Annotated in this window: 49 protein-coding genes and 1 other annotated feature (2 of these 50 cut by a window edge); of the genes, 20 read left to right on the top strand and 29 right to left on the bottom strand. The window is 45.5% G+C overall.

The window, feature by feature from the left end; genetic code table 11:
- Both hrpA and QMA41_RS04075 read left to right on the top strand, forming a co-directional pair.
- Positions 1–630: the final stretch of an ATP-dependent RNA helicase HrpA gene (gene hrpA, locus QMA41_RS04080; RefSeq protein WP_281628923.1), read on the top strand. Its footprint begins 3,300 nt before the window's first position; 630 of the gene's 3,930 nt are visible here — the last part of the coding sequence; its start codon lies beyond the left edge, outside the window; it ends in the stop codon at positions 628–630.
- Between the two features lie 102 nt (positions 631–732).
- Entirely contained in the window at positions 733–1,227 is a 495-nt protein-coding gene (locus QMA41_RS04075; protein WP_006958945.1) for an outer membrane beta-barrel protein, read from the top strand.
- 65 nt (positions 1,228–1,292) lie between these two features.
- On the opposite strand, the gene QMA41_RS04070 is transcribed toward QMA41_RS04075, so the two are convergent.
- The 8 genes from QMA41_RS04070 to QMA41_RS04035 form a co-directional block, all read right to left on the bottom strand.
- The gene (locus QMA41_RS04070; protein ID WP_281628922.1) at positions 1,293–2,552 is read right to left on the bottom strand and encodes a dicarboxylate/amino acid:cation symporter; all 1,260 of its coding nucleotides are present in this window, start codon (positions 2,550–2,552) and stop codon (positions 1,293–1,295) included.
- A gap of 337 nt (positions 2,553–2,889) precedes the next feature.
- Positions 2,890–3,696, bottom strand: coding sequence for a tryptophan synthase subunit alpha (gene trpA / locus QMA41_RS04065; protein ID WP_281628921.1), 807 nt, complete (start codon positions 3,694–3,696; stop codon positions 2,890–2,892).
- The gene (gene trpB, locus QMA41_RS04060) at positions 3,696–4,886 is read right to left on the bottom strand and encodes a tryptophan synthase subunit beta (protein WP_006958942.1); all 1,191 of its coding nucleotides are present in this window, start codon (positions 4,884–4,886) and stop codon (positions 3,696–3,698) included. The genes trpA and trpB overlap by 1 nt, the downstream gene beginning before the upstream one ends.
- Before the next feature lie 90 nt (positions 4,887–4,976).
- On the bottom strand, positions 4,977–6,404 hold the full coding sequence (gene trpCF / locus QMA41_RS04055) for a bifunctional indole-3-glycerol-phosphate synthase TrpC/phosphoribosylanthranilate isomerase TrpF (protein WP_281628920.1): 1,428 nt from the start codon (positions 6,402–6,404) through the stop codon (positions 4,977–4,979).
- Positions 6,405–6,427: 23 nt separating this feature from the next.
- Positions 6,428–7,426 carry an anthranilate phosphoribosyltransferase gene (trpD, locus tag QMA41_RS04050; protein WP_038162459.1) on the bottom strand — a complete coding sequence of 333 codons (999 nt, stop codon included), beginning with the start codon at positions 7,424–7,426 and terminating at the stop codon, positions 6,428–6,430.
- A 13-nt stretch (positions 7,427–7,439) separates the two neighbouring features.
- Complete coding sequence (locus QMA41_RS04045) at positions 7,440–8,045, bottom strand: aminodeoxychorismate/anthranilate synthase component II (RefSeq protein ID WP_281628919.1); 606 nt, start codon at positions 8,043–8,045, stop codon at positions 7,440–7,442.
- A gap of 2 nt (positions 8,046–8,047) precedes the next feature.
- Positions 8,048–9,613, bottom strand: a complete 1,566-nt coding sequence (locus QMA41_RS04040; RefSeq protein WP_281628918.1) for an anthranilate synthase component 1 — start codon at positions 9,611–9,613, stop codon at positions 8,048–8,050.
- A gap of 131 nt (positions 9,614–9,744) precedes the next feature.
- Positions 9,745–9,847, bottom strand: a sequence feature (Trp leader region).
- A complete protein-coding gene (locus QMA41_RS04035; protein WP_019275902.1) occupies positions 9,794–9,919 on the bottom strand; it encodes a trp operon leader peptide in 126 nt (41 codons plus the stop codon). Its footprint overlaps the feature before it by 54 nt.
- An 82-nt stretch (positions 9,920–10,001) precedes the next feature.
- On the opposite strand from QMA41_RS04035, the gene QMA41_RS04030 reads away from it, so the two are divergent.
- The 5 genes from QMA41_RS04030 to rluB all read left to right on the top strand — a co-directional run bounded on the left by QMA41_RS04030 (position 10,002) and on the right by rluB (position 15,831).
- Entirely contained in the window at positions 10,002–10,853 is an 852-nt protein-coding gene (locus tag QMA41_RS04030; RefSeq protein WP_006958937.1) for a PHP domain-containing protein, read from the top strand.
- A gap of 90 nt (positions 10,854–10,943) precedes the next feature.
- Positions 10,944–11,564, top strand: coding sequence for an L-threonylcarbamoyladenylate synthase (locus tag QMA41_RS04025; protein WP_006958936.1), 621 nt, complete (start codon positions 10,944–10,946; stop codon positions 11,562–11,564).
- 127 nt (positions 11,565–11,691) lie between these two features.
- Positions 11,692–12,336, top strand: a complete 645-nt coding sequence (locus QMA41_RS04020; protein ID WP_281628917.1) for a hypothetical protein — start codon at positions 11,692–11,694, stop codon at positions 12,334–12,336.
- On the top strand, positions 12,333–14,699 hold the full coding sequence (locus QMA41_RS04015; RefSeq protein ID WP_281628916.1) for an EAL domain-containing protein: 2,367 nt from the start codon (positions 12,333–12,335) through the stop codon (positions 14,697–14,699). Before QMA41_RS04020 ends, QMA41_RS04015 begins: the two co-directional genes overlap by 4 nt.
- Positions 14,700–14,886: 187 nt before the next feature.
- Positions 14,887–15,831, top strand: a complete 945-nt coding sequence (rluB, locus tag QMA41_RS04010) for a 23S rRNA pseudouridine(2605) synthase RluB (protein ID WP_043007589.1) — start codon at positions 14,887–14,889, stop codon at positions 15,829–15,831.
- 49 nt (positions 15,832–15,880) lie between these two features.
- Here the strand turns inward: rluB and QMA41_RS04005 are convergent, their stop codons facing one another.
- The 6 genes from QMA41_RS04005 to trxB form a co-directional block, all read right to left on the bottom strand.
- Complete coding sequence (locus QMA41_RS04005; RefSeq protein WP_281628915.1) at positions 15,881–16,681, bottom strand: PhzF family phenazine biosynthesis protein; 801 nt, start codon at positions 16,679–16,681, stop codon at positions 15,881–15,883.
- A gap of 19 nt (positions 16,682–16,700) precedes the next feature.
- Positions 16,701–17,663, bottom strand: a complete 963-nt coding sequence (gene yidZ, locus QMA41_RS04000) for an HTH-type transcriptional regulator YidZ (RefSeq protein WP_281628914.1) — start codon at positions 17,661–17,663, stop codon at positions 16,701–16,703.
- Entirely contained in the window at positions 17,638–18,831 is a 1,194-nt protein-coding gene (locus QMA41_RS03995; RefSeq protein ID WP_281628913.1) for an MFS transporter, read from the bottom strand. Before QMA41_RS03995 ends, yidZ begins: the two co-directional genes overlap by 26 nt.
- 159 nt (positions 18,832–18,990) lie before the next feature.
- Entirely contained in the window at positions 18,991–20,712 is a 1,722-nt protein-coding gene (gene cydC / locus QMA41_RS03990) for a cysteine/glutathione ABC transporter ATP-binding protein/permease CydC (protein WP_281628912.1), read from the bottom strand.
- Entirely contained in the window at positions 20,705–22,492 is a 1,788-nt protein-coding gene (gene cydD, locus QMA41_RS03985; RefSeq protein WP_281628911.1) for a cysteine/glutathione ABC transporter permease/ATP-binding protein CydD, read from the bottom strand. The genes cydC and cydD overlap by 8 nt, the downstream gene beginning before the upstream one ends.
- Before the next feature lie 112 nt (positions 22,493–22,604).
- Positions 22,605–23,567, bottom strand: coding sequence for a thioredoxin-disulfide reductase (gene trxB, locus QMA41_RS03980; protein ID WP_019276080.1), 963 nt, complete (start codon positions 23,565–23,567; stop codon positions 22,605–22,607).
- A gap of 400 nt (positions 23,568–23,967) precedes the next feature.
- On the opposite strand from trxB, the gene QMA41_RS03975 reads away from it, so the two are divergent.
- The 3 genes from QMA41_RS03975 to QMA41_RS03965 all read left to right on the top strand — a co-directional run bounded on the left by QMA41_RS03975 (position 23,968) and on the right by QMA41_RS03965 (position 26,810).
- Positions 23,968–24,624, top strand: coding sequence for a 2OG-Fe dioxygenase family protein (locus tag QMA41_RS03975; protein WP_281628910.1), 657 nt, complete (start codon positions 23,968–23,970; stop codon positions 24,622–24,624).
- A complete protein-coding gene (locus tag QMA41_RS03970; RefSeq protein ID WP_281628909.1) occupies positions 24,608–25,843 on the top strand; it encodes a cysteine desulfurase-like protein in 1,236 nt (411 codons plus the stop codon). The genes QMA41_RS03975 and QMA41_RS03970 overlap by 17 nt, the downstream gene beginning before the upstream one ends.
- Before the next feature lie 133 nt (positions 25,844–25,976).
- On the top strand, positions 25,977–26,810 hold the full coding sequence (locus tag QMA41_RS03965) for a TauD/TfdA family dioxygenase (RefSeq protein ID WP_281628908.1): 834 nt from the start codon (positions 25,977–25,979) through the stop codon (positions 26,808–26,810).
- 17 nt (positions 26,811–26,827) lie between these two features.
- On the opposite strand, the gene QMA41_RS03960 is transcribed toward QMA41_RS03965, so the two are convergent.
- Together QMA41_RS03960 and QMA41_RS03955 are read right to left on the bottom strand one after the other, a co-directional pair.
- Positions 26,828–27,853: a hypothetical protein gene (locus QMA41_RS03960; RefSeq protein WP_281628907.1), complete on the bottom strand. Its 1,026-nt coding sequence runs from the start codon at positions 27,851–27,853 to the stop codon at positions 26,828–26,830.
- Between the two features lie 52 nt (positions 27,854–27,905).
- Complete coding sequence (locus tag QMA41_RS03955) at positions 27,906–28,649, bottom strand: SGNH/GDSL hydrolase family protein (RefSeq protein ID WP_281628906.1); 744 nt, start codon at positions 28,647–28,649, stop codon at positions 27,906–27,908.
- Between the two features lie 284 nt (positions 28,650–28,933).
- Between QMA41_RS03955 and QMA41_RS03950 the strand changes: the two genes are divergently transcribed.
- Entirely contained in the window at positions 28,934–31,681 is a 2,748-nt protein-coding gene (locus QMA41_RS03950; protein ID WP_281628905.1) for a M16 family metallopeptidase, read from the top strand.
- Positions 31,682–31,753: 72 nt separating this feature from the next.
- Here the strand turns inward: QMA41_RS03950 and QMA41_RS03945 are convergent, their stop codons facing one another.
- The 4 genes from QMA41_RS03945 to QMA41_RS03930 all read right to left on the bottom strand — a co-directional run bounded on the left by QMA41_RS03945 (position 31,754) and on the right by QMA41_RS03930 (position 35,711).
- Entirely contained in the window at positions 31,754–32,578 is an 825-nt protein-coding gene (locus QMA41_RS03945; RefSeq protein ID WP_281628904.1) for a DUF2797 domain-containing protein, read from the bottom strand.
- Positions 32,579–32,902: 324 nt separating this feature from the next.
- Positions 32,903–33,649, bottom strand: a complete 747-nt coding sequence (locus QMA41_RS03940; protein ID WP_019276088.1) for an ElyC/SanA/YdcF family protein — start codon at positions 33,647–33,649, stop codon at positions 32,903–32,905.
- Positions 33,649–33,978: a DUF3392 domain-containing protein gene (locus tag QMA41_RS03935; protein ID WP_019276089.1), complete on the bottom strand. Its 330-nt coding sequence runs from the start codon at positions 33,976–33,978 to the stop codon at positions 33,649–33,651. The genes QMA41_RS03940 and QMA41_RS03935 overlap by 1 nt, the downstream gene beginning before the upstream one ends.
- 44 nt (positions 33,979–34,022) lie before the next feature.
- The gene (locus QMA41_RS03930; RefSeq protein WP_281628903.1) at positions 34,023–35,711 is read right to left on the bottom strand and encodes an NAD-dependent malic enzyme; all 1,689 of its coding nucleotides are present in this window, start codon (positions 35,709–35,711) and stop codon (positions 34,023–34,025) included.
- 144 nt (positions 35,712–35,855) lie between these two features.
- On the opposite strand from QMA41_RS03930, the gene QMA41_RS03925 reads away from it, so the two are divergent.
- The 3 genes from QMA41_RS03925 to QMA41_RS03915 all read left to right on the top strand — a co-directional run bounded on the left by QMA41_RS03925 (position 35,856) and on the right by QMA41_RS03915 (position 39,600).
- Positions 35,856–38,201 carry a helicase-related protein gene (locus QMA41_RS03925; RefSeq protein ID WP_281628902.1) on the top strand — a complete coding sequence of 782 codons (2,346 nt, stop codon included), beginning with the start codon at positions 35,856–35,858 and terminating at the stop codon, positions 38,199–38,201.
- Between the two features lie 225 nt (positions 38,202–38,426).
- The gene (locus tag QMA41_RS03920) at positions 38,427–38,804 is read left to right on the top strand and encodes a hypothetical protein (RefSeq protein WP_038512210.1); all 378 of its coding nucleotides are present in this window, start codon (positions 38,427–38,429) and stop codon (positions 38,802–38,804) included.
- Between the two features lie 166 nt (positions 38,805–38,970).
- Entirely contained in the window at positions 38,971–39,600 is a 630-nt protein-coding gene (locus tag QMA41_RS03915; protein WP_165579669.1) for a porin family protein, read from the top strand.
- A gap of 60 nt (positions 39,601–39,660) precedes the next feature.
- Here QMA41_RS03915 and QMA41_RS03910 read toward each other — a convergent pair whose 3' ends face one another.
- The 3 genes from QMA41_RS03910 to QMA41_RS03900 form a co-directional block, all read right to left on the bottom strand.
- Positions 39,661–40,851, bottom strand: coding sequence for an amino acid aminotransferase (locus QMA41_RS03910; RefSeq protein WP_281628901.1), 1,191 nt, complete (start codon positions 40,849–40,851; stop codon positions 39,661–39,663).
- 209 nt (positions 40,852–41,060) lie between these two features.
- Positions 41,061–42,566 (bottom strand): HD domain-containing phosphohydrolase, encoded by a 1,506-nt coding sequence (locus QMA41_RS03905; protein WP_006958911.1) that lies wholly within the window; start codon positions 42,564–42,566, stop codon positions 41,061–41,063.
- 246 nt (positions 42,567–42,812) lie between these two features.
- Positions 42,813–43,058 (bottom strand): hypothetical protein, encoded by a 246-nt coding sequence (locus QMA41_RS03900; RefSeq protein WP_006958910.1) that lies wholly within the window; start codon positions 43,056–43,058, stop codon positions 42,813–42,815.
- A 195-nt stretch (positions 43,059–43,253) separates the two neighbouring features.
- Between QMA41_RS03900 and QMA41_RS03895 the strand changes: the two genes are divergently transcribed.
- Positions 43,254–44,645: a PLP-dependent aminotransferase family protein gene (locus QMA41_RS03895; RefSeq protein ID WP_281628900.1), complete on the top strand. Its 1,392-nt coding sequence runs from the start codon at positions 43,254–43,256 to the stop codon at positions 44,643–44,645.
- Positions 44,646–44,741: 96 nt separating this feature from the next.
- The gene (locus tag QMA41_RS03890) at positions 44,742–44,951 is read left to right on the top strand and encodes a hypothetical protein (RefSeq protein WP_006958908.1); all 210 of its coding nucleotides are present in this window, start codon (positions 44,742–44,744) and stop codon (positions 44,949–44,951) included.
- 342 nt (positions 44,952–45,293) lie between these two features.
- Here QMA41_RS03890 and asnS read toward each other — a convergent pair whose 3' ends face one another.
- Together asnS and QMA41_RS03880 are read right to left on the bottom strand one after the other, a co-directional pair.
- The gene (gene asnS, locus QMA41_RS03885; protein WP_029236143.1) at positions 45,294–46,694 is read right to left on the bottom strand and encodes an asparagine--tRNA ligase; all 1,401 of its coding nucleotides are present in this window, start codon (positions 46,692–46,694) and stop codon (positions 45,294–45,296) included.
- A 182-nt stretch (positions 46,695–46,876) separates the two neighbouring features.
- The gene (locus QMA41_RS03880) at positions 46,877–48,490 is read right to left on the bottom strand and encodes a methyl-accepting chemotaxis protein (protein ID WP_281628899.1); all 1,614 of its coding nucleotides are present in this window, start codon (positions 48,488–48,490) and stop codon (positions 46,877–46,879) included.
- Positions 48,491–48,905: 415 nt separating this feature from the next.
- On the opposite strand from QMA41_RS03880, the gene QMA41_RS03875 reads away from it, so the two are divergent.
- Positions 48,906–49,547 carry a hypothetical protein gene (locus tag QMA41_RS03875; RefSeq protein WP_281628898.1) on the top strand — a complete coding sequence of 214 codons (642 nt, stop codon included), beginning with the start codon at positions 48,906–48,908 and terminating at the stop codon, positions 49,545–49,547.
- Positions 49,548–49,953: 406 nt separating this feature from the next.
- A complete protein-coding gene (locus QMA41_RS03870; RefSeq protein WP_038512195.1) occupies positions 49,954–51,108 on the top strand; it encodes an aromatic amino acid transport family protein in 1,155 nt (384 codons plus the stop codon).
- Positions 51,109–51,140: 32 nt separating this feature from the next.
- Here QMA41_RS03870 and QMA41_RS03865 read toward each other — a convergent pair whose 3' ends face one another.
- The 4 genes from QMA41_RS03865 to QMA41_RS03850 all read right to left on the bottom strand — a co-directional run bounded on the left by QMA41_RS03865 (position 51,141) and on the right by QMA41_RS03850 (position 56,699).
- Complete coding sequence (locus QMA41_RS03865; RefSeq protein ID WP_038512193.1) at positions 51,141–52,853, bottom strand: EAL domain-containing protein; 1,713 nt, start codon at positions 52,851–52,853, stop codon at positions 51,141–51,143.
- Positions 52,854–53,091: 238 nt separating this feature from the next.
- Positions 53,092–54,453 (bottom strand): L-serine ammonia-lyase, encoded by a 1,362-nt coding sequence (locus tag QMA41_RS03860; protein ID WP_019276100.1) that lies wholly within the window; start codon positions 54,451–54,453, stop codon positions 53,092–53,094.
- Between the two features lie 93 nt (positions 54,454–54,546).
- On the bottom strand, positions 54,547–55,800 hold the full coding sequence (locus QMA41_RS03855) for an aromatic amino acid transport family protein (RefSeq protein ID WP_281628897.1): 1,254 nt from the start codon (positions 55,798–55,800) through the stop codon (positions 54,547–54,549).
- 290 nt (positions 55,801–56,090) lie between these two features.
- Positions 56,091–56,699 (bottom strand): CoA pyrophosphatase, encoded by a 609-nt coding sequence (locus QMA41_RS03850; RefSeq protein ID WP_021457455.1) that lies wholly within the window; start codon positions 56,697–56,699, stop codon positions 56,091–56,093.
- 83 nt (positions 56,700–56,782) lie between these two features.
- Here QMA41_RS03850 and QMA41_RS03845 point away from each other — a divergent pair, with 83 nt between their 5' ends.
- Both QMA41_RS03845 and QMA41_RS03840 read left to right on the top strand, forming a co-directional pair.
- Positions 56,783–57,325, top strand: a complete 543-nt coding sequence (locus QMA41_RS03845; RefSeq protein ID WP_006958892.1) for a heme NO-binding domain-containing protein — start codon at positions 56,783–56,785, stop codon at positions 57,323–57,325.
- Between the two features lie 5 nt (positions 57,326–57,330).
- Positions 57,331–57,671, top strand: the 5' portion of a protein-coding gene (locus QMA41_RS03840) for an ATP-binding protein (protein WP_281628896.1). It continues 1,351 nt past the right edge of the window; only the first 341 of its 1,692 coding nucleotides appear in the window; it begins with the start codon at positions 57,331–57,333; its stop codon lies off the right edge, out of view.

Raw genomic sequence — 57,671 nt, 5'->3', positions numbered from 1 at the left:
CCGAACAAGTCTAAGTTGGGTCTTTACTTTAACCCTTATGGAAAAGTACTCGATCTGATTGATGACTGTATCGCTTGTGGTGTCGACAAGTTGATTGAAGAGAAGGGCGGCCTAGTGTGGCAGCCTGAGCAGTTCGAACAGTTGAAAGAACACGTTCGAGCGGAACTCGGCGACACCGTTGTTGAGATTGCGAAACAAGTTGAGACAATTTTGACGACCGCGTTCAGTATTAATAAGAAGCTAAAGGGTAAGATAGACTTCACAATGGCTTTTGCTTTGTCAGATATCAAAGCTCAGATTGAAGGATTGATCTTCAAAGGATTTGCAACGGAGTGTGGCTGGAAACGTCTTCCAGATATATTGCGTTACATGAAAGCGATTGAGCGTCGTATGGAAAAATTGCCGATCGATCCTAACAAGGACCGTCTGCATATGCTGAAGATTGAATCAGTGGCCAACGACTATAAAGAATTGCTCAACAAAATTCCTAAAGGAATGGCGGTACCAGACAACGTCAAAGAAGTACGTTGGATGCTTGAGGAACTGCGCGTCAGCTATTTTGCTCAGCAGTTAGGTACGCCATATCCGGTATCGGACAAACGCGTGAAGAACGCGATTGACGATTGTTAGGTATATAAATTGCATAAAAATTTAAACATAACAAAATTTTGACTGAGATTGGCAGAGGATTGCCGCGGCAGCTTCTGCTAAGGGAAAATAAAGAAGGTTAATATGAAAAAGACACTACTCGCACTAGCATTATTGGGTGCATCAGCAACAGCATCAGCAGACTCATGGATCTACGGCAGTGCAAGTGTAGGTCAAGCAGACTTAGGTGGTGAGTCAGCAACGTCATACAACGTTCATGTCGGTACTGGTATTTTGCCACTCATCGGTCTGGAAGCGGGCTATCAAAACTTAGGTGATTACGACCGTGTTGATTACTCTGGTATCAAAACTAACCTGACTGGTTCTTCAGTTTACTTTGCAGCTAAACCAAGTCTCGATTTTGGTCCACTGCATATTTACGCGAAAGGCGGTCTACACTCATATGATATTAAAGCCGATGGTGGTTTTAAAGAAGATGAGATCGACGTAATGTATGGTGTTGGTGCGGAATACTTCGTCATGGGCCCTATTTCTCTAGGCGCGAGCTACAGCGTATTCAACATGAAAGAAGACGATGTGAAAAACTTCTCGCTAAACGCGACATTCCACTTCTTGTAATAGACACATCACGAAAAAGCCCGGCTATGTTACTAGCCGGGCTTTTTATTACCTGAAATCAGCGCTTAAGCTTGCTGCTTATGTAGTTCAGCTTCTTTCGCTTCTTCTTCAATCAGTGAATCAACAATCACAGCACAAGCGGCGTCGCCTGTGATGTTCAATGCAGTACGGATCATATCGAAGATACGGTCAAGAGCGAACAAGAGTGGCAGGCCTTCGATAGGGATACCCGCTGCCAGAAGAACAGCAACCACTAGGAACGAAGGACCAGGTACACCTGCTTGGCCAACGGCACCAAGTGTCGAGGTAATAATGATGGCAATGTATGCGCCCATACCAAGATCGATGTTGAACAGTTGTGCGAAGAAGATCGCGACCAAACCGTAGTAAATGGCGTTACCTGACATGTTGATCGTTGCGCCTAGCGGGAGAACGAAAGACGCTGTCGAGTTTCTTACACCTAGCTCATGCTCACAGGTATCCATCGTGACTGGCAGAGTCGCCATTGATGAAGCGGTAGATAAAGCCACGGCTTGAGGCTTCTTCATCGCTGTCAGGAATTTCTTCGCAGAGGTCTTAGTGAAGATGTGAACCATAAGAGGGTAGGCAACGAAACCAAAGATAAGAATTGCAGCGATGTAGACAACAAACAGTTTAAATACCACCATTAAGGCGCCAAAACCGAATGTCCCTACTGCTTCTGCCATCAGGCCAAATACACCTAGCGGAGCAATGATCATAACCTTGTTGATCATCCAAACCATTGCATCAACAATGCAATTTATGCCGTTAATGATTGGGTCACGACGCTCTTTAGCTTGCTTAGAAATCGCAATGCCAAAGAACATACAGAATACTAGGATTTGCAGTATGTTTGCTTCATTCAGTGACTGGAAAACGTTTGTTGGGATCATACCTGTGATGGTTGCCCAGAAAGAAGGTAGTTCACCTTTAGAAGCGTATTCAGAAGAGAACATGCCTTCGATGCCTGAAACATCGATACCCATGCCCGGTTTGAATACTTCACCCATAAATAGTGCTAGGGCGACGGCAAGTGCTGACGTTAAGCCAAAGTAACCTAAGGTGACTATGCCCACTTTACCAGCCGATTGGCTGTTACCTAGACCTGCAGCACCTGAGATCAAGGCTACGGCGACCAATGGGATAACCAGCATTTTTATTAAATTGATAAAAATCGCACCTAATGGAGCGAAGATGGTAGCGCTGTCTCCCATGAAGGCACCCACGGCAGTACCTACAATCATAGCGATGACAACCTGAACGCCAATGTTGCTTAGCAAATTCTTTTCTTTTAACACTTCCATAACCTCTGTGCTAACAAAATTTAAATTCCCAGAATTACCATCTAAGTTAAATATTTTAATTAGATAATAATTCGCCTCGCTTTTTACACGTTATTTTTACATTTAGCAATAAGGTGCAAAGTCAATCGAGCCAATTAAAAGCACTTTCATTGATGAGTGATAATTTTTTAATCAATAGCAAACGTTTGCCATTGGTTTGTAGGATAGATTTTGGCTTTGTAATACATTGTGTGATTAGGAGGTAGGGTGGAGGAGTTACACTGATATGTTAAAAAAAAGATCGGTTTCTCTAATGATTTAAGAAACCGATCTCATAGAGGTTTAGATGGCTAGCACTTTACTTTTGTGTTGCTGCCTTCATCGGTGAAACAAAACTAGCCAGCTGATTTAACATTTCTTGCGGAGACTCAACGTGTGATTCGATGATTTTGACGATAGCAGAGCCTGAAATCGCACCAGCAGCACCAGACTCAATGGCTTGCTTAACCTGTTTTGGTTGAGAGATGCCAAAGCCCAACAGTGATGGTGGAGCATCGTATTTATTGAGTTTATCTAAAAGATCACTTACTGGCATGTTGGCCTTTGTTTCTGCACCGGTTACACCAGCACGCGAGAGTAGGTAGGTATAGCCGCCACCTAGTTCAGCAACTGATTTTAGTGTCTCTTCTGACGCCGTTGGTGGCGCAATGAAGATAGGTTCAATACCGTGCTTCTTCGCCGCCTCAACAAACTCTTGGCTTTCATTGGTTGGTACGTCAGCAATCAACACAGAATCGATACCGGCATTCGCACAACGCTGGTAAAAACTATCGATACCGCGCGCGTAAACAAGGTTTGCGTACATCAGAAGGCCGATTGGGAGTTCTGGGTATTTGGCGCGGATTTTTCCAATCAACTCAAAGCAGATATCTGGAGTTGCTCCCGAATCCAGTGCGCGAATGTTCGCTCCTTGAATAGTAGGGCCATCCGCAAGTGGATCCGAAAACGGAATACCCAGTTCAAGTGCATCGGCACCCGCTTCAACCAGTGTCTCCATAATTTTGAGGGACTGCTCCGGGTTTGGATCGCACACGGTTACGAAAGGAACAAATGCACCTTGGTTTTTCTCGTTCAGGCGCTCAAACATAGACTCATAACGGCTCATTAGATAACTCCTTTTTCTTCTAGAATGGCGTGAACAGTGAAGATGTCTTTGTCACCACGACCTGATAGGTTTACGACGAGAAGTTGTTCTTTGTCTGGGTTCTCACGAGCCATACGCAGTGCATGAGCTAGTGCGTGAGATGACTCTAGTGCAGGAATAATACCTTCACTTCGGGCAAGTTCTTGGAATGCTTCCAAAGCCTCATCATCGGTTACGTTGTCGTATTCCGCACGGCCAATTGCATTTAAGTGAGCGTGCTGAGGTCCAACTGAAGGGAAATCAAGGCCCGCAGAAACAGAGTAAGACTCTTCAACTTGCCCGTTTACGTCTTGCATCAGTGGCGCTTTCATACCAAAGAAGATGCCGGTTTTACCGTGCTTAAGAGGGGCGCCATGCTGGTCGGTATCTATACCTTTACCTGCAGGCTCAACACCGATCAGGCGAACCGTTTCCTCTTCAATAAAGTCAGCAAACATACCGATTGCATTTGAGCCACCACCCACACAAGCGATTACTGCATCAGGAAGGCGACCTTCACGAGCCAGAATCTGGTTTTTTGTTTCTTCGCCAATCATGCGTTGGAAATCACGCACGATGGTTGGGAATGGATGAGGACCAGCAGCGGTACCCAGCAAATAGTGAGCTTCTTCGTAGCTTGCTGACCAGTCGCGCAGTGCTTCATTACATGCATCTTTAAGCGTGGCTGAACCGGAGTGAACAGGAATGACTTCCGCGCCCATAAGTTTCATACGGAACACGTTCGGGCTTTGACGTTCTACGTCTTTGGCACCCATGTACACGCGACATTTTAGGCCGAGCAATGCACAGGCCAATGCGGTAGCGACACCGTGTTGACCCGCGCCAGTTTCTGCAATGATCTCGTTTTTGCCCATACGCTTAGCCAACAGTGCCTGACCTAGCACTTGGTTAGTTTTGTGTGCGCCGCCATGCAATAAATCTTCGCGCTTGAGGTACAGTTTGGTTTTTGTACCCTTGGTCAGATTGCGAGTCAGTGTTAGCGCCGTTGGGCGACCTGCGTACTCTTGCAGCAGGGTCATAAACTCGCTGCGAAACTCTGGGTCTTCTTGCGCATCGATAAACGCTTGTTCTAGCTGTTCCAGTGCAGGAACGAGAATTTGTGGTACATACTGACCACCGTATTCGCCGAAGTAGGCATCAAGTTTTGCCATGGTTTTATTCCTTCAATTCAGTTTGGCGTTGCTGTCTAGCACACCAAAAAATTTCTTTAATTATGAGTAATTGATCTTTAATAAATCTATTTAGTAGCTGCGAATCGCATCAAATGCCTGTTGCAACTTCTCTGCATCTTTCTTGCCGGGTGAAACTTCAACGCCTGAGTTTAAATCCAGACCTAGACAGCCTTGTTGGGCCGCTTTCTGAGCGTTGAAAGGTGAAATGCCACCCGCGAGCATCACTTTTTCTCTATCACCAATCAATGACCAGTCGAAGACTAGGCCTGTACCACCCGTTTGAGAACCAACTTTGGTATCGAGTAAGTGGCGGCTGACTGGAGTGTCTAGCAATTCTGGTGAGCTGTCAGTAACACCGTAAGCTTTCCAGATTTCAACTTGATCACCTAGCTGCTCATGGAGCGCAGCGACAAAGTTCTGGTCTTCATCTCCATGCAGCTGAACAGCGCAGAGGCCAAGCTCTTGCGCAATACTAATCACGGTGTCGACATCGTGGTTCTGGAATACACCCACATATTTCAAAGGAGCACCAGACATGGTTAGGCGAGCGGTTTCTAAATCCACGCAACGCTTCGACTTAGAGACAAAAATCAGCCCGCCAAATACTGCACCTGCTTGGTAAGCTTTCGCAGCATCATCTGGGTGTGTCAGACCACAAACTTTATTTTCACCTAGTGTGACTTTGCGTACTGCCAGCTCTAAGTTTTCTTCTGCCATCAATGAGCTGCCGATTAGGAAACCATCAGCAAAATCTGCAAGATCTCTAACTTGCTGGTGTGTGTAGATGCCTGACTCCGAAATGATGGTCGCTTCTGGTGCCAGCTCACGTATTGTTGGCGCCAGCTCTTTGGTGCGGTTCAAATCTGTTGTTAGGTCACGTAAATTGCGGTTATTAATACCAATAACTTTAGCGCCAAGTTTTACTGCGCGGTGTAACTCTTCCTCATTACTGACTTCGGTCAGAATGCCCATGTTGAGTGAGTGAGCCACTTCTTCCAGTGCTTTATACTCGGCGTCATCAAGTACAGATAGCATCAGCAGAATCGCATCAGCAGAGTAATGGCGAGCTAGATAAACCTGATAAGTATCCACCATAAAGTCTTTACACAGAATCGGTTGAGATGTTTGCTTTCTCACTTGTGGCAGGAAATCGAAGTTTCCTTGAAAGTACTTTTCATCGGTGAGCACTGAAATCGCATCAGCGTGATTATTGTACACGGACGCAATGTAATCGAGGTCAAAGTCGTCACGAATCAGTCCCTTGGACGGAGACGCCTTCTTACATTCTGTGATGAAGGCAGTTTTTTTACCGCTTACCGCGTCATAGAAGCTACGATCAGACGGAGTTAGCGCTTCTTTAAACTGCTCCAAAGGTTGAGAGGCTTTACGTTCTTCCACCCAGCTGTATTTATCACGAACGATTTTTGCCAATACTTCTGCCATTTGCGCTTCTTTTAGGGACACGTGCTCTGAAAGTTTATCTTGCGTCTGAGTCATCTTTTGTTCCTTCCTTAAGGTACTTAGGCGTGAGCTGCTAGCTGATTAACCAGCTCAAACGCTTTACCAGAGTTCATAGCCTCAATAGCTTGCTGAGTGTTGGCCTTGAGATCTTCATGACCAAATAAACGCATGAGAAGCGCAACGTTAACCGCTACCGCACCCAGCTGGGCATCGGTGCCTTTACCAGTGAGGATATTGGTAATAATGGCTTTGTTCTCTTCAGGATCACCGCCTTTAATTGCTTCAAGTGGATGCGCTGTTAGGCCAAAGTCTTCTGGAGTCAAAGTGTATTCAGTAATTTGCCCATCTTTGATTTCCGCCACAGTGGTGTTGCCATGAATAGCAACTTCATCTAGGCCGCTACCGTGCACTACTGCAGCGCGCTTCATGCCCATCTTAAGCATGGTTTCAGCTATAGGACGGACCAGCTCTTCGCTGTAAACACCCATAAGCTCAATATTTGGGCGAGCAGGGTTAATCAGCGGGCCTAAGATGTTAAAAATGGTGCGGGTTTTCATGGTCTGACGAACAGGCATCGCATGGCGAACACCACTGTGGTATTGCGGCGCAAACAAGAAAGCAACGCCGAGTTTATCTACCGCAGTGCGAGTATCTTCAGCGCTCATGGCGAGGTTGATGCCAAATGAATCAAGCAAGTCAGAAGAGCCAGATTTGCTTGAAACACTGCGGTTACCGTGTTTTGCTACTTTCAAACCACATGCCGCAGCAACAAAGGCAGCTGTGGTCGAAATGTTGATGGTATTGTGGCCATCACCACCAGTGCCCACGATATCGGCGAAATCATAGTCAGGGCGAGGGAATGGATTTGCATTGGCAAGCAGAGCTTTTGCTGCACCAGCGATTTCATCCGGTGTTTCACCTTTAATCTTCAGTGCTGTCAGCGCCGATGCCATAAGAATTGGATCAAGTTCACCGCGAATAATGATGTCAAAAAGCTGTTGGCTTTCTTCCTGAGTTAGCGGTTGTTGTTCATAGAGTTTGTTGATGATCGTTTCCATTCTTATTTGCTCCTTATTGCTGCACTGACGTTAGATTTGATTCTTGTAAAGCCCACTCAATCGCATTGGCTAACAGCGTTGCACCATGAGTAGTCATGATGGATTCCGGGTGGAATTGGAAGCCACAAATTTTATCTTGTTCATGAACCACAGACATGACGAGTCCGTCGACCTCTGCGGTTACGGTAAGTGTTTCAGGTACCTGAGTAGCCACTAACGAATGGTAACGCGCAATGGCAAGTGGTGAAGGAAGGCCGCTGTAAGTCGGATGATTCTGGTGTTCCATCATTGACACTTTGCCATGGACAATTTCACCCGCGCCAGCAACGGTGCCACCATACGCTTCAACAATGGCTTGATGACCGAGACAGATACCGATCATCGGCACTTTACCTTTCAGGCGTTGGATGACTTCCGGCATTGAGCCCGCTTCAGATGGCGCACCTGGGCCGGGGGACAACAACACAACCGGATTGTCTAGTTCGTTGACCGCACTTTCGATCGCTTCCGCGGCAATGTGGTTACGGTAGATTTTGACGTCGTGTCCGAGTGAACGAAACTGATCCACTAAGTTATAGGTAAACGAGTCAAAGTTATCGATAAATACAATGTTAGCCATCTCTACGACTCCTTATGCGCTGACTGAATTGCAGAGATAACGGCTTGCGCCTTACCACGAGTTTCATCTGCTTCGGCTTGTGGTTCTGAATCAAACACAACGCCAGCGCCCGCTTGAACTTGAGCGATGCCATTCTCGACATAAGCTGAGCGGATAACGATACAGGTGTCTAATGTACCTTCGCCAGTGAGGTAGCCAACGGCACCGCCATAGCTACCACGGCGTGCACCTTCGACATCCCTGATAAGTTGCATCGCACGAATTTTAGGTGCGCCTGTCAGCGTTCCCATGTTCATGCAAGCCTGATAGGCGTGCAGAGCGTCCAGGTCGTCACGAAGCTGACCAACCACTCGGGATACTAGGTGCATTACATGGCTGTAGCGGTCGACTTTAAGCAAATCTGCAACGTGGCGAGAACCCGCTTGGGAAATACGAGCAACGTCGTTACGCGCGAGATCCACCAACATCATGTGTTCGGCGTTCTCTTTCATATCAGTACGCAGTTCAAGTTCAATACGGCTATCTAGGTCGAAATCGATAGCTCCGTCTGGGCGTTTGCCACGTCGACGCGTGCCTGCGATTGGGTAAATCTCGACTTGGTTAGTATGGGTTTCGTATTTAAGCGCGCTTTCAGGTGATGCGCCAAACAGAGTGAATAGCTCATCTTGCATGTAGAACATGTAAGGGCTTGGGTTGCTTAGCTTTAATTCTTTGTATGCAGCGAGTGGTGATGGACAAGGCAGGGTGAAGCGGCGTGACGGAACAACCTGAAAGATATCGCCTCGCACTACGTATTGCTTTAGGTCTCGAACGATTTGGCAGAAATCTTCATCTGAAACGCTTGGCTGTGGAGAAACGTCAGTTAATTTGGTCGCTTGCGGTAAATGTTTCAGGTTAGCGCATTGTGACTGAATGCTTTCAATGCGTGCTTCCAGCGTCGCTTTTTCTTCGCTATTCGCAAACAATGTGGCTTGTAAATCACAAGACTCGCTCTGATGGTCTACGACGAGCAGAGTTTCTGCAACGTAAAAAACGTAGTCTGGGCATTGGTTTGATGCTTCTGCATTACCTAAAGGTTCAAAGTTCGCCACCATGTCGTATGCGAACAGACCACCAAGGAAAACCGCGTGTTGCTGATGTTCAGTAAGGTCAAAACTGTGCTGGACCAGACGCAACGCATCAAAAGAAGACGCTTCTCGTAAGCGAGAGTCTTCATCGAGTGTATCGCAAGGCGCTTCAAACTCTAGTGTCAGCGTTTGACCATCAAATGAATGAGCCACATTGCTATGAATGTTGTGGGCCAAATGAGAAAGCAGGTGTTTACCGTTATTGGTCAGTGCTTGCATGGTCACAATATGACCGTTGCAAACGATGCGAACAGCGGAATCAACGATCAGCAGGCTCTTCAGATCCTGTTTTGAATCGATCTCTGCGGACTCCAATAACAGGCTGTCGGTTTTGTTTTCACACAGAGTATGAAACAGACGAGTAGGATCCTGCGTGTAAGGTGCAGATGCTTGGATAACTTCAAGGTTTCCCAGCTTTTTGATTTCAATGGCCTTGTTCACAAGACCTCCTTTTCATTTGTAATCTTTTTTACTTCCTGCCGTACATAGTCGCACAAAGAAAACATTCACCCAATGTGGAATTTGCTCTATTTGATGAATGTTTGACCAGTTGAGTGCTGAGTATCCGACAAAACAAAAAGCCCGCTTTAGCAGCGGGCTTGGTAACATTAATTTGGTAAATTAAAAGTACACGTTAGCCCACCAAGAACTTGTCCAAGTGCGCCACCAAGCAAGGTCTGCAGAACTGTCACGTAGAGAGTCAGCTGCAAGATTCGCTTTCTGGTTTTGGTTAATTTCTTGTAACATAGTGAGCCTTAATTCAGGTACTTCGTATTTATGTACTAGTTAACTAGTGCAGAGGTAAAAAGTCAACTAAAAAAACACATTTATGAGAATTGATTTACACAGCCATACCACGGCCTCTGACGGACGATTACCTGCTAACGAATTGATAGACAGAGCGCTCGGTTTTGATATCGATGTGCTGGCGATTACCGATCACGATACGGTAGATGGTTTAGAGATTGCGCATCAGTATGTTCAAGACAACCAGCTACCCATAACAATCATTAACGGTATTGAAATATCCACGGTGTGGCAAAACAAAGACATCCACATTGTTGGGTTGAATATAGACCCGCAGTCCGCCGAGTTGGCTCAGTTAATCGAACAGCAGAAAAAGCACCGTGAAGGGCGAGCAGAAATGATCGCTCATCGCCTGAGTAAAGCGACCCGAGAAGGGGTGCTCGAAGAGGTGCAAGCCATTGCTGGTGATGCACCTATCACGCGAGCGCATTTTGCGAAATGGCTGGTGGACAACGGCTACGCCAAAACCATGCAACAGGTATTTAAGAAATACCTGACTCGCAATAACCCAGGTTATGTACCACCGAGTTGGTGTTCGATGGCTGACGCCGTCAATGCCATTCACAGTGCGGGCGGACAAGCAGTACTTGCGCATCCCGGACGCTACGATCTCACCGCAAAATGGATTAAGCGACTGCTTGCTGCATTTGTTGAAGCGGGTGGGGATGCGATGGAAGTGGCCCAACCACAACAGGGCCAACAAGAAAGGCGCAACTTGGCGGATTATGCTATACAATACAAACTATTAGCGTCTCAAGGCAGTGACTTCCATTATCCGTCTCCTTGGATGGAGCTGGGCAGGAATTTGTGGCTGCCATCAGGTGTAGAACCTGTATGGAAAGATTGGGGTATTGAGCCTTCGCAAGCTGATTGACCATAGGTTGTGGCGATTAGTGACTTAGATTGCTATTAAATCAATACGTTACAAATATAGAGTCGAGAGACTCGATGATGAGGAATTACAATGAGCCAGTTTTTTTACGTTCACCCAGAAAACCCCCAGGCTCGCTTGATCAATCAGGCTGTGGCAATCATTCGTAATGGCGGTGTGGTTATCTATCCGACAGACTCCGGTTATGCATTGGGTTGTCAGCTAGAAAATAAACAGGCTTTAGAGCGAATTTGTAAGATTCGTCGATTGGATGAAAAGCACAACTTTACATTGCTTTGTCGCGATCTTTCAGAGCTGTCTCTTTATGCTCGCGTCGACAACACCGCGTTTCGCTTACTAAAGAACAATACGCCAGGGCCTTACACGTTTATCTTCAAAGGGACGAAAGAAGTACCGCGTCGTTTGATGAACTCTAAACGTAAGACTATTGGTATCCGTGTACCAGACAACCAGATTGCGCTGGATTTACTGGAAGCGCTTGGTGAACCTTTGATGTCGACGTCCTTAATTCTTCCGGGTAATGATGTTACTGAATCAGACCCAGAAGAGATTCGCGATAAACTTGAGCATGCGGTGGACTGTATCCTCAATGGTGGCTATCTTGGTGAGCAGCCAACGACTGTAGTCGATTTCAGTGATGATGAGCCTGTCATTGCCCGCGTTGGTTCGGGCGACCCTGCTGCATTCGAGTAGCAACTTCGCTTTCGCAAAAACTTCAATAAGCAGAGCATAGTGTGTTGATACCTATGCTCTTTTAACCCGCAAAAATCCCAAGTGACTGCTATGCTGATTGTTAAGTCTAATAAATCAGATATGCAATATGCGTCATTTGCTTCCTATTCTATTCTTGTTCCCCGCTATTTCTTCTTACGCTGCACCGATAGAAGTGCGCGTTGTCCAAAGTAATGGCAAACCAGTAAAAGATGCCGTGGTCTATGTTACCGCCTCCAATTTACCCGTTGAGGAAACTACAACTAACGAAACGTTAGTGACCGAAGTATCTCAAAACGGCCGTGCTTTTAAGCCTTATATTTCAGTAGTAAGAGTCAACCAGCCCGTCCTATTTACCAACAAAGACGACATTTCCCACCATATTTATTCCATTACAGGTCCACTCGATTTTTCTTTTGTGATTCGTGCTTCTGAACAGGGTGTTGAGAAATCTTTTCCTAGTGAAGGCGTGGTCGCCATGGGATGTAACATTCATGACTGGATGAGTGGTTACATCAAGGTTGTCGATACTCCTTATTACACCATTACCGGTAAGTCAGGGGTTGCCAGAATAACGCTACCAGACGGTTTGGAAAATGTGACGTTAACGGCTTGGCACCCACAGATGAACGAAACACTGCAAACGGAAGTGGTGGGTGGCCAAGAATTTGAACTGCCGTTAACCAAGAAAATGTCACCGATACCGAAGCAGAAAAATGCTCAGATGATTGATTTCTACGGGTCCTATAAATGAATCAATTTAAAAGTATCCAGACTCAAATACTGTTCTCTTTTCTCGCGGTGTTGATCGCTGTTCAATGCATTTTGTTTTACTCCATTTTCCAATCGAATGAAAAAGAAAGAGAAGAGCGAGCGCAAATACACCTCAGTACAGCAAAGGCGGTGTTTGAAAACCAGTTTGAACAACGTACGCGTAATTTAACCGGGTTTGCTCAGACCGTCGCAAAAGATTTTGGCCTTAAACAGGCTTTGAGAGAGGACGCGCGCAGTTTCTTAGTGGCGTTGAATAATCATCGCCAGCGGATTTCTGCCGACTTGGCGATTGCAGTTGATGAGAATGGTAATTTCATCGGCAAGCTGGTTTACGACAAAGGCACTAATCGAACCCGTGCCGATACAGAAAACAACATGCTGACCATGGAGGAAACCGCTGCTCCAGATGAGGACCGTCCAATACTCTATGACTATCAGGGAGCGGTGTTTCAATTAGTATTGGTTCCAGTCCAAAGTGGTGCTGAAACGGTCGCTTGGATAGGTTTTGGTTTTGCAATCGACCAGACTTTAGCGCAGCGACTCGCGCTACTGACAGGTATGAATGTCGATATCGGTTATCAGGAGAGCGGGCAATGGTCATTGCTTGCCAGCAGTGTAGAAGAGGCGGGCAATGGCCTTACCGCTATAGAGCCTCAACAATCGGATGCACACACTATTGCGACTGAGGTGGCGATTGGCTTTAAAGACGAAAAAGATCTCATCGCATCCCTTTATCTCTCCAGAGCGGACTTATTCGCAACACTACAAAACCGATGGCTACAGATCATGTTGATCGTCTTGGTGACGTTTGGTTGTTCGATCGTCGCTGCCTTCTTACTATCAAAAAGCATCGCTAAGCCATTGCAGGGACTTGTTAGTAAAGCTAAGCAAATTGCTCAAGGGGAAAACAGCGAAGCCTTGGTGGTGAATCGTCAAGATGAGCTTGGCGTATTAGCCCATGAATTTAACCTAATGAATCAGGCCGTTAACGACCGACAGGCTGAGTTAAACTACCGCGCTTATCACTCTGATCTAACAAAAATGCTGAATAAGAAAAAGTTGTTTGAAGATATTGCCGATCTCATCAATAAATCATGTGACGGATTTTTACTCATTCGTTTCAGAGTCTTGGAATTTGAAGAATTAAATTACAGTCTCGGGTTAGACACTGGCGAAGAGCTTCAGGTTGCGGCGGCAAGTCGATTAATGGCGTTGGAAGAGAAAGCACAATTTTATCAACTTGAGTCCTCAGAATTTGCTTTGCTCTCCCAATGTAATACACAGCAGTCGGATGAGCACAGTGCTAATGTCGTTCTACAATGTTTGGCTGGAGCGTTCAGTTTGCAGCGCATTTCGGTGACGGTACATACAGTATCAGGTTACTGCCGTTACCCTAAGCATGGTGAAACCGCTCGTCAGTTGCTACACAATGCTGGTATTGCCTTACAACAAGCGATGAAGATGAGAGTCCCCAGTCTTGAATTTGCATCCAGTATGGCAGAAAGCGCAATCAATCGTGTTCGCTTAACCCATGAGCTAACGGAAGCCATTCAAGGTGACCAACTGATACTGCACTTCCAACCAAAGTTGAACGTTAGGACTTCGCAGGTCGATAAAGTCGAAGCCTTAGTAAGATGGATTCATCCAGAACTGGGGATGATTCCACCGGATGAATTTATTGAAATTGCAGAAACCACCGGTCAGATAGATGCGTTGACTGACTGGGTTATGCGCAGTGCCTTGCAGCAACTCCAAGTATGGCGAGAACTCGGATTCGAACTAGGTGTGGCAATCAACATCTCTGCGGTTAACCTCAAGCAGAAGAACTTTGACGACAAGATACTGACTTTCCTATCCCAGTTCGAATGCAGTGAAAACGAGGTCACAATTGAAGTCACAGAAAGTGCACTGGCTGAAGACCCTGAGTACGCTTTGTCGATACTCAGCCGATTGTCTGAGAGAGGGCTATCTATTTCAATTGATGATTACGGCACGGGTTATTCTTCCTTGTCACAACTGAAACATTTACCCGCAACGGAACTGAAAATAGACAAATCTTTCATCCTCAATGTTGCCAGTGATCAGCAAGATCAGACGATTGCACAATCGACGATTAAACTCGCCAAACGCTTTGGGCTTAAAACGGTCGCGGAAGGTGTCGAAGACCAAGCTTCGCTGGATTGGTTGGTCGCCAATGGCTGCGATCATGCGCAGGGGTACTTTATCAGCAGACCACAACCTGCGGACAAATTGACTAGCTGGTTGCAAATGCTGGAAGGTCAACGATGGGGGCAAGCTGAACCGGAAGCCAAAATAGTAGGATCGCCGCACTCAGGCCACTAGTGGCGGCATTGACATGTATTTCATGGATATAAAACCTTACGATTATTCAATTTTTTGCCACCTTAGATTGGTGTCAAAAGTAAAAATAATGCATGCGTTTTTTTAGAGAATTTGCGATAATACGCGACCGCGATTTAGGGTCGCAAAATAGAATCGACGTCTGAGAAGACGACACAAAGGTAGATTGATGAACGAAAAATTACAGAAAGTATTAGCGCGAGCAGGCCATGGCTCACGACGCGAACTTGAAGCTTTGATCAAAGCGGGTCGCGTGAGTGTGAACGGCGTTGTTGCTAAGCTTGGTGAACGACTAGAAGACGAGAATGCGGTAGTTCGTATTGACGGCCACACTGTTTCTGCGAAGGCGCAGGAAGAAGTGGTTTGTCGTGTACTTGCATACTACAAACCTGAGGGTGAGCTGTGTACTCGTCATGACCCAGAAGGTCGTCGAACTGTATTTGACCGTCTGCCAAAAATCCGTGGTTCTCGTTGGATTTCTGTTGGTCGTCTGGATGCGAACACATCTGGCCTACTACTATTCACAACCGATGGTGAGCTTGCCAACCGTTTGATGCACCCAAGTCGTCAGGTTGAGCGTGAATACCTTGTACGTGTATTTGGTGACGTTGACGAGAAGAAAATCCGCAACCTAGTTGGTGGTGTAGAGCTTGAAGATGGCCTAGCGCGATTTGAAGACGTTGTTTACGCAGGCGGTGATGGTATGAACCACACTTTCTACGTTGTGATCAACGAAGGTCGTAACCGCGAAGTACGTCGTTTGTGGGAATCTCAAGACTGTACGGTTAGCCGCCTGAAGCGTGTTCGCTACGGTGATATCTTCCTGGATAAGAAACTGCCTCGTGGCGGATGGATGGAGCTAGACCTTAAAGAGGTGAACTACCTACGTGATTTGGTAGAGCTGCGTCCTGAAAAAGAGACCATGCTTGACGAAAACAAAGCCAATACGTCACGTAAGCGTGAGCGTTCTCGTAGCCAGAAAATTCGTCGCGCAGTTAAGCGTCATGAAGAGCGAATGAACAACGGTGGTGGACGTAGCAACAATCCAGCTCGTCGTAAACCGCGTAAAGGTGCAGGCGAGCAAGGTGCTCGTAATAAACAGCGCCAGCGTTAAAAATATGAATAAAAAAGCAGCCGCATAGGCTGCTTTTTTGTATCTAAAATCAGATAAATAGCGTGCCTTTAAGCGCAATTACTGCGCTACCAGAAAGCTTGACTCGCCCCCCTTCCACTCGTTCGATATCCAGATAACCACCCCTTGAGGATGCTTGGTAGGCGGTGAGCACACGCTTGTCGATTTTTCCTGCCCAGAACTCAGCCAGTGCACAGTGCGCTGAACCTGTCACCGGATCTTCATTGACGCCGACCCAAGGCGCAAAGTAGCGAGAGACGATATCGCTATTGGATTGAGTTGATTGAGCGGTGACGATGATCCCTCGCCCCGGTTGTCTAATCAATGAAGAAAAGTCCGGGCTTAGGTCATACACCGCTTGTTCGTTGCCAAGCTCAAACAACTCTTTAGAATCAAACTGGCAGTAGGAGACAACCTGTTGTTCAGATAACCCAAGTGCATTGAGTCTCTCTTCAGAGCAATGTTGGTTGTACTCCAGTTGGGGCGCAGGGAAGTCCAACTCATAAGTCGAACTTAACACCTTCACATTCAGCAAACCGGATAGGGTACTAAAAGTAATGCTGTCGCCAGTTGCAATCTTTCCTTGCTGCTTTAGGACATGGGCAACAGCGAGCGTGCCATGTCCGCATAGTGTGACTTCTACTTCAGGTGTGAACCAGCGCAAGCGCATATCGCTCAAGGACAAAAATGCCGTTTCAGACACCGCCATTTCTTCGGCAATAGCGAACATCAATGACTCATCAAGTGGCTGGTCCGTAATGCAGACACCCGCAGGGTTGCCTTTGAAAGTTTCGGTGGTAAATGAGTCGACTTGATAGATGTCCAATTCCATGTCTTGTATTCCGCTTCGATTAAGTGTGGTTACGCATACTAAGTTGCTTAATGTTTTCTCGCAACCAAGTGATTTTCGGGTTGTATGCGTTGCGCTTATGCCAAATTAATGTAAATGGAATCAGCAACTTTTGCTTAAACTCTTCTTCAACGGGGATAGGCAAACTGGTGAGGTTAGGGTGTAACTGCTTGACGTAGTGCTCGCAATAATTGGGGGCAGTAGTGATGTACTCATGACCCGCTTGGGCTGCCATAAACAGAGATTGCTCAAAGCTTGCCATAGTTAACGTACTGGATCGGCTCAGGCCTTGTTCCTCAAGGACGTCATCAAGCGCCCATGTCTCACTCTTCTCCCAAAGGATATTAATGTGGGTATAACGAAGAAAGGTATCCAGATTCCACTCTTGCTTAAGCGCTGGGTGGTCATCACGTAAATAGACTTTGGGTAGATCGGTAAACAAGACTTCGTAATCCACAAAGTAGGGGAGAAGATCCAGTGACTCTTTCGAACGAGGATGACTCTCCCGACCGGTAAAACCGATGTCCGCATCACCGCGGATGATGGCCTCAAGTGAGTCGTAATCCCAGTTGCTGGTTTTGACTTTGGCCTGTGGGTAGCGTTCATGTATCTGCTGAAGAAGCTCTCCCAGTAAAGTCAGTAATAAAGGTGACTCTATCGCGAGATGAAACTGAATCCCTTTTGTGGACTCTTGAGTGCGCCTTTCTGCAATCTGAGCACTGATTTGCAGCCAGTCATTGAGGTCTTGCTCCATACTGAGGGTCAGCGGTGTGGGTGCCAGTCCGGTTGGAGTTTTGACAAACAAAGGATCATCAAACCAATCGCGCAACTTCCCCAGTGATTTACTGACGGTTGAAGGCGTAACATTGAGCTTTTTCGCTGCTCTGGAAACACTCAGCTCCTGAAGCAGAAGCTGCAATGTAAACAGTAAATTGAGATCAAGCCGTGCCAGAGATTTCTTCATAACGATGTAGTGGTGTCGGTTTTGGTATCCATAGTATTAGAGCAAAGCTGATTAGGCTACCTGCCGCCAGTATTATTATCAGCATGTTTAGAGCACTGATGCCCAAAATACCCGCTAACCATATGTAGAAGGCTGAGCTGCACACTTGTGAAATTCCCAATAAAGAGCTGGCAACGCCGGCACGTTTAGAAAAAGGGCTGAGTGCCTGGCTCATGGCCACGCCAAAGCCGAGAGAAAAGCCAGCACACAACAGCCCAAAGCCTATGAAGTACCCGATGTGACTCAATTGAATAAAGTTAGTGATGATTAACGTAGTGGCGGAAGCAGCAAAAAACGTTTGGGATAACAGGCTCAAACTTCGCTGCTCAAATCGGGCCAGCAGGAGAGGCGCAGAGAAAGACGTGAGCATACTGATTAATGCAGTGAGCGCCATAACGGTCGAATAGCCGCCGCGATCGAAACCCATATCACTCATAATCAGCATTGGTGAAACATTAACATATGTCAGGATCATGGTGACACTAAATGAAGTCACCATCAGACGACTTAAGAAGTAACGGTCTTTAAAAGATTCACTCTCTAAGTTAGCGGGCTCATTCAAAGGTTGCTTAGTGGTCTTAGGTCGGCTCTCTTTTAGAGCAAAGAGGGATAGAAGGCAGACGATCACACCCATGCCGGACATGGTGGTGAAAAGCGCAGGCCAAGGGAATTGGAGCATGATCAAATGGCCGATGACGGGGGCAATGACTGGCACGATGCAAGTGATGCCGTTAATCATTGATAGAACCTTGGCTCTTCGCTGGTCGTCTAACACATCGCGCAAAATCGCAAATGCAACGACGTAACATGAGCCAGCCCCGATACCCTGTGCAAATCTCGCGATGAGAAACTCAGTACTTTGGGTCGATGTAGCGCCCAGAATGGACGCTGCGACAAATATGGCGGCCCCGATAATTGCTACGGGCTTCCTACCTGAAGAATCCGCAATTCGACCTGCGACTAGCATAGTGGTCGCCATGCCTGCCAGATAGATTGAAAAGGCAATGTGAAGCTCGGCTTCTGTTGCGTTCAAATCCTGAGCGATTTGTGGTAAACCAACCAGATACAGGTCTATGGCCGTGGGATAGAGTAAAACAAGAGCAAAGCTACAAAGCAAAAATCGAATCATGGAAACCTCGCGAATTCAGAAGCCCTGATACTAAATTGCGCTTGAGGGAGCCGCGAGTGGGAAATGCGACAACGGGTATTTCCAATTACGACAAACCCTGTATGGGTGAGAGTGATTAGGAGGAGCACAAAAAAGGGGCAATCAACATTGCCCCTGTGTTTATAGTGTTTGGTTGAGTGCGAAATATCGCCCTTGCTTTTCAAGCAGTGCTTGATGGCTGCCATGCTCAACTATCTGACCTTGCTCAATCAGACAAATCGAATCCATCTTATCAAGATCGACTAAGCGGTGAGTGATGAAAACGACTGTTTTGTCTTCAAAATGCTGTTCAAACAGCTGCATGATTTGTTGCTCAGTTTGCTTATCCAAGCCTTCGGTCGGCTCGTCTAATAACAAAATAGGGCCATTATGAAGCAGCGCTCTAGCGATACCGATGCGGCGTTTCTCACCTCCGGACAGCTGACGACCACCGTCACCTAACCAAGTATCCAAGCCCTGATCATCGAGTAGTTTTTCAAGTCCTACTTTAGTCAGAGATTCGCTTAGTATTTCATCACTGGCATCAGGAGAGGCCATCAACACGTTGTCACGCAAAGTGCCATTCAAGATATCAACCCTTTGGCTGACCACGCTTATTGCCTGACGAAGCTGGCTTTCACTCCAATGACGAATGGATTGACCAGCAATCTTAATGTCGCCTTGCTGGGTGTCCCAATAGCGATTCAGCAACTGCATTAATGTCGATTTACCGGAACCAGTTTGACCCACCACTGCGATGCGGTGCTTGGCAGGGATTTGCAGGCTAATGTCTTGCAGTGTATTTGAGTAGCCATCCGGATAGCAGAAAGTGACATTCTCATACTCAATTGAATACGCGTTGTCGTGTTGAGTATTTTGCTCTGGGAACTGAACGTCGGGCTCAGACAAGATGATGTCGTTTAATCGACGTGCTGAAGTCAGAGTTTGACCCAAATGCTGGAAAGCGCCGGCAATTGGCATAAGAAGCTCGACACTGGCCATTGTAGCGAATACCACCAAGGCAACCATAGGATCGGGCATATTACCGCCGACACCATCTGCCGCTAGCCATAGCATCAGAACGATCGTCCAACCGTTAGCAAGCATCAACAATGCTTGTGCTAAACCTGCAAAGTGAGCATTAAAATACTGATTTTTCAGTAAGCGTTCTTGCACATTTAGAATCGCATTGCGGTAACGTTCTTCGGCTCCAAACAGGGTGAGCTCGCTATAGCCTTGTAACCAATCCAATGTCGCAATACGCAAGTCGGCTTTGTTCTGTGTCAGCTCTGCACCATTGGTTTTACCTAATTTGTAGAACAACACCGGCCAGATAAGCAGTAAAGCCATAAGAATGGCGCCAAGCGTTAAGCCGAGCTCCATGTCAAACCAGCAAATTAGCGCTGTTAAACCTAGGATGCCAAGTGTGCCGACGACCATTGGGCTGACAAGGCGCAGATAGACGTGGTCCATCGCGTCGATGTCGGCAACTAGGCGGTTGAGTAAGTCTGCATCACGCAGGTTTGAGACTCGACCCGGAATTAATGGCGCGAGTTTGGAGAAGAAGAAAATACGCAGATCGGTCAGTAGCTTGAAGGTGGCGTTGTGGCTGACTACGCGCTCACCCCATCGACCAGCGGTACGTCCCATAGCAAAGCCACGGACAAAAGCCCCAGGAAGCATGTAGTTGAAGGTTTCTCGGGCGATAGTTAACCCGGCCACTGCAGCGGCAGATAGGAACCAACCTGACAAAGTAAGCAGGCCAATAGAAGCAAATAGAGTCAGGAAGGCCAGCAGCATTCCCAGCGATAGGCCGAACCAGTGCTTTTTATACAGTTTTAGGTAGGGAACTAAATCACGCATCGAGATTCCCCTTATTGGCTTGGTTCAGAGCGTAATTCGCCTGAAGCATATTTTGGAATAACCCCTCTTGATTAGAGAGTTCGTTGTAGTGACCACTTTGAACAATCTCGCCGTTTTCCATGACCAGGATCTGTTCAACGTTTTGTAGAGGGCTGAGCTGGTGGGTGACCATCAGCGTTGTTTTACCTTCGACCTGACCAGCTAACCCTTGCATGACCAGACGCTCACTGCGTGCATCCAAACTTGCTGTTGGTTCATCAAGTAACCAGAACTGACCGTTTTGAACCATTGCCCTTGCCAAAGCAAGTCGTTGTGCCTGACCGACGGAAAGGCCACCAGAGCGGTCGGATACGGCATAATCGAGCCCGTGTTGTTCAACGAATTCTGCTGAGAAAGACTCTTGCAATGCGGTTTGGATGGCGTGATCTGAAACGTTGTCTTTGCCCAACGTGATGTTGTCACGAATTGAACCATGTAACAGCAACGGGTTCTGGCCAACCCAGCTGATTTTTTCTCGCCAGTTTTCGAGATTCAGCTCTGTTCTCTCAATTCCATTGATGGTGAGTGACCCCTGATATGGGAGGAATCCGAGTATCGCATTGATTAAGCTGGTTTTGCCGGCGCCACTTGGGCCAACTAAAGCTGTCGTTTGAGCCGTCGAGAGTTCAAAACTCACCGGACCAAGCAATTTAGTGCCTTCAGGTGAGTACACCTCTAAATCTTTTGCTTGGATGGAAATAGAGTCATTCGTGCTGAGCGTTTTGTCACCTGAACGAACGGCACTGACATCAGTATCAAGGAACTCAACAATGCTTTCAGCAGCCCCAACCGCTTGTTGCTTCGCGTGATAGAAAGTGCCTAAATCACGCAGCGGCTGGTAAAACTCAGGAGCCAGCACCAGAATGAACAGGCCAGCCATCAAGGTTACACCCGCGCCATAGTCGCCAAAGTTAAGCTCGCCGATAAAGGCAAAACCGAAATAAACGGCTGTCAGTGCAATGGAAATAGAAGTAAAGAATTCCAGAACGGCAGATGAAAGAAACGCAATCTTGAGTACATCCATTGTGCGAGTTCGGAATACTTCAGAAGCCCCGCGCATCACTTCAGTTTCTGCTTTGGTTCGGTCAAACAGACGAATGGTGGTCATCGACTGTAAACGGTCATAAAAGTGACCAGACAAACGCTGTAATGCTTTGAAGTTCTTGCGGTTTGCGTCGGCTGCTTTCATACCGACAAGGGCCATGAACATCGGCACCAATGGAGCGGTCAGCAAGAAGATAAGTCCAGCGGCCCAGTTAACCGGGAAGACAACAATAAGAATCACAAAAGGAACCAACACAGACAAGGACATCTGTGGCAGATAGCGAGCGAAGAAGTCATGCATATCTTCTACTTGTTCAAGCAACAATGTTGCCCAAGAACCAGCAGGTTTACCTTTGATGTAAGCAGGTCCTAACTCTCGGAGTTTGTCGAGAATTAGCTGACGTATATAGATACGAATTTGCTCACCACAGCGATACCCTGCAATCTCTCGGCCCCACGAGCACAGAGCTCGAACGCCAATGACGGCCGCTAAACCCAGGAAATAACGAACAAGTTCATATTTGTCGACCTGTTCAATGATCAATTGATGAAGAATGGTGGCGAGCAAGGCTGCTTGAGCTAACAAGAACACGCTTGAAAGTACGCCGAGGCCAACAGCAATCATCAGCCAGCGTTTCGCTAACTTACTTTGCTGCTTGAGCCATTTATTCAAGCTGCGCTGTTTCTTTTTGTCCATCGTGAAGGCTTAATGATAATTATTATGACTAGTCGAAGCTCGCGATTATACAAAAGAAAGCCTCGTGGGAATACCACGAGGCTTTAAGGATTTGAGTCAAAAATGAAAAATATTATTTACTGTCTGCAAGAGCGTCTAAATAACGTTCTGCATCCAGAGCGGCCATACAGCCTGTTCCAGCTGACGTGATCGCCTGACGGTAGTTGTGATCCATCACGTCACCAGCGGCGAAAACACCAGGAACACTAGTCTCAGTTGCATTACCTTCAAGACCCGACTGAACGATGATATAGCCATCTTTCATTTCTAGCTGGCCTTCGAAAATGCCCGTATTAGGTTGATGGCCAATTGCGATGAAAGCACCCATCACTTCTAGCTCTTCAATAGAATCTGACTTGGTGTCTTTAATGCGAACGCCCGTCACACCCATATCGTCCCCAGTTACTTCTTCCAGAGTACGATCGGTATGCAGAATAATGTTGCCGTTTTCGACTTTGTCCATTAAGCGTTTAACAAGAATCTTTTCGGCTCTGAAGCTGTCACGACGGTGAATAAGGTGTACTTCTGAAGCAATGTTAGAGAGGTAAAGCGCTTCTTCAACAGCGGTGTTGCCGCCGCCCACAACCGCCACTTTTTGGTTACGGTAGAAGAAACCATCACAGGTTGCACATGCTGATACGCCACGACCTTTGAACGCTTCCTCGGATTCAAGGCCAAGGTACTTGGCAGATGCACCAGTAGAGATGATCAACGCATCACACGTGTATTCGCCACTGTCGCCCTTCAATCGGAATGGACGCTGGCTGAAATCAACTTCGTTGACATGATCAAACACGATTTCTGTCTCAAAGCGCTCGGCATGCTCTTTCATGCGATCCATCAATGCTGGTCCTGTTAGACCTTCAGGATCACCTGGCCAGTTCTCAACTTCAGTTGTCGTAGTTAACTGACCACCTTGTTGCATGCCAGTTACGAGTACTGGATTAAGATTAGCGCGTGCAGCGTAAACCGCTGCTGTATAGCCTGCAGGACCAGAACCAAGAATAAGTAGCTTACTGTGTTTTACGTCGCTCATTTGTGCTCCATTAGCGGTGACGCTTATCAATTTCTTTCGATTGTATGGAATAGTGGGGGCTATTGAAAGCGTTAGCAAGTCGCGGAAATGTAATTAATGGTTATAGATTAGAACGCAAACGATGGCGCTTTCAAAGCCTAATTTTACTCTTAACCGATTGAGCTAAAAGATATATATCGCTGTTAATAGATAAGTCATCTGAATTTTGGAGTTGCGAAACTTGTAAACTGGTTTGTATAACTGAAATTTTATAAATTATTGGATTAAAGTTCTTAATTATTATTTTTGTTGGATGTAAGTGCTGATATTTGTTGATCTGGCGATATAAATGCGCAAATAATAATTGTGAATAAGATGTTAATCCTATATTTCAGTGTGAACATTCATTAAGGAGATGATGATGTTACATAACCGCGAAACAACTTTGCAGCTTACAAAGCTAAGTGACTCTGCTTTTGCACAGTTGGCGCCGTCTTTTACCAAGCTACCTAATACCGAGCATGCAGATGGAAAATTCCGTTTGCGCCGTTACTCTGTGATTCAGTTTGAAGATGGTCAGGTTATTGATCTTCAAAAAAATGAGTTCATGCAAACGGATGACATTAACCGTTTTCAGGGTAATGTCGTGCGTCAATTCGAGCCGATTGAAACACCGACTCTCCAAAGTGAAGGTATGCGTGAAATTTGTCAGCTTTTTGTAGATGCAAATAAGCTGGCCGACGGTCAGGAAATTGAAATTCACCAAATGCGAATCTCTGCGATTTTTGATGAGACGCAGGTCGCTCCTGAAGGCGTGCATCAGGATGGCTTTGAGCATATTGCTCTGATCGGGATGGGGCGCCACAACATCGAAGGCGGTGATGTGATGCTATACAGCAGTTTCAATGAGGCGCCTTTCTTCCGTAAAGTTCTGCAAAACGGTGAAGTCGCTATGCTGGCTGACAACAAGCTATGGCATAACGCGACGCCTATTCGCTCTGTTATTGAAGGCGAAGAAGGGTATATGGACGTATTTGTACTAACCGCGAAGGAAGCCGTGAATGAACTTCACTCCTAATTTGGTACGCGCACAGTTTCGTGCGCTACAGCAAAGTCACAATGATCTACCAGTGATGTTTCTTGATGGGCCGGGTGGTTCACAGGTGCCAAATAGTGTACTTGAGGCGATGACCGCGTATCTTGGCTTTTTTAATTCGAATCTTGGTGGTCACTATTTTTCCAGTGCCCATACCACCGATTTGATGAAACAAGCGAGAGAGTCTGCACAAGCGCTAGTGAATGCAGAGTCAAGTGACAACATTGTCTTTGGCGCCAACATGACGTCTCTCACTTTCCAGCTTAGCCGAGCCATCAGTCGTAACTGGCAAGCGGGTGACGAAATCATTGTTACGTCTCTCGATCATTATTCTAATGTTTCTAGCTGGCAGCAAGCGGCCAATGATAAGCAAGCGAAAGTCCTTCAGGCTCGAGTTAACGAGCAAGACTGTTCACTAGACATAGAACATTTGCTATCGCTGATCAGTCCCCAGACTAAACTTGTTGCGCTGACTTACGCATCGAATACCACAGGAGCGATTGTGGATGTGAAACGTGTAGTTGAAGCTGCGCACAACGTCGGGGCAATGGTTTACGTTGATGCGGTGCATTACGCGCCGCACCATCTGGTCGATGTTCAGCAACTGGGTTGTGATTTCCTTGCTTGTTCTGCATATAAGTTCTTTGGCCCTCACGTTGGGATTGCCTATGTTGCGCCTAAGTGGCTGCAGGCTTTACAGCCATATAAAGTCGAACCCGCAACCAATATCGGTCCGGGCAGATTTGAAACCGGAACTCAAAGCTTTGAAGGATTAGCAGGTGTTATTGCTGCAGTGAAGTATCTGGCTCAATGGGGCAACGATGGCGATGATCTCCGTACTCGACTGATCGACTCTTTCCAGCAGTTCAATCAGCATGAATCGGCGATCAGCGAACGTTTTCTTGCTCGTTTGGCGGAGTTGGAAGGCGTGACGCTGTTGGGTCGTGATGAAGCCAACAGTGAAGTTAGAACACCAACTTTTGCTCTGACGTTCGAGAACCATTCACCTGAAGAGATCGCTAAGAAACTTGGTAAGCGCAACATTTGTGTCTGGAACGGACACTTCTATGCACTTGGCTTGGTTCGTCAACTTGGTCTTGAGGAATCAGGTGGTGTTGTTCGAATTGGTTTCATGCACTACAACACATTGGAAGAAGTCGATATCTTGTTTGATGAATTGAAACTTATCTTAGGTCAATAGAGTCGTCTGAGATTTTTCATCTGGCTTTTGAGCCGTTACAAAGACCCTCATGTAGGGTCTTTTTTGATCGTGCGAAAGGAATTATTCTATCTAACGGTCTGATTTCTCAAAGCAGAATCTATAAGGATAAGCCGTGAATCTAACTCCGTTATCAGAGCACATTGGCGCTCTAGTTGAAGGCGTTGACCTTTCCAAACTGAATGAGCAAGAATTTGATGCTCTGTACCAAGCGTACCTCAAACATAAGGTATTGTTCTTTCGAGACCAGAGAATGACACCGCAGCAGCAGATTGGGCTAGCAAAGCGTTTTGGTGATTTGGAGCCAGTGCACCCGTTTTTTCCTCACCTAGATGATGAAGAACAGGTGGTTGTGATTGAGACTTCTCCCGGTAATCCCCCCGGTGAAAGCTTCTGGCATACAGATTTAACCTGGCAGGCTACACCGTGTCGTTGTTCTATCCTGCAAGCACAGCATTGTCCTCCACATGGAGGAGACACTATCTGGACGTCGATGGAAGCGGTATGGTCAAGCCTAACCAGTAATGAGCAACATGCTTTACAGGGCCTAACGGCGACGCATGGGCTGCATGCGTTTGAAGGCAGCCGTTATGACTCTGTTAATGAACAAGGGGAGAGCCACGTAGCGACAGTATCTCAAGGCTATCCGCCTGTTAAACACCCTCTTGTCGTCCGTCATCCGGAAACAGGCAATCTGACCGTGTACGTTAATGAGCAGTTTACCCATCGTATTAACGAGCTTGAAGAGAGAGAAAGTCGAAAACGGCTCGACCAACTGTTTGCTTTAGCACGGCAACCTGAATATCAGGTACGGTTTTCATGGCAACCGGGTTCTGTTGCCATCTGGGATAATACCTGTACTCAGCATTTTGCTGTAACTGATTATGGCGATCAGCCGCGCCGACTTCATCGCGTAACGGTTCGTGGCTCCGACTTGTTTCCAGCCTAGACAGTGCTGAGCGTCCCTTAGTTTCTGCCGTATACACGTGGTCGCTCAAATCGATAGAAACCTTGTTGCTCTTCTCTTTCGAGCGTGGACGCCTGATCGCCGAAATAGTTGGTACGAAGTTGAGTTAGCTGATTGTCTAACTCTTCGCCGGATAGACTGGCTAACAGCGCCTGCCTTTCCCCCATATATTGGTAGCCAATTTGCCAGCGGAGCTCATTTTCTTCATCCTGCTTTGCCGCCTTTTCGATTTGTGATTCGCTATAGCCTAAATCTCTACGGATGCTGGCTAGCTGCTGTGCTCTTTCGTAGGGAGACATATTGCTCAAGTCATGTTGGACAGAATCAAGGCTGAAGAAAGTGCTCGCCATCATTGCAGGGCTAAGGATTTTTCCTCCAGCTTGTTCTGCAAAGTTGGTTTCAATGGTGGCTTTGAGTGTAAAAAGACGCTGATTGATTTCCATATCATAAGCGTTGTTGAGCAATTCAATCGACTTTTGCGTATCAGCGATTCTTTGCTCCCGCTCGGCAAGCTCTGCTGACCAAATGATATCGGCGTCGTCGCCGAACAGTTCACGTCGTTTTGCCCACACCGCTATTTGTTTCTCTTCAAATGTCATTGCGAGTAGAGGCTTCATTTCAGAGAGTAGCCATTGTTCATAATCCTCCATCAAAGCGATTTTCTCAAAGATGATGTCTGCGTATTCCGGAAAAGCTTGTTTGATCACCTCATGAAAAAGGGAAGGGGATTGGTCTGGGTATTTTTCTGCCAGATAGTTTCTAAAATCACGCAGTCCTACCTGAATTTCAATTTGGTTAATACGATCCTTGAGCTCATTTTGTAATTGAATCGCGAGGCTATTGACGATGTTGAATGCATTACGTTCTTCTTGGCCAGTGACTCGTTCAGACAACACTTCGGCAGAGTGATCCGTACTCTCCTCCGCAGACAAGATGACAGGAACACTGTTGATTGCGATAGGCGCAAACCAAACTCCCACCCCTGCAATGGCACAAACGGCTGAAGCCCACACCCACTTACTCATTCTTTTCTCCTTATCAGTTTTAAACAGTTCACCGGCGATTGAATTTAAGCCACTACAGTACGGCTTGTAGGTAAGGCCAGATTAGCTGAGCCAATTTTTGAGAGCCCGATGTGGTGGGATGAATATTGTCTGATAAGACATCTTCTGGTGCGATGTAGGGTCTAGGGTCGACAAACTGACAAGAAACGGTGGTGTTTGTACACGCATCAGCCAGACGGTTATCGCCAAAGTCGATAGCCTGATGAAGGTTTTCCTTGTCACCAGTGGTGTAGTAATAGCCTAAGTAAATCACTTGCTGAACACCATTTTTATCCATTTCGTTTAGTAAGTTCACGGTCTCGACATATACATCGTCAACCAAGCTTTTACATTTACTGCTTAGTTCTGGACGATACCAAGTGGTTTTACATTTATGAGGGTCAAAGACAGCTGCGGGCAACAAGATGTCGTTACCGCCTCCATCCATCACTATGACATTAATGTTCGGGTCATCGCTCTGAGCATCTTGATATTGCTCAACAACAGGTTTGGCGACAACCCCTCCACTCAGCTTTGCGCCGCTTAAGGTGTAATCACGGAACGTGGTATTGGCCATTTCAGGCCCTTCAAGAAATTGCTGTAGTTCTCCTGAAAGGTCAAAAATGGAATCGCCCAGTGTAATCACATCGTTGCGTTCAGCTTCGGTCACGTACGGGTTACCTACGCATCCTGCTAGTAAAGCGAGCAGTGCCGTGCTTGTTGCCGCTTTAAGTAGAGGTGAAGAGCCAACGTTTCTGTTCTTTTGTATTGTTTTCATTTTTCTTCTCACTAATAGACTGACGTTAAGCACTAAAATCGTGCTCCAATTGAATTTAGTTGGCATATTTAAATGTTTCAAAATATTGAAATAAAACATGTTTAATGACAAAAGACTCAGATATTTAGTGAGAGCTACGCACTGAACGCGTGTTCGTTTGAAAAGTATTCATCTAGGGAAGAAAAGGGATGTTTGTAAGTAAATTCTCATTAAATTGACTATCGACATTGATACATTAGAAGTTATATTTCGGGTAAATATAAAAACAAAGAAGTTTGGCTATTATGAAGAAAGTCCTGATTTGGTTCGTTTTACTGCTGACCGGTTGTGCTCAGCAAAGTACGAGCATTCCTATTCAGCAAGATACTAACTGGACGTCTGGTCAGTTAGATAACGGGCTGAAATACCACATTTATCCGATTGATACTGAAGCGATATCTCTTCGCTTGTTTGTTCATGCTGGCTCTCTGGAAGAAAAGCCAGACCAACTTGGATACGCTCACTTTGTCGAGCATATGGCATTTAATGGCAGTGAAAACTTTACGCCAAATGAAGTCATTGAGTTGATGGAGAAAACTGGGGCGAGTGGACACGATGTCAACGCTTATACCTCGTATGAGGAAACGGTCTATACACTCAGTTTACCTAATCAAGATGAACTGGATAAAGCGATGCTTTGGCTAAGAGATATCGCTAGTCGTGTCACATTTGCACCAGACGAAGTTGAGCGTGAAAAAGGCGTAGTTCTGGCTGAATATCGCCGTAGGGTACCTGAGCATCAGTCTTTCTACGACAAAGCCTATGAAAACATCGTGAAAGGGACACCTTATGAAGGAAAAGAAGCGATTGGTACGCCTGAGACTATCCAAAACGCGACTTCTCAATCACTTAAAGCGTTTTATGATACTTGGTATCAGCCTCAATCAAGTGAACTGATTATCGTAGGGGACATTAAGCGTAAAGATGCAAAGGCTTTGGTTGAGAAGATGTTTGCCGATTGGCAGCCGACCAGTGACCTACCACCGCCGGCTCGATCAAAAGCAGAGATTAATAAAGGCGATTTTGTGGCTCAAGTGGGTATTGATGAGCCGTCCTTGGCTGGGTTGATATTTTACCTTGGCAATGCTGAGGTTCTAACAAGAGAAGATCTTATCGAGTCTTGGAAGGATAGCATTGTTGCGCGATTAATATCGCATCGATTGGACGCTGTATACTCGGAGCATGCGTTACCTTTGCGTGGCTTTAATTCCAGTATCTACACCAATGTTAATGAGCGTGTATACGATGCGTCTATTGCATTTTCTTCCCAAGACAGAGATACCGTGCAGCCTCTGTTTTTGAAGACTTTGGCGTCAATAAGGGATCACGGTGTGAGTCAGGAGGAATTAGACGTAGTAATGGCAGAGTATCGAAGCAGTCGTGAACATGCAGATGATGATTGGTTTCAGCGGGGAGCTGAAGATTTTGCTGAAGACCGAACGTTCCAATTGGCAGAAGGTGAACCTTCTCAGTCGTTAGCTGATTACAAACGCAGCCTCGATCAATTACTGCGGACAGCGGATATTGAGGTCATCAATCAACATGCACGAAATATGCTATCTTATTCATATGATATGTTCGTCGGTACTGATCGCACAGAATCGGTTGAGCAAGTGAAGCAAACTCTACCTGAGTGGAAAAGCATGTATGGAATGCCTGGTGTTGCCAGTAATCGTATCAGTACAGACGTAGATGGATTGATTGAAGTCGAGTCTATTAACCCTTTGCCTGACGCCATAAATGGCAATAATGGAGAAGCAACTTGGTCTTTGGATAATGGCATAGATGTGCTATTTGACCCTGAAAATGACAGCGATTTTGCTCACATTGTTTATATGTCGGCAGGTGGTAAAGCCGTATTGAACAGAGAGCTGTTACCCGCATCTCAGTTGCTTCTTGCAACAATTATAAAGAGTGGTGTTGGTCAGTTTAATGGTCCGCAGCTCAAGTCGTATGTTCGCAAGAATAATATTGATGTACAGATTTACATTAACGGAACAGAACATGGCTTCGAAATTAGTGTTCCTAAAGATCAGGTCAATGATGTCCTCAAGCTTCTGTACAACCTAATGGTGTATCCTAAGTTCAGTGAGCAGCAGCTTGAGGTGTTAAAGAAGGAATACTCTGATGAACTGATGTCTTACCTTAGATCGCCACTCGGTCAATGGTATGACACGATTGAGACTAATACCTACGCACAGCAAAGCGTCTATTTTCCTATCAAAGGTCATGAATTTGAAAACGTAACGGTAGATCAAGTTCAACAAGCATATGATGAGCTATTTAGGAAATCTCGTAATAGCAAATTGGTGATAGTGGCTGGGTTAGAATCTTCGCAGGTTGTACACGGTGTGAAGAATTATGTTGCGACTATTCCACTAGAAGCGGCAACAATGCCATCTTATCAAGTGAATTTTAATGATCGCTCCGATAGCAAAGTTAACCTGGCGATCAACAATGAACCAAACAGTCGTTATCTATTACGTGTCATCAATAAATCGGCGCGACCTCAGGATGCCAAACTGTCATTGGTTGATGAAGTTATTCAACGTATTTTAGTCAGACGATTAGATGCGTATGTGCGTGAAGAGCTGAGTTTAGATTATGCTCCTGATAGCTACTACTCTACCGACAACAATGAACCTGCAACCGACTGGACGCTTGAAGCGCAAGTTGCAGCGGAAGATCTGCCTAAAGTCGAGCAGGCTATAGACAAGGTCATTCAAGAACTCATAGCAGCAGTGACTCAGGAGGAGTTAACTATTGCGAAGGAACAGTTGGATGTGTACCTCGAAGACACGATCAACTACCCCTCGGATGTCGCTTGGTTCCGTGCGTTAACCTTAGTGAATGGTTTTGGTGAGGAAGCCTTTACTCAGGCAAGAGAGGTGGCAAAAACAATCACGTTAGAAGACGTGAGAGTTCGTATTGTTGAATCATTTGGTCAAAGTGCAGAGAAGTATAAATACTTACTCAGCCCGCTAGACCAATAAGCCTCCGTATGACAAAAAGCCCTTTCATTTTTTAGTGAAAGGGCTTTTTAGTTATTTCAATGTATCTTTGAATTAAGCGCTGACTTCGACTTCGTAGGAAGTGAATTTGCGGATGTTGATAACACCAGTATCAAAAATCATATACTGACCTTTGATCCCCTGTAAGATGCCAGTCACTTCAGGGTTTTTATCAAAATTATGTGACGTGATTTTTGTCGGGTGCTGCAAAACTGGGTAGCTGATGGAGGTGATATCAGCGCTGAGTATCTCAATCGCATCATCACCGAATTGCTGTTTGATCTCAGCGATTTTGTCCTCAACCAAAGGCAATAGCTCTGCAAACTTCTCTTCAAGTGGCATTGGCTCGCCATCTTCTTTCAACAAAGTTCGCCAGTTGGTTTTATCTGCAATATGCTTCGCCAACTCAACTTCTATCAGCCCTGAGATCTGACGAGTCTTTACTTTGAATATTGGTAGACCTTGGGTTGCGCCTTGATCAATCCAACGTGTCGGGATCTGTGTATGGCGGGTAATTCCGACTTTGAGGCTAGATGTATTCGAAAGATAGACGAAATGATCAACCATGCAATTATCTTCGCCCCACTGCGGCTCGCGACATGTGCCTTGATCATAGTGACACGTTTCCGGTTTCATAATGCACATATCGCAGCTGGCGAGTTTTTTCATGCATACAAAACAGTGACCTTGGGAATAGCTCTTCTTAGTCTTTTTCCCACAAGAGCTACAAAAAATGTTGCCCGTGTGAGTCAAGGTGATGCTCTGGCCGATGAAAGGTTTGAGGTCGACGAGTTCTTCGCCAACTGGAAGACGATAGTGAACCTCACCATCTAAGGAAGCACGCATTTTACTCAGCGTACCTTTTGCGATTAAAGACATGACATTGCTCTTTTTTATATTTTACAGCTCTTATATGGATTGGTGTTTTAGTCGAGCTGTTTTACTCAGAGCTAGTGTAGCAGAGAAAGCGATTCGGCAATAATGCTACCTTCGCTACCATACAAAAGTGCTAGTTTTTATAAAGATAATTATGGAGTTGAGACGAGGCCAGAAGTTGGTGTTATCGGTACAACGGCAAGCACGGCAAAGCTTTATCTGGCATCTATTTAGATTTCGATTTTTTAAACAGAACAATGATAAAGCTGACGCGAGCAGATGAAGCTTTATACCAAGCGAAAACTAATGGGTGCAACCGAATTGAAATCAGTTAGTAATCGCTTCGTTTTCCATCACGCTTTCTTCAACCACGAGCTGCTCCGCTTCGTTTGTATTAATTGGCTCTTTAGGACCAAGGAACTTTGGTTTGGCTCGGGTGATATACAGGTCAAGCACGGCTTTAGCCCGGGCAAATACTTCTCTCAATCTTATTTGATAACCAGAGTGTGTTGATGGCCCTGGTACCGCAAAGCACTTGGCGTTGATATTGTGAAAATTGGCGATGAATAATGCTCGCTCGCAATGGAACTTTTGCGTGATGATCAAGAAGTTATCAGTGTCGAAAATCTCTTTTGCGCGGACAATAGAATCGAGGGTGCGGAATCCAGCGTAATCGAGATAGATATGATTTTCTGGCACTTCAGCCTTAAGCAAATCACGCTTCATTGTCCAAGGTTCGTTGTAGGAACGGTGAGCATTGTCACCGCTTAACAGAAAGTTATCGACTTTGTCATTCTGGTATAAATCAATCGCGGCGTTAATACGATTGGTGTAGTAATCATTGAGGATCTTGCCTAGATATTTACTCGTCCCCAGCACAACGGCAACATCGAAATTGCCGATTTGTTCTGGGTTGGTATAGAGCTGATCTTTGGTCTGATAAGAGACCCAACGGTCAATCAAGAACAGGGAAATAGCCGCGCAGATAAGCAGGAGTGGGATATAGCGAAGCCCCTTTAGCGCGTAGGCCAAATAATGGTCAGAGGGTTTAGGTCTGTGAAAGAGTCTTCGCACTAAATTTGTCGATTCCGTTGAGCCCATGAACCAATCAATATAAAGCTGACAATAATAATGGAGAACATGATGCCAGCGTCCATATCACGCAATGTCCGAGCGAGGTAAGGGGTTGCTTTAACAATGATTAAGCCGTAACCAAAGGCGTTAATCAAGACAAATACTACGGTTCTGAGTACAAAGTTGTGGTTTCGCAGCGTTCTTCTTAGCAAAGTGTTGATCTCGCCCCCCGCCATCACAAGGAAGCAAGCAATTAGAGCTGTTGATATTTCAGTTAAATATGGGAGTAAATATTTTCCCGCAGGGGAAAGGAATTCAAAAATCATCATAAACAAAAAAGCCCCTGTTACCAGGGGCTGAATCAATATAGAAATTAGAATGAAGTACGTTTGTAACGACGGTAAACCGGCTGCCAGAAGTGGTTTTCAATCGCTTCTTCTAGCGCTTCGTCAGTGATTTCAAGCGCGACACCTTGTTCAATAGCTTTCTTCGCTATTGCAAAGGCGATCTTCTTCGATACCGAGTGGATTGCTTCAAGAGGTGGCAATAGCGCACCTTGACCATTAATCGCTAAAGGTGAGCATGTCGCTAGTGCACGGCTTGATTCCATAAGCATTTCGTCAGTAACGCGCTTCGCCTGTACTGCAAGTACGCCTAAACCGATGCCTGGGAAGATGTAGCTGTTGTTACATTGAGCGATTGGGAACGTCTTACCTTCGAATACAACCGGATCAAATGGGCTGCCTGTCGCGACCAAAGCTTCGCCGTTTGTCCAACGCATAATATCATGCGGTGTAGCTTCGACGCGGCTGGTTGGGTTCGACAGTGGGAATACGATTGGGCGTGAGCAGTGTTTATGCATCTCCTTGATAACATCTTCACTGAATAAACCAGGCGCGCCGGATACACCGATCAGTACCGTTGGTTTTGCGTTGCGCATAACGTCAAGCAGTGAGTAACCATTACCTTCCGCTTCCCAGTCACCCGTGTTGCTGTGCTTTTGAACAAGGCGTTGCTGGAAGTCGAGTAGGTTAGGCATACCTTCCTGAAGTAGGCCCCAACGGTCAACCATGTATACCTGAGAGCGTGCTTGCTCATCAGAAATACCTTCAGATACCATTTGAGCGATGATCGCTTCTGCGATACCACAACCTGCAGAACCGGCACCAAGGAAAGTTACACGTTGCTCAGACAGTTGTGTGCCCGCCGCCTGACATGCTGCCAGTAGTGAGCCTACAGTAACAGCAGCTGTGCCCTGAATGTCATCGTTAAAGCAACAAATACGATCTTTGTAGCGCTCTAGCAGAGGCATTGCATTTTTCTGTGCGAAATCTTCGAATTGGATAAGGGCATCTGGCCAGCGGCGCTGAACAGCCTGAATAAACTCTTCAACGAACGCATCGTATTCAGAACCAGTAATTCGTGGATGGCGCCAACCCATGTACATTGGATCTGCAAGACGCTGAGGGTTATTAGTACCGACATCCAATACGATTGGTAGTGTGTAAGCCGGGCTGATACCACCACACGCGGTATATAGAGCTAGCTTACCGATAGGAATACCCATACCACCAATGCCTTGGTCACCAAGACCAAGAATACGCTCACCATCCGTTACAACGATGACTTTTACATTGTGGTTGGATGCATTGTTAAGTAGGTCATCGATGCGGTCGCGGTTAGCGTAAGAGACAAAAAGACCACGGCCACGGCGATAGATGTTAGAGAAGTTTTCACATGCCGCACCTACAGTTGGTGTGTAGATGATAGGCATCATTTCAGAAACGTGGTTCTGCACTAAGCGGTAGAACAAGGTTTCGTTAGTATCCTGAATATTACGTAGGTAGATGTGTTTATCCATATCGCTTTCGAAGTTGCGATACTGCTGGTAAGCACGTTCCACTTGTTCCTGAATTGTTTCAGTTGTTTCTGGTAACAAACCTTCCAGGTTAAAAGATGCTCTCTCTTCCGCTGAGAATGCACTGCCTTTATTGAGAAGAGGCGTACTAAGAAGCGCTGGACCAGCGAAAGGAATATATAAGGGGCGTTTGTCGTTATTCATCACTTGCCTATTGTCGTAGGGTCTTAAGGAACGGGAACCAGAAAATGATAGGGATTAGTGATCATATTGTAAACCGAATATTCATGCATTCTGGCACAGATTAAGTATATACTTTCCGCCTTTTCCATGATCTCAACGCAAACGATGTTCAGCTTACCTATAGATACCCTCAAAACCGACTTTCTGAACCTTCTTTCTGCTTACCATATGATAGTAGAAGCGGAAACAGGCTCGGGCAAATCAACCCGATTACCACTATGGGCGGCTGAGCAGGGGAAAGTGTTGGTGATTGAACCTCGGCGTATCGCCTGCACTTCATTAGCGCAGTTTCTCGCAGAGCAGAAAAATGAGCCGCTTGGCCGTTCAGTGGGTTATTCGATTAAGCTGGAAAACCGCTGTGATGAGGAGACGCAGATTGTCTTCGTGACTCCGGGCGTCGCACTGCGTTGGTACTCTGAAAATCGACTCAACGACTTTGAAACCATTATTGTTGATGAGTTCCATGAGCGTCGTTGGGATACGGACTTGCTGGTAGCATTGTTGAATCAGTATAACCAACATCGTTTAGTGATTACCTCCGCGACCATTGAAGGTGAGAAACTTGCACGTTATGTCGGTGCCGAACGTCTGCAGGCAAAGGGGCGTAATTTTGAGGTAGCCATTGCTCATCGTGCTGGGGATTCAAGACAACTGCCGGATAGCCGAAATCTTGAGCAAAAAGTCAGGGCAGAAGTGGAGAGCTTACTTGATCTGGATGGTGATATTCTGGTCTTCTTGCCGGGGCGCAAAGAAATTACCCAATGTCAGAGCGTACTCGCGCATATTGAAGAGCTGATAGTAGCGCCGCTGCATGCCTCAGTCACTGATAAACAGCGAGAGATTGCTCTCAACCAGCAAGAGAAGCAGAAAGTGGTGCTCGCGACTAACGTTGCTGAAACCTCGCTGACCATACCGAATGTGGTTGCCGTTGTTGATTCTGGTTTGGAGCGACGTACTGAGCAAAGAAACGGCAAAACTACTCTGAGCCTAAAACATATTTCTAAAGCGAGCGCGAGACAACGTAGCGGCCGCGCGGGTAGGGTGATGGATGGCATCTGTATTCGCTTGTATGGCGAACATGCGGCGTTAGCGGACGTTACGCCACCAGAGCTTCATCGGGAAACACTCACCGAAGCCATGTTAGCGTCTGCCAGTTGTGGGTATTCTCTTTCTGAGCTGAGCTTTTTGGAACCATTGCCAGAAAAGTCGTTTGCTCAGGCAACAAACATTTTGCGTGGAATGGGGGCTATCGATGAATCCGGTCTAGCGACTGCGCACGGGCAACGTATTTACCCGCTTCCGATTGATGCTTTGTATGCTGATTTGGTGACTCGTATGCCGCAGCGAAAGCTGCAAGAGGCCATGGTGGATCTAACCGCAGTGCTGGCGACGCCAGCGTCTCTGTATCGTTTGTCTTCAAATGAAGAAGCACTAGAGCAGCTTGGTAAAGAAGAGCCTTTGGGGTGTGATGCAGAAATAGCTATTAAAGTAGTGCGTGGGGACGTGCTTTCTGGTGTGACCATTGATCAGGATGTGCTCAAAGAAGCACAGGCGCTTTGTCAGCAAATGCGGGCAGTATTCGAGCTACCTGAGCTTAGTGTTGCTTCTCGTTACTCTCACGATGAGTTGGTTGAAGCAATCGCATCTCTGCATCCTGAGCTGTTGTTTGTCAGAAGAGAGCGGCGCCGCGAAGCCCTAGGTAACGGTCAAATGGAAGTCACTTTGGGCCGTGCAAGTCGTTTGCCTGACAACATTGAGGCGGCACTGGTGCTGGATACCCACAGCTTACCGGGCCGTGGTGTTAAACAAACACTGACTCTTGCTACTGTGACGATGCCAGTCAGGCTTTCTCTTTTTGAAAAGTTAGAGATTGGTGATTGGGTGGAAGGCGATGTGGTCAGTGTGGACGACGTTCCTCATATAGAACTCCATATGATGTACGCTGGGCGAAAAGTGGCCTCGAAAAAAGCCCAAGCACAGGGCGAGCTTGCGATTAAACCACTACTTGAAGCCGTTAAGCGTGAAGAGCTGCTACCGGGATTTGCTAAACAGCGGCATCAACAGATCGAACACTGGAAATTGTATCAATCACTGGATAAATCCTCTGGCTCGCCGATTCAGGAATCGTTGACATTCGACTCTTGGTTTACTGAACAACTCGAAATATTGGAATTAACAGATATTTCGGAGCTAGAGATGTTTAGCGCAGACGATTTTCCTTTTGAAGGCATTCCTTACTGGGAGTATGAAGATTTTGCTGCCATGTATCCGTTTGAACTCTACATTGGTGATCTGCAATTGAGCGTCGAATATCAACCGATGAAAAAGCTGGTGTACGTGGTGTATAAATCGGGTTTACGTAAAGGCGACCCGAAACGCTGGGAATTACCGCGATGGGCAGGTTGGCGTGTGCAATACAAAAAAGCGAGTCGAATTATAGATATCCGCTAGCCAGAATAATTATCCATTGGCTTAGGATAAATTTTGACCCTGAAATATTACGCAACTGATTACCCATGTCTCTATCTTGTGCATCTTTTGTTATCGGGTTGGTTTTGATATAGCTTTTTGACCAAAAAAAATGGGTATAAAAGACGATTGTTTTATATCCTATTGCTATATGGCTAATGATAGACGATATTGAGGACACTGTGTTGCCTACCAGAGGAGATTGATATGGAACATCAGGGCAAGACAAGTGTTGTATTCGACTATACTTCTTTTCTTGGCGCGTCGTGCAGTAAGAAATGGACTTTCTTAGAAGCAATGAGTACCTTCGCACCTATTTTCAGCCTGGCTTGGAAAAGTACGATTAAAGAAACGGTATCGGCGGAAGATCGCTTGTGGGATCAGGCAATGAAATCCTTGTCAGCAAGCCGCAGTGATGAGTCCAATATTCTGACACTAATGCAACTGGCAAGAAGTGAAGGCATTGAAGAGCTGAAACTGGTTATGCCTTATGAATTAGAGCTAGAGCAAATCGAAAAACTGAGGACCCGCTCTAACACTCAGATTGAAAGCCATCAGCAAGATGAGTTGATCATTACCTTCTAAGGCCCGAGAACGGGCCTTTCTCTTTTATGATAATCCTATTTATCTCTCAATAACTTGCGTCAAACTGATCTATACTTTCAAATCCAGAACGGCAGTCATTTCTCATTATCGAGAATGCGTTCTCTCCCATAAATTAGCTTTATTCGTCTGTATTAAAGAGGTATTCATGGAAGTAAAACTGCCTTATCTCCTTGCTCCAATGCTCTTGGCTGCGTCATTGTCTGCTTACGGGCAAAGTACGACTAACAACCTCAATTACAACTTTCTATACGCGGACTTAAGTGCGGGATCGCTTGGTGAGAATTTGGGGGTAAACAGTAATGTGACTTCTTTAGCGGTAGGCGGCAACATGCTTATCGACAACCAGTTTCTCGCTACACTGGATTACGAAGCGAGGTTCATCCATCCGCAAAACACCACCACAGAAATTTATACTTTACTGCCTGGTGCCGCATTTAGGTATCCAATAGAGGATAAGTGGGATTTGGTCGCAGGCGCGAAAGCTGGTTATATTTGGTCAACTCAAACCAATGATATTACAGATGCGAAGATTTCGAGTGACAACAAGTTCATGTGGGGCGGTGATTTAACGCTTAAATATGAATTAAACAAGTTCTGGGAGTTGTCAGTGACAGGTGGATTACGACGGAGCGATATTCTGGACGAGGATATCTTTAATATGCGTGGTGATTATCAGGTGTCGACGAAATTGGTCTTCGGCGGTTTCTATACGCATCGAAACAATGGTTCAACGACGACCAATGAAGGTGGCGTGAGCCTACGGTATTTGTTCTAGTTGTTATTAAACAAAAAAGAGCCAGCATCAGCTGGCTCTTTTTTATTGGATTTTGGTCGCTTATAGAACAGCTGCCAGTGCTTTACAAAGTGGTAGCATGTTCGAACGAGTCATACCTGCTACGCTGATGCGGCCTGAACCTACGATGTAGATGCCGAACTCATCTTTAAGGCGAGTCACCTGTTCTTTTGAAAGACCAGAGAATGAGAACATACCGTTTTGACGTTCAATGAAGCTAAAGTCAGCGTCAACGCCTTGCTCTTTCAGTGTCGTAACAAACAGCTCGCGCATGTCTTGAATACGGTCGCGCATTTCTTTTACTTCCGCTTCCCACTCATTGCGCAGTTCTGCATTGTTAAGAATGTGCGTCACAACTGCGCTACCGTGTGCTGGTGGGTTAGAGTAGATAGAACGGATGATCGCTTTCACTTGAGAGAATGCTGTGCCCGCTGTCTGCTCTGATTCCGCAACCAAGGTGAATGCACCTACACGCTCGTTGTAAAGGCCAAAGTTCTTAGAGAACGAGCTCGCGACTAAGATCTCTTTGTTGTATTTAGCAAAAATACGTAAACCTGCCGCATCTTCTTCAACGCCTTTCGCAAAACCTTGGTAAGCGAAGTCGAACAGAGGTAGTAGTTTTTTGTCTGCTATCAGTTTGGCTAGTGTTTCCCACTCTTCAAGCGTTGGGTCAATGCCCGTTGGGTTATGGCAGCAGCCATGAAGAAGTACAATATCGCCTTCTGATGCTTGTTCAAGATTCGCTACCATTGCCGCGAAATCTTTATCTTTTGTTTCAGCGTTGTAGTAGCTGTACTGAGCAGTTTCGATACCTGCTGCAGTGAAGACACCATTGTGGTTAGCCCAAGTAGGGTTGCTGATCCAGATCTTCACATCACCCAACTGACGCTTGATGAATTCGCCTGCAACGCGCAATGCACCAGTACCGCCAGGAGCTTGAGCAGTTTTTGCTAGCTTGTTAACAACGATGTCAGAATCTGCACCAAACAGTAGTTTCTGCACAGCTAGACCGTACTCAGCTGTCCCTTCGATAGTTAGGTATGACTTGGTCTTTTCGCTTTCAATCAGTGCTGCTTCCGCTTTTTTAACGGTTGCAAGAACAGGGGTTTCACCTTGTTCATTTTTGTAAATACCAACGCCAAGGTTAATTTTGTCTGCGCGAGAGTCTTTTTTGAACTCTTCTGTCAGTCCAAGGATAGGATCTGCAGGTGCAGCAACTACTTTTTCAAACATAATTGTCATCCATGTTAGTCGAAGGGAGGATATAAATATTTCGGTTATTTATACCTTATCTGCGCTTGCTGAGACAACATCAACCAGTAAGAAAATTACAAAATAGGCACATTTTGTTATCACTCAACGCATAACCTGCATTTTTCCAATAAAAAGCAGGTCAAAAGCGACTGAGTTAAGCAATTAGATGTGAAGTCGTTGGAAGGAACTTAGGCTGGCGCGTTGGCTTGAAGTTCTTCCAAAGCCATCGCATTTTCTTCGGCCTCTAAACTGCGATATTTGTCTGCAATATCGACAAATTCCTGTTCTATAGTCAGAAAGGCGTCAACCAGTTCAGGATCAAAATGACTGCCTTTGCCCTCAAGGATAATCGATTTGGCTTTTTCGTGGCTGAAGGCTTTTTTGTAAACACGCTCAGAGATTAGCGCGTCATACACATCAGCAAGCGCCATCAAACGGCCCGAGAGCGGTATCTCGTCTCCTTTTAGTCCCTTCGGGTAACCATTACCGTCCCACTTCTCATGGTGAGTCAGAGCGATCTCTTTCGCCAGTTGAAGGAAAGAATTACTGCCCAGATGCTTCTCTGCAATTGAGAGGGCTTTGGCGCCAATTTCAGGGTGACGCTTCATTGTCTTGAATTCTTCATCGGTGAGCTTACCGGGTTTGAGCAGGATATTGTCAGGAATACCCACTTTACCCACGTCGTGCAGTGGTGCAGATTTGTAAAGCAGTTCGATGTAGTTAGGTGTTAGAAGAGCTTTATGTTTATCAAATTTGCAAAGGTAGTTTGCCAATGCGCGAATGTACTCTTGGGTACGCAAGATATGCGCGCCAGTTTCGTTATCTCGAGATTCAGCAAGAGCTGAGAGGGAAACTATCGCGACATCACGTGTTGTTTTAACTTCGTCTTGAGTTGATTGCAGGCTATCGAGCATCTTGTTGGTCAGAGAGGCCATCGAGCCTAGCTCATTGTGCTCAAAGATAGGTAAACGCTTGGAAATATTTCCCTGAGCGACTTCCAGCAAAGAACACTCTTGAGATAACAAAACTTTGCGCATCAGTTTGGTCCATAGGACGAGAATGGTTACTACATACGCGCCGAGTACTATAGACAAGTAGATAAACTCTTTAATGACACTAATGGTGCCACTGCCATCAAGAACGCGCTCAGGATTGTGTTCCAACCAGAATATGTCTTTTACCGCAACCATGGTGAGCATGGTCGTCAAGGTGATCAGCAACATACAGATCATCATGATCATTTGTTTGACCATCGACTGACGTTCGCCACTGAGTTCAAAATGGTATTGTTCTGTCTGGGTCAGTTGATCAAATTTCTCAATCTTGGAGACTAATTGCAAAATTAAGCCGGAGAAGAAACCAAACAAGGTCATCCCAAATAAAACCTTGAGGTTACTGTCGAGCCCAAAATCGTATTGGACGTTATAGAAGATCGCGAGTGGAACGCTGCCCATAAAAAACAGGGTGGCATCGAGTCGGGCTTGACGCTGCTCTTCAAGTAAAGAATGGTTATTGAGCAAAAAATGTCGAACGAGAAACAGAGCGCCAAAGGTTACACCGACGTGGAATAAAATCTCTTGAGTTGTCAGTGTTTCTAGAAAGGGACAGACTCGCCCACCATAAGTACCAAAAACCACAGCCGCAATCGCATACAGTTTAAGTGTTAGAGGCGCGTCATAGTTGGAGTTAGCCATTTTCTAGCCCTTGTTCTTATAGCCGTACTCAGCTTCCGCCAAGCCAAGTTTCATATTCTTCATTTATAAAATGACCCGCGATATTATCGTTTAATTTCGAGTTTAGATACATTTTTGCAACTTTAGTAGTAGTGGTTGTACCAATTGAGAGAGATATCAATGGCCTGAAGGCTGCAAAAATAAAGTCACACACCGCGTCCGATGTGTGACTTAGTAGATGAAGTTATGGGATGGGCTCGAAAATAATTACTTTAGCTTTTTCGCTGCCCAGTCATTTAAGTGTGAAAGAATTGCTTTTACCGCGTGTTTTTCGGTGGGTTTCTCGTTTTGGTCCACATCTATGTCTTTTTTAGGGTGTGAGCCAGTCGCGTCTTCAGCGATGTGTAGCCAGTCCGGATGCCAGTAATATGGCTGACCGTGTGGAGCAATCCAGCTATGAACACCGTTGCTTTCACCTTTGTATTCGATATGTGACTCATCGTATTTCTTCATTATTATCGGTCCTTACGTTAAGTTATTTGGATCACTAATACGTGATTAAATGTAACAGAGAAGTAAATATTTAATGTGATTAGTATCAACAAACAGAATGCGTTAAAAATTAACTAAATTGTTTTAGTTAGCTTAAGCCAGTGTGAATCAAATGTGTGATATCTTTTGTCTCCTGAATGAAAAGGTGAGGGAAGTATGAATCGCTATCAACAATTGGCTGAGCAGCTTAAGTTACAAATTGAGAATGGTATTTGGCGTGCAGGAGAGAAAGTACCTTCTGTCAGAATGACCAGTCGTAACTGTTCAGTCAGCGCTTCAACTGTCCTTCAGGCGTATCAACTTCTTGAATCTCAAGGGTGGTTACTCGCCAAACCACAGTCAGGTTATTTTGTTACTTCGATCATGGAACGGGTTCCAACTCCTGAGCCAGAAAGCAAAGTCGTTGCACCTGAATTTAACGATAAGCTGTATGAGTTCTTACAAAGTAACAGTAAAGCCGATATTGCCCTCGGTTCGGCTTTTCCTGACCCTCAATTATTTCCTCTTCAATCACTAAACCGTCATTTGGCAAGTGCGGGGCGTAAAATGCCGCTTAACAGTGTGTTTGACAACATGCCGCCCGGCAACGAGGCACTGCGTCGCCAAATTGCGCAGCGTTATCTCAAGCAAGGTATAACGGTTTCTCATACTGATATCGTCATTACCTCAGGCGCAATGGAAGCGCTGAATTTAGGGCTCCAGGTGGTAACCCAGCCTGGTGATACCGTGATCGTTGAAGCCCCAGCATTCTATGGCGCCATTCAGGCGATTGAGCGATTGAACCTAAAAGCCATCGAAGTCCCAGTTCATCCTGAAACTGGGTTATGTTTGGAGAAGTTTGAGCGAGCGCTTAAAAAACATAAGGTGACGGCGTGCTGGCTGATGCCAAACTTCCACAACCCGACCGGAGCCAGCCTATCGTCGGCTAACAGGCAAAAGGTTATTGAATTGGCGAACCAACATCAGCTTGCCATTGTGGAAGATGATGTTTATTCCGAACTCTATTTTGGCGATCGTAAACCGATGCCGCTTAAGTACTGGGATCAAGAAGACAGGGTTCTGCTGTGTGGTTCATTGTCTAAATCCTTATGCCCGGGCTATCGGGTTGGTTGGGTTGTGAATGGTCAGTTTAATGAGCGATTGCAGAAGCTCCAGCTTGTGTCGACCTTGTCAGGCAGCGTCCCCGTTCAGGAAGGGGTCGCACATTTCCTTCAGTACGAAAGCCTCGATAATCACTTGAGAAAACTACGCAAGGAATTGTCTGCCAGACAGCAGGCTTTTGTTGAGGTCGTAAAGCGTCATTTTCCTCAAGGGACGAAAGTCAGTCAGCCTCATGGAGGGTATTTTATCTGGCTAGAGTTGAGTAAGAATGTTGACACATACCTGCTGTATCAAACATTGCAAAAGCGCGGCATTACCATTGCTTATGGACGCCTTTTTAGTTCCCGCGAACAGTTCCAAAACTGCGTCCGTCTGAATGCGTCGTATCCGATGACTAGTGAGCTGGAACAGACCGTGATAGAAATTGCTAACGCGATCACTGATTAAATACTGTTTGGCTTTTTTTCGCTTCAACTGTACTGCGCTAACTGACGAGGTCTGTGATGAAATACTCCAGAAATGTAAACAGTTAGCGAGGAAAGTATGGAAAAACAACGCTATAAGCAGGAATTTCGTTTGATTGCCATCGCGATTTTCAGCGCATTCTTATTGATTTTTGGTCACCTGATTCTTGCTAAGTCTTTTGCTGATATGGTGTGGACTGAATACACCGCAGCAGCCATTCCGTTTGTAATGTTTGGGCTTTGCCTATTCGGCATCAAATACGCCTCAAAAGCGGAAGATTCCCAATAGTGAAAATAAACCTCCCTGTGTAAGGGAGGTTTATTGCTGTGAACTACTCATCAGGATTTGCGGAGGTAGGGTGACTATTATCGGGATAGAGCCCCATCAAATCTTCCGCATTCTGCAGCCAATCTGGATGCCAGTAATAGGGATGTGAAGTGCTTGGATGATCCCATTCCATAGCATGCTCATGCCTTCCGTAGTACGACAAATCGTCCAATCTAAAAACTCTCATTGTTTGACTCCTCACTACAAAGCCACTTAGTAATTATGAGCTATATTTGAGCGTTTTTCAGGGATCAAAAAAGCCTCCCGAAGGAGGCTTCGAAACACTATTGGTTTGCTTCTAGCTTAGAAGTTAGCTGAGCGCGGTGTACGTGGGAATGGAATAACATCACGTACGTTACCCATACCTGTTACGTAAGAAACCAGACGCTCAAAGCCCAGACCGAAACCTGAGTGAGGTACTGTACCGTAGCGACGAAGGTCACGGTACCAATCCATGTGCTCTGGGTCGATGCCAATATCACGCATACGGGCATCAAGAACGTCCAGACGCTCTTCACGCTGAGAACCACCGATGATTTCACCAATGCCCGGTGCAAGTACATCCATTGCTGCTACTGTTTTGCCATCTTCGTTGAGGCGCATGTAGAAGGCTTTGATGTCTTTCGGGTAGTTCTTAACGATTACCGGTGCTTTGAAGTGTTCTTCCGCTAGGTAACGCTCGTGCTCAGAAGACATATCGATACCCCATTCAACTGGGAATTCGAAGTCACGGCCAGAGTCGAGAAGAATCTGGATTGCATCAGTGTAATCAACCTGAGCGAAATCAGACTCAACAAATTTCTCTAGGCGAGTAATCGCTTCTTTGTCGATGCGCTGTGCAAAGAACTCAAGGTCATCACGACGCTCTTCTAGTACTGCTTTAAATACGTACTTCAGCATGTCTTCCGACAGTTTCGCGATATCTTCAAGATCAGCGAAAGCAACTTCAGGTTCAACCATCCAGAATTCCGCTAGATGGCGGCTGGTGTTTGAGTTTTCTGCACGGAACGTAGGGCCGAACGTGTAAACTTTGCTTAGAGCACAAGCGTAAGCTTCGCCGTTTAGCTGGCCAGATACCGTTAGGAACGTCTCTTTACCGAAGAAGTCTTCGTTGTAGTCCACTTTGCCTTCTTCTGTGCGCGGTAGGTTTTCCATGTCTAGCGTAGAGACACGGAACATTTCACCTGCACCTTCTGCATCAGAAGCGGTAATAAGTGGCGCAGATACCCAGAAGTAACCTTGCTCGTGGTAGAAACGGTGAATTGCCTGAGACAAACAGTTACGTACACGTGCGACTGCACCAATCACGTTCGTACGTGGACGAAGGTGTGCCACTTCACGTAGGTATTCAATCGAGTGGCGAGTTTTAGCCATCGGGTAAGTATCAGCATCTTCAACCCAGCCAACGACTTTTACATCTGTCGCTGCAAGCTCAAAGTCCTGACCTTTAGCTGGAGATTCAACGATAGTACCTGTCACTTCAACAGAACAACCTGTTGTCAGTTTTAGGACTTCTTCGTTGTAATTATTTAGATTATTAGGGACCACGGCCTGAATCGGGTCGAAACAAGAGCCGTCGTAGATGGCAAGGAAAGAGATTCCAGCTTTGGAATCACGACGCGAGCGGATCCAGCCGCGGACAGTTACTTCACTGTCAACTGCTAGCTTACCGCTTAATACGTCTGATACAGGCGCGTAAGTCATGTTGTAAATATTCTCCATTGAGTAAAAAATCAACCCAATGTTTTTTGTGGGCTCACCGAATAAAAAGTGAGCAAACATTGGGTTGGACTGAATTTCATCTATTCAATGGAACATATTACCTTTCAAATTTTAGGCTTCAACCTTTATTCGCTAATAGTGGCGCAAAAAATGTCCAAATCGACTTAATTCTTCCGCGAAAGCGTAAACTGGTTGATTAAAGACTCCAAATGTTCTGAAAGTTGCTCTAGATTCATGCTGATGTCGCGCGTTTTTGCGGCAGATTGAGAGGTGTCATCGGCATGCTGGGTGATGATTTCGACTTTATGTTGCACCTGCTGACTAATGTGAGTGGTATTGCTGGTTTGCTGCTGAATGCTTTGCGCATGAGAGAGCGCTTGTTGCATTTCAGTCACCACTTCAGACATTGCTACAGACAGCGCTTCAATCTCATTGGAGCGTTCATGGGCGGTTTCGCACACGGTATCAACGGAGGCCAGTGAGGTCTCACTGTCTTTTTGGAATTGAGAAATGATGTTTTCGATGCTTCCTGTTGCCTGCGAGGTTCGACTTGCGAGCTGGCGTACTTCATCCGCGACCACTGCAAAGCCGCGACCTTGTTCACCTGCACGCGCGGCTTCAATAGCGGCGTTTAGTGCCAATAGATTGGTTTGCTCCGCAATCCCTTTGATCACTTCTAAAATAGTCGAGACTTCTGCCGTTTGATCGTTGAGTTCAACAATATTGACTTTCACTTGCTCAATATCGGTTACTAGACTCTTGATTTCAGTGCTAGCGTTGTGCGCCTGACCAGCACTTTGTTCAGCGATGCTGGTGGTGTGTTTGATCAAGCTAGAGGCATCATCAGTGGCTTGTTCAACTTGGACTTGCTGAGACTGCATTTGCTCGATGTTGGTCTGGACATCTGAGGTTTCGTTTTGCTGGTTGTGAGCGGCTTGATCGGTAACCTGAGCAACATCAGTGAGCCCCGCAGCCGAACTGGTGAGGTGATGAGAGGTTTCCTGCACTTTTTCTAAGCTGTGGCTAACCGTATCCATAAACGAATTGATCGCTACAGATAGCTGACCAATCTCATCCTTGTTCTTATGCTGAATACGCTTCGAGAGATCTTTACTTTCGCTTACGCTCTGCATGTAACGCGATGTCTTTTGAATCGGGCGAACAATGAATTTACGGATCAGGAACAGAGTCAGCAAAAAGCCGATGAAGCCAAATGTTGCCATTATGGTCACGGCGATAATCGTGCGCTGACTGATCATGCTGTTGACGTGAGATAAGTTGTATTCCAATCGAATGGCGCCGAGCACTTCACCTTCTGGTACCATATGACAAGAGACACAGTTGGTTCCGCGATAGTTTTCGCTTGCCTTCATAGGTAATGCGACAACTAAGCCTTTACCCCACTCAGCGGAGATGGGCTCGATGACTAGTTCACCATTGAGCGCACGTTGATCAATCTCGTCTTCAGGCGCTTGGTTTGGTTGGCCAGGCCCGTACAACTTACTGACTGCATCAGCACGAAGTACTTTTACTTGCTCAATACCATCTTGAGCTAGAGCTTTTTGGCGGAGTGTTTCTTTTTGTGCCATGGTTCCAGTCAGCATCATCATATTGAGGCTGTCGAAGTAGTTACTGGCTTTGTCGTGTAGTTGCTCACTGAGGACGGAATTCATCAGCTCTTTTTGTTGCCAATACTGATACGCGGTGGAGGAGGCGAGTACCAGAGAGAAAACCGTGACTAGGGTTGCCAGCAATTTGGTAGTAATGGTTGAGCTCATTTGCAAATGCTTAATTGTTAGAATTGGAATAGACGTCAAATATAATGACGCATATGCACATTCACTCAATGGATGAGCATAGTTATTGTGACCCTACACAATGTGTGGATTATGTAAATGTGATGTGGGGCTTATGTAATCAAAAGTTTGACGTAGTGACGTAATATCGACGTGCTTCGAGTGTGACGTGAATAGTTATTTCAAGACTAGGTGGTAGTGATGTTCAATCCGTTGATGAATACAGAAACTGAGATGACTAGTTTTCAAATGATCAACTACGGGCAAGATAACCGCGAGCCACTATTACGGTGGCTTTTTTTGTCCCAGAAAGAGGCTTATTATCTTTATAGATCAATGATCTCCCAATATGGGGCTTGTTGAGTGGATGAAACGTAATTCAGGTAAGGGTGACTCTATGGCAGCAAAGATTGGCTCGGCGATTCAATTGATATTGGCGCTCTCTATCTTCTATTTGGGATATACGATTCATAGTATGACCACCAAAGTGGGAGAGGTCATCGACACTTATCCTCAAATCATTGAGGACATCAGAACGCTTTCCGAAAATCTGCAAGTCAGTGAATGGCTGGCAGTTGCCGATACACTAGAGCAGTTAGTACCAAGGACAATAAAAAGCATTGAAGATGTGACTGCGGCGGTGAATGAAACTAACAAAACCGTAGCATCCATTGACGCAAAAATTCCGTCCATTGTCGAAGAAGTGGCACTATATCGCCAGTCGGTGATTCCTTTGGTGATTGGAGAGGCCAAACAGTATCGGACAACAGTGATACCAAAAGTATTGATTGAGAGTGAAGGTTACAGAAAAGAAACCATTCCTCTTGTCGTTAAAGAATCTCAAGCGTTGCGTGTTGAGATCCCGCCAATGTTGGCGAAGGCCGATGAGATTGTCGATCAAAGCCAGAAAATTGCTGAGCAGGCAACGTCTGGCGCGGTAAAAGGGGTGATTATGTCACCAATCAATCTGATCAAAGATGCTGGAACCGAGTTGAAAGGAAAAATTATTCTCGAAGAAGTGCCTCATCCGAAACAATAAGTGCACGGCTGGACGCGTCCACAGGTATGAAACTGGACATTTTCTTAGGTACGGACATTGCAATCCAACCATCAATGATTAAGATGGATCTCCTCTTCACGTTGAAGAGCAGGTAGCAGAGGATTTGCTATTTTTGTTCTAAAGGACTGTCTAGTTTTATCGGACGCCTAAAATGATTTTCAAAATTACAACACCTATCATTGAACCGACTGAAGGTTCTCCCCACGCTTTGATCAATGCTTCAGCTTTTTCCCAAGTGTTTCGTCACATCTCTTTTCTACGTCACTCTTTTCTTAGCGTTTTCTTCTTTAAACATCGCTATTCGTATCGCTTCTGATTGTTAGCCATCGCGCTAGGCACGCGCACATCTCAATCTTTTTTTATAATCAAATCAGATACGAAAATTATGAATACAAAACTACTGGGTAGCTCCCTGATCATCTCCGGCACAGCACTGGGTGCTGGCATGCTTGCAATTCCAATGGTTCTGGCACAATTTGGCTTGTGGTACGGAACATTATTAATGATTTTTATTTGCTTCGGCACAACATATGCTGCATTGCTATTGCTTGAAGCAACTTTGAAAGCGGGTGGAGGCTTAGGGCTTAACTCCATCGCGCGCCAAACGCTCGGCAAGGTTGGACAATTGGTTACCAACCTGCTGCTATACGCACTACTAATCTGCTTATTGATGGCGTATATCCTAGGTGCTGCCGATTTGGTAAGCCAGTTCACGGCTTCCATCGGTCTTGATTTAACGGCAAGTCAAAGCCAGATTCTCTTTACTCTCATTGCAGGCGCAGTGGTGGCTTGCGGTACAGGCGTTATTGACAAGCTAAATCGTAGTTTGTTCTTCATCATGATTGCGAGTTTATCTTTAAGTTTGTTCTTACTACTGCCAGATTTTCGACTGTCGAACCTGTCGCAAGTAATGAACCAAGACCAAGTTGAGTTGATTAAAACCAGTGCTGTGCTGTTTACCAGTTTTGGGTTTATGGTGGTGATTCCATCATTGGTTTCTTATAACCATGAAGCCAGCGATCAACAGCTACGAAACATGGTTATTCTTGGTTCGATCATTCCATTGATCTGTTATTTGTGTTGGTTGTTTGCGGTTGTTGGTAACCTCAGACCTGAACAGTTGGGCGAATTCTCTAATGTCTCCGAGTTGATAGTAGCTTTTGAGCATCACTCGCCTTGGATTGGCACCGTGTTGTCTGTATTTACGGGTTTGGCGTTGTTGACCTCGTTTTTTGGCGTGGCGATGTCTTTATTCAACCAAAATACCGACATGTTGAGGAAGAACAGGGTCATTACGTATTTTGTTACCTTCATTCTACCTTTGGCGGGCGCTCTCATGGCAGCAGACAAGTTCCTTGCGGTGCTTAGCTACGCGGGAATCATTTTGGTGTTTCTCGCAGTCTTTGTGCCGCTGGCTATGGTCTACAAAATTCGATTGGCGAACGTTGAACCGACTCGATACACCGCAGAAGGTGGCAGCTTAATGCTGATGTTTTCATTGTTTTTTGGCGGATTTTTGCTGATTTCTCAGGTTATCTAAACAAAAAGGCGGGGTATCCCGCCTCTTTATTTTCAGCTTAATGAGTAATAGAAACCCTGATGAATATGGGCGCCCAGTGTTGTTAAAAGGTGGGCGCAATCCGCACTTTCTACGCCTTCTACGATTACTTTACACTGATTGGCTTTTCCCATGGCAATCAACTGCCTTAATGTTTCGATGCGCTTGTTGTCCTTCTTGAGGCCAATAACAAACTCTCTATCAATCTTAAGGTAATCGGGCTTAATCTTGCTAATAAGTTCAACGTTGTTATTTCCTGTCCCAAAATCATCGATACTGATAGAGCAGCCGAGTGTTTTCAGTCTTGTAATATTCTGATAAATCTCATTCGTATAATACATGGACGCATTTTCAGTAATCTCAACGGTCAAGTAGCTGCAATCATATTGTTTAAGCTCTTCATAAAGTACAGAGAAGCGTTTACCTCTTAGCAGGGAAGGGCAAACGTTGATACTTAAAGGAGCAATCAGAGCCTTGCTAGTGCTAAAGATAATGCGGATAACCAATAGAGTGTGTAGCAACAGCAATTTGTTTGCGATCAGTGTTTCAATGAACTTCTGAGTGTTCGAAACACTAAAGCGAGATAGGGCTTCGTAGTGAATATTCTGATGACTGGTTGTATCGTAAATGGGCTCCAGTTTGAGATTAAATCGGCGAATTGCCCAAAAATATTGAATTAACGCGAGTAAGCGTTTGTAGCGAATGATGACAATCAGCATCGCAGTAAAGAGTAAAATATTCTTAATTGGATTTGAAACGTAGAAAAACTCTTTGAACCCATCTCCTTGCTCTTTAGAAACAAACACTTTTCCGTCAGTACTACCAATGTTAAACGAGTTTCCGGTGTTGGTGCATACTTTCATTCCTGCTAGAAACATGGTGGAAATATAGTTATCAATTGAGCGATATAGGTTAATGTTCCTGACCCGTACCGTCATTTTGGTGTTGTTCTTCTCCATTGAGTGCGTAGTGTAGCTGCTGTTTTTAAACCACTCATCGTACTGGACTCGGCTGACCGGCATAACAGAATCGGCAGTGATCAGGCAGTAGGTATTGAACTTGTCGATCATCATGCTTGATTCAATAAGCTCGGCATCATCGAAAAGTGACTTCAGTGTGTTTGGATCAGAAAAACAAGATTGCTCGGATAGTGCATCAGTAAAGTCTTCAACATCGCCAAAATACCCCTGATTCAAAATACTACTTATCGCGTAATAGCAAACGGCAAAAAAGATAAAGCTGGCGACAGCTAAAGTCAGCCCTAGGTCTGTATAGAGCTTTTTGTCCGTAAGACATAGGGCGATAGCGTAACGAATAGTGTGCTTAGATGTTTTGCTGATTTTTAGTTGCTGCTGAACGCCATTTTGCTGATTGTCATGACTTTTAAAAGGCACAAAATATCCAATTCGGTGGATGTTTTCGATGACATTTTGGCGCGAATCCAGATGCGATTTGGTCAGTTGCTTAAACTTTTTTCGCAACGAAGCGACGATGTTTTTAAATCCGTTCTCAGGCAGCGTGACATTGTGATGTTGAGAGATTTTGCGTTCGATACAACGCTGGCTTATCGGGGCATTTAACGTTCCGTAACAAGAGATGATACTTAAAATCAGATATTCATTTTGGCTGATTGAAAGAGAAGAATGTCGTGTGTTGTTTAATTCTAATGAGATGTCGCTGTCTGACAAACAAACGCAGATTTGGTTTCCTAATTCAAACCTAATCATTTGTGAAGGCGCTCCTGGGATTAAATGTAGCGGGAAGTTATCAATAATGAGACAAGTTGGATGTGATGTATTGCGAGCATATCCAAAGTAAGAGGATATAGTGTCTTATTTAGCTTTTTTTATATATTTAACTACGTGATTTTAAAAAGGATGCAAGCGTAACAGATAGGAGGGGGAGACAGGAAATAAAAAAGCCCGAGCGACTGCTCAGGCTTTCCAAACAAGATATCTTAAAGTGTTAGCAGATAACTTTTACTGCAAGGCCACCTTGAGAAGTTTCGCGGTATTTTGCGTTCATGTCTTTACCGGTTTCTAGCATGGTCTCGATAACCTTATCCAGAGACACAGTCGGAGCCGATGAACGACGCAGAGCCATACGAGAGGAGTTGATCGACTTCACGGCAGCAATACCGTTACGTTCGATACATGGAACCTGGACCTGACCCGCAACAGGATCGCACGTTAGACCTAGGTTGTGCTCCATCGCGATTTCCGCAGCCATACAGACTTGCTCTGGGCTACCACCCATAAGCTCAGCAAGACCAGCCGCTGCCATTGAACACGCTACGCCGACTTCACCCTGACAACCAACTTCCGCACCAGAGATTGACGCGTTACGCTTGTAAAGGCCACCGATCGCACCAGAAGCCGCGAAGTAGCGGATGTAATCTTTCTCAGTGACGGTTTGGATAAACTTGTCATAGTAGGCCAAAACCGCTGGGATAATGCCACACGCACCGTTTGTTGGTGCTGTCACTACACGGCCACCTGCTGCGTTTTCTTCATTAACGGCGAAAGCAAACATGTTGACCCAGTCTACAACAGCCATTGGATCGTTAGTCGTTTTCTCAGAAGTCATCAGTTGCTGGCGAAGAGCCGCAGCACGGCGAGGTACACGAAGTGGACCAGGCAGAATACCTTCTGTATTCATTCCGCGATCCATACACTCACGCATAGTCTTCCAAATGTTGGCAAAGTAAGTGCGAGACTCTTCTTCAGAGTGCAGTGCTGCCTGGTTCTTCATCACTAGTGTACTGATGGAGAGGCCACTTTCTTTACACTGGTTCACCAGCTCTTCAGCGGTTGTGAATTCGTAAGGCGCTTTAATCGGGTTTTCTTCTTCTTTGCCGAAGTTTTCTTCGTCAACGATGAAACCACCACCGATTGAGTAATAGGTTTTTGAGTACACTTTCTCGTTGTCGATCCAAGCGTGGATCTGCATACCATTTTCGTGCAACTCAAGGTTAGTAGTATGGAAGTTCATACCACCATCTTTCGGGAACGATACTGTGTGACAGTGCATGCCAACAGGTAGGCGCTCAGTTTCTTCTACACGAGCGATAAAGCCCGGAATAGAATCAATATCGACTTTCTCAGGGGTGTTGCCTGCAAGACCCATAATAATAGCGATATCCGTGTGGTGACCTTTCCCTGTCAGTGATAGCGATCCATAAACGTCAACGGTGATTTTAGTGATGTCGCGCAATTTTCCCATTGAGCGTAAATCATCAATAAACTCTTTGCCCGCCTTCATTGGGCCTACAGTGTGCGAACTTGAAGGACCAACACCGATTTTATAGATGTCAAAAACACTAATCATATCGATTTCCTCAAAACAAAGCCTCCCAACGGGGAGCGGGAGGCTTATTATTATCGTTATATTTTTGTTTAACCACTTAATTCACTAGTGTGATTAAAGTGCTCCGTAGATTACAGAACTAATTGCCGCAAGACCACAGATTGTTGTGAAAATCTGAACAGGCGCAGAAGTTTTGTACTTCGCCATTGCTGGTACTTTTTGCATCGCAAAAACAGGCATTAGGAATAGGATCGCTGCAATCATTGGCGCGCCCATGGTTTCAATCATGCCAAGGATGCTTGGGTTAACAATAGCCACAATCCAAGTGGTGATAACGATGAAAAGAAGAGAAGCTTTTTCAATCTTGCTCTTTGGTGCTTCAGAGCGAGATTTGATTAGACCCACAAGACCTTCATGTGCTCCTAGGAAGTGACCAAAGTAGCTAGACGTAATTGCTGCGAATGCTACAAGTGGACCCATGTAAGAGATAAGTGGAGACTCATGAACGTTTGCTAGGTAAGACAGTACAGAGATGTTCTGTTCTTGCGCCATTGCTAGCTGCTCTGGAGATAGAGACAGTACAACCGAGAATACGAAGAACATAACAAAGCCCATCAGCATCATTGCTGCGCCGCCAGTGATAGCATCTGTTTTTTGAACAGCATTTTCACCATATACACGACGTTGCTCTTTAGAGAACTGAGAGATGATTGGGCTGTGGTTGAAAGAGAAAACGATGATTGGGATTGCTAGCCAAACGATAGAAGGCATTGCAGACCAGTTAGGTGCGACTTCAACCATTGAGCTGTTCCAGTCAGGAATCAGGTAGAAAGACAGAGCAAGAAGGATGAATACCAATGGGTATACCATCGCAGAAGTAGCTTTCAACATTAGCTCTTTACCGAATACAACACCCGCAGTCATGGCTGCAATCAGTGCGCCAGATAGTAGCCAACGAGGGATAGATTCCATGCCCATTTGGTTGACTAGGAAAGAATCTACTGTGTTTGTGATACCAACACCATAGATAAGAACAATAGGGTAAATAGCGAAGAAATAAGCAAAAGTAATAAGGTTTGCGCCAGTTTTACCGAAATGTTCTTCCACTGTATCAGTGATATCAGCTTCAGGGTTTTTCGCAGAAAGAACGAAACGAGCCAGAGATTTGTGAGCGAACCAAGTCATTGGTGCTGCGATTAGTGCAAGGATAACTAATGGCCAAAAGCCGCCAGCACCCGCTTTGATTGGAAGAAATAGTACGCCAGCACCTACTGCAGTACCGAAAAGTGACAGACACCAAGTGAAGTCTTTGTAAGAAAACTTACTAGACGATTGTGCGGTCGAAACCGCTGAATTTGTAGCATTCATTTTGTGATACTCATTTTTGGGAACAGGAAATAAGTCGAGTGCAATTTTGCATAAAAATCTTGCACGAAAAATAGATCTAAATCATGAATTGATACGAGTTATAACATGATATGTCAAAAACAGGTTTTTGCTCACGAAAATGATGTGCTACTAGTGATTTATGCTAATCCATTTCATTAGAAAAACTAATCTTGTTGCAAATTTGTTTTATGCATGTCGCGAGAAAACGTTTGCCTTATTGATGAATAGTTTAACTAATGTGATGAAACTTCGAACAATATCAAGGTTTATTAATATTGATGCATAATATGTTTCTGCATGGCATGGATAATTTGCGCTGTCATTCCCCAAATGAAGTGCTTTTCGTAGGATAAGCCAAATACACGGTGTGAATGATTGCGGAACTGAAAACGTTCACTGTGCAGGTGGTGTTTATCAAGAACAATTTCTGCGGGTACTTCAAAAACCTCATCCACTTCATTGGTGTCAATGGTTGTCTCATAGTCTGATGAAACGAAAGCTAGGAAAGGTGTTACTGTAAATTTGCTGATCGTCACCAGTTCTGGCATCTGACCAAAAATGGAAATCTTACCGTGTTCAATGCCGATTTCCTCGTAAGTTTCTCTTAACGCTGTATCAGCCAGTGAATTGTCCCAATCTTCATATTTTCCACCCGGAAAACTGACCTGCCCGGGATGATGTTTTAAGTGCTTTGCGCGCTTGGTGAAAATGATGTTCAGCCCATCGCCCCTCTCAACAAAACCGATAAGTACTGAGGCTTTACGTAAGGATGCATGATTGATATGTGCAACTCGTTTTATTGCTTCGTGGTGGTAGTCGACGGTTTGCTGTAACTGGAACTTCTGAATTAATTGATTTTTATTGAGTTCTGACAACACGTTAGCTCCATATGCGTATTTGAAAAACTATACTTTATGATTCATGCTTGAAAGACCATCATATACCAAGGATAGCTTAATATATGAAAGGAATTATCTTCACAGAATTTATGGACTTAGTCGAAGAGAAGTTTGGCCTTGATGCACTTGATCAACTGCTTTCTGATGCGGGTGATGAAGGCATTTACACATCAGTAGGCAGTTATGACCACAAAGCTTTGGTAAAACTTATCGTCCAGTTGAGTAAACAAACGGGTATTCCTGCTGAAGAGCTACAGCGCGTTTTTGGGCAATCTGTCTTCGAAAATCTTTACGAATCGTTGCCTGAGCGTAGTAGCCTTCAAGGGTGTAAAAACTCTCTTCAGTTTATTCGTTTAGTTGAGGACTATATCCATATTGAAGTGAAAAAACTTTATCAAGAAGCTAACCCTCCACGTTTTGAATTCATTTCTGAAACGGAAACAGAAATGATCTTTGACTACAAAAGCGCCCGCTGTATGTCCCATGTCTGCTTAGGCTTGATTGAGGGATGTGCCCAGCATTTTGATGAGTCACTTAATATTGCAATGGAAAACAACGACAAAAGCGGTAATGATGTTAGGTTCAAGGTTACGGTCGTCGGGTAAAATCAATGAGTAATGGGTCTGCGCTAGAACGGAAACTTGCCAGAGAGATTGCTGCACGCAAGCAAGCTGAGTTGTTGCTGGAGCAGAAAAGCCTCGAACTTTACGAAGCGAATGAACACCTAAAACTGGTTCTTACGCAGCTTAAAAGGCAAACACACAAAGACTTGCATAAGCTAGCGTTCGAGGAGCAAATTAACGAAACTCTGATTCATTTTGGACGTGCTTTTCTCAGTCGTACCTTGGATGATGGTTTGCTTTCTAATCTTCTTGAACGACTCGATTCCTCATCTGCGTTGACCGAATCGGGTTTGTTTCTAGCGACCGATATTGTTTCAACGATTCACGA

The organism is Vibrio sp. St2, assembly GCF_947311885.1.
Classification (GTDB): domain Bacteria; phylum Pseudomonadota; class Gammaproteobacteria; order Enterobacterales; family Vibrionaceae; genus Vibrio; species Vibrio coralliilyticus.
Note: the sequence above shows the minus strand (reverse complement) of the source record. Positions and strands in the feature narration are given on the sequence as shown.

Excerpts from the sequence above, each read along its gene's own strand:
- QMA41_RS04075 (WP_006958945.1), top strand. The coding sequence starts at position 733 with ATGAAAAAGACACTACTCGCACTAGCATTATTGGGTGCATCAGCAACA.
- QMA41_RS04070 (WP_281628922.1), bottom strand. The coding sequence starts at position 2,552 with ATGGAAGTGTTAAAAGAAAAGAATTTGCTAAGCAACATTGGCGTTCAG.
- trpA (WP_281628921.1), bottom strand. The coding sequence starts at position 3,696 with ATGAGCCGTTATGAGTCTATGTTTGAGCGCCTGAACGAGAAAAACCAA.
- trpB (WP_006958942.1), bottom strand. The coding sequence starts at position 4,886 with ATGGCAAAACTTGATGCCTACTTCGGCGAATACGGTGGTCAGTATGTA.
- trpCF (WP_281628920.1), bottom strand. The coding sequence starts at position 6,404 with ATGACTCAGACGCAAGATAAACTTTCAGAGCACGTGTCCCTAAAAGAA.
- trpD (WP_038162459.1), bottom strand. The coding sequence starts at position 7,426 with ATGGAAACGATCATCAACAAACTCTATGAACAACAACCGCTAACTCAG.
- QMA41_RS04045 (WP_281628919.1), bottom strand. The coding sequence starts at position 8,045 with ATGGCTAACATTGTATTTATCGATAACTTTGACTCGTTTACCTATAAC.
- QMA41_RS04035 (WP_019275902.1), bottom strand. The coding sequence starts at position 9,919 with ATGTTACAAGAAATTAACCAAAACCAGAAAGCGAATCTTGCAGCTGAC.
- QMA41_RS04030 (WP_006958937.1), top strand. The coding sequence starts at position 10,002 with ATGAGAATTGATTTACACAGCCATACCACGGCCTCTGACGGACGATTA.
- QMA41_RS04025 (WP_006958936.1), top strand. The coding sequence starts at position 10,944 with ATGAGCCAGTTTTTTTACGTTCACCCAGAAAACCCCCAGGCTCGCTTG.
- QMA41_RS04020 (WP_281628917.1), top strand. The coding sequence starts at position 11,692 with ATGCGTCATTTGCTTCCTATTCTATTCTTGTTCCCCGCTATTTCTTCT.
- QMA41_RS04015 (WP_281628916.1), top strand. The coding sequence starts at position 12,333 with ATGAATCAATTTAAAAGTATCCAGACTCAAATACTGTTCTCTTTTCTC.
- rluB (WP_043007589.1), top strand. The coding sequence starts at position 14,887 with ATGAACGAAAAATTACAGAAAGTATTAGCGCGAGCAGGCCATGGCTCA.
- QMA41_RS04005 (WP_281628915.1), bottom strand. The coding sequence starts at position 16,681 with ATGGAATTGGACATCTATCAAGTCGACTCATTTACCACCGAAACTTTC.
- yidZ (WP_281628914.1), bottom strand. The coding sequence starts at position 17,663 with ATGAAGAAATCTCTGGCACGGCTTGATCTCAATTTACTGTTTACATTG.
- QMA41_RS03995 (WP_281628913.1), bottom strand. The coding sequence starts at position 18,831 with ATGATTCGATTTTTGCTTTGTAGCTTTGCTCTTGTTTTACTCTATCCC.
- cydC (WP_281628912.1), bottom strand. The coding sequence starts at position 20,712 with ATGCGTGATTTAGTTCCCTACCTAAAACTGTATAAAAAGCACTGGTTC.
- cydD (WP_281628911.1), bottom strand. The coding sequence starts at position 22,492 with ATGGACAAAAAGAAACAGCGCAGCTTGAATAAATGGCTCAAGCAGCAA.
- trxB (WP_019276080.1), bottom strand. The coding sequence starts at position 23,567 with ATGAGCGACGTAAAACACAGTAAGCTACTTATTCTTGGTTCTGGTCCT.
- QMA41_RS03975 (WP_281628910.1), top strand. The coding sequence starts at position 23,968 with ATGTTACATAACCGCGAAACAACTTTGCAGCTTACAAAGCTAAGTGAC.
- QMA41_RS03970 (WP_281628909.1), top strand. The coding sequence starts at position 24,608 with ATGAACTTCACTCCTAATTTGGTACGCGCACAGTTTCGTGCGCTACAG.
- QMA41_RS03960 (WP_281628907.1), bottom strand. The coding sequence starts at position 27,853 with ATGAGTAAGTGGGTGTGGGCTTCAGCCGTTTGTGCCATTGCAGGGGTG.
- QMA41_RS03955 (WP_281628906.1), bottom strand. The coding sequence starts at position 28,649 with ATGAAAACAATACAAAAGAACAGAAACGTTGGCTCTTCACCTCTACTT.
- QMA41_RS03950 (WP_281628905.1), top strand. The coding sequence starts at position 28,934 with ATGAAGAAAGTCCTGATTTGGTTCGTTTTACTGCTGACCGGTTGTGCT.
- QMA41_RS03945 (WP_281628904.1), bottom strand. The coding sequence starts at position 32,578 with ATGTCTTTAATCGCAAAAGGTACGCTGAGTAAAATGCGTGCTTCCTTA.
- QMA41_RS03935 (WP_019276089.1), bottom strand. The coding sequence starts at position 33,978 with ATGATGATTTTTGAATTCCTTTCCCCTGCGGGAAAATATTTACTCCCA.
- QMA41_RS03930 (WP_281628903.1), bottom strand. The coding sequence starts at position 35,711 with ATGAATAACGACAAACGCCCCTTATATATTCCTTTCGCTGGTCCAGCG.
- QMA41_RS03925 (WP_281628902.1), top strand. The coding sequence starts at position 35,856 with ATGTTCAGCTTACCTATAGATACCCTCAAAACCGACTTTCTGAACCTT.
- QMA41_RS03920 (WP_038512210.1), top strand. The coding sequence starts at position 38,427 with ATGGAACATCAGGGCAAGACAAGTGTTGTATTCGACTATACTTCTTTT.
- QMA41_RS03915 (WP_165579669.1), top strand. The coding sequence starts at position 38,971 with ATGGAAGTAAAACTGCCTTATCTCCTTGCTCCAATGCTCTTGGCTGCG.
- QMA41_RS03910 (WP_281628901.1), bottom strand. The coding sequence starts at position 40,851 with ATGTTTGAAAAAGTAGTTGCTGCACCTGCAGATCCTATCCTTGGACTG.
- QMA41_RS03905 (WP_006958911.1), bottom strand. The coding sequence starts at position 42,566 with ATGGCTAACTCCAACTATGACGCGCCTCTAACACTTAAACTGTATGCG.
- QMA41_RS03900 (WP_006958910.1), bottom strand. The coding sequence starts at position 43,058 with ATGAAGAAATACGATGAGTCACATATCGAATACAAAGGTGAAAGCAAC.
- QMA41_RS03895 (WP_281628900.1), top strand. The coding sequence starts at position 43,254 with ATGAATCGCTATCAACAATTGGCTGAGCAGCTTAAGTTACAAATTGAG.
- QMA41_RS03890 (WP_006958908.1), top strand. The coding sequence starts at position 44,742 with ATGGAAAAACAACGCTATAAGCAGGAATTTCGTTTGATTGCCATCGCG.
- asnS (WP_029236143.1), bottom strand. The coding sequence starts at position 46,694 with ATGACTTACGCGCCTGTATCAGACGTATTAAGCGGTAAGCTAGCAGTT.
- QMA41_RS03880 (WP_281628899.1), bottom strand. The coding sequence starts at position 48,490 with ATGAGCTCAACCATTACTACCAAATTGCTGGCAACCCTAGTCACGGTT.
- QMA41_RS03875 (WP_281628898.1), top strand. The coding sequence starts at position 48,906 with ATGGCAGCAAAGATTGGCTCGGCGATTCAATTGATATTGGCGCTCTCT.
- QMA41_RS03870 (WP_038512195.1), top strand. The coding sequence starts at position 49,954 with ATGAATACAAAACTACTGGGTAGCTCCCTGATCATCTCCGGCACAGCA.
- QMA41_RS03865 (WP_038512193.1), bottom strand. The coding sequence starts at position 52,853 with ATGATTAGGTTTGAATTAGGAAACCAAATCTGCGTTTGTTTGTCAGAC.
- QMA41_RS03860 (WP_019276100.1), bottom strand. The coding sequence starts at position 54,453 with ATGATTAGTGTTTTTGACATCTATAAAATCGGTGTTGGTCCTTCAAGT.
- QMA41_RS03855 (WP_281628897.1), bottom strand. The coding sequence starts at position 55,800 with ATGAATGCTACAAATTCAGCGGTTTCGACCGCACAATCGTCTAGTAAG.
- QMA41_RS03845 (WP_006958892.1), top strand. The coding sequence starts at position 56,783 with ATGAAAGGAATTATCTTCACAGAATTTATGGACTTAGTCGAAGAGAAG.